Origin of the sequence: Tsuneonella troitsensis, from assembly GCF_001441535.1 — a bacterium.
Classification (GTDB): Bacteria; Pseudomonadota; Alphaproteobacteria; order Sphingomonadales; family Sphingomonadaceae; genus Tsuneonella; species Tsuneonella troitsensis.
The window spans coordinates 454,574-509,083 of the sequence record NZ_LMAU01000002.1 but is presented as its reverse complement, the minus strand read 5'-3'; the positions used below and the strand labels follow the sequence as shown (position 1 = coordinate 509,083).

Here is a 54,510-nt window from a genome sequence, read left to right as displayed (position 1 = left end):
CCCAGATGCCTGCTGCCAATGCGGAGAGGAACCACACGGCCCAGGCAGACTTGTGCGCTACCGAAAGTCGAGCGAATGCCCTGGCGGGGCTATGACCGGCCTGGAATGCCACCGCCAGAAATAGGATCTCGGCCGCGAGGACGGGCAGTGCGAAGTAGCGGATCGACGTGAACGAATAGATGCGTTCAAACGTCAGCAAACCGCCAAGAACCGGAGCCAGAACGAGCAGGGCCAGCGACGCGAGTAACACGCGCCGATCATTGGTCTCTCGATCGGCAGTAGGCTGTGGCGGACGGACCAAATGTTCGTCCGCCACGAAAAACTCAGGCCTCGACGCGCTCGGCCAGCACTGTCAGCCCGGCTTCGCTGACTTCCGCGAAGCCGCCGCGTACCTCGATGTTCTCCGGAGCGGCGCCTTCAGTGCGGAAGATTTGGATGGCGCCGTCGCGGACCGTGCTCATGAAAGGGGCGTGACCCTCCAGCACTCCGAAGTCGCCCTCGGTGCCGGGTACGACGACCATGTAGACGTCTTCCGACCGCACCAGCTTGGCCGGCGTGACGAGTTCGAAGTGCAGGGCCATGGTCTCAGGCTTCCTCGGCCATCTTTTTGGCCTTGGCGACTGCTTCTTCGATGCCGCCGACCATGTAGAACGCTGCTTCGGGAAGGTGGTCGTATTCGCCATCGACGACGGCCTTGAACGACTTCACCGTGTCCTCGATCTGCACGAACTTGCCCGGGATGTTGGTGAACACCTCGGCGACGTGGAACGGCTGCGAGAGGAAGCGCTGAATCTTGCGGGCGCGCTGGACGGTGAGCTTATCCTCTTCCGAGAGCTCGTCCATGCCGAGAATGGCGATGATGTCCTGCAGCGACTTGTACTTCTGCAGCACTTCTTGGACGCGGCGTGCGGTCTGGTAGTGCTCCTCGCCCACGACGCGCGGTTCGAGCACGCGCGAGGTCGAGTCCAGCGGATCGACCGCCGGGTAGATGCCCAACTCGGAGATCGCGCGGCTCAGCGTGGTCGTTGCGTCCAAGTGGGCGAACGAAGTGGCCGGGGCCGGGTCGGTAAGGTCGTCCGCGGGGACGTAGATTGCCTGCACCGAAGTGATCGAACCCTTGGTGGTCGAGGTAATGCGTTCCTGCAGGTTGCCCATGTCGGTCGACAGGGTCGGCTGATAGCCCACGGCCGAAGGAATACGGCCGAGCAGCGCCGACACTTCCGAACCCGCCTGCGTGAAGCGGAAGATGTTGTCGACGAAGAACAGCACGTCCTGACCTTCCTGGTCGCGGAAGTATTCGGCCATCGTCAGACCCGAAAGCGCAACGCGGGCGCGGGCACCCGGGGGCTCGTTCATCTGGCCGAACACGAGCGCCACCTTGGAACCTTCCGAAGTGGCATTGCCCTCGGCGTCCTTGGCAATGACGCCCGCGTCGAGGAATTCGTGGTAGAGATCGTTTCCTTCGCGGGTGCGTTCACCCACGCCGGCGAACACGGACACGCCGCCGTGGCCCTTGGCGATGTTGTTGATCAGTTCCTGGATCAGCACGGTCTTGCCGACGCCGGCGCCGCCGAACAGGCCGATCTTGCCACCCTTGGCATACGGCGCGAGGAGGTCGATGACCTTGATGCCCGTCACCAGGATCGATGCGTCGGTCGACTGGTCGATAAACAGCGGGGCTTCGGCATGGATCGGCGCGCGCTGGGTGGCATTGACGGGGCCACGCTCGTCGATCGGCTCGCCGATGACGTTGAGAATGCGGCCGAGAGTCGCAGGGCCGACAGGCACAGAGATCTGCGCGCCGGTGTTGGTTACCGGCTGACCGCGGGTCAGGCCTTCGGTCGCGTCCATCGCGATCGTGCGGACAGTGCTCTCGCCGAGGTGCTGGGCAACCTCGAGCACGAGCTTATTGCCGTTGTTGTCTGTTTCCAGCGCGGTCAGGATCGCCGGCAGCTCACCTTCGAAGGCGACGTCGACGACGGCGCCGATGACCTGGCTGATGGTTCCGGTGGTGGTCTTGTTGAGAACGGGGGCGGTGGCCATGATCTGGTTTCCTACTGGCTCAGGAAGCTACGTGGTGGGAATTGTGCTCGGCGCAGACGGCTTCGGCATCGGCGAGCGTCCATGCGCCGTCTACCGCAGTCAATGTCGCCTTGTGGCGCAGATTTTCGTCCTCGCCGATGCCGAAGTCGCAGATGGCATCGGTCGAACCCATGCCCGCGCGCTTGCAGACTGAAGTCGAAACCTTTTCTGCTGCCGGGCAGGTCTTGGCGAAGGTAGCCGCAAAAACCTGCTCAGTCGGCGCTTCGAGCGTCGGTGCTGCCGGAGCGGCCGCCACCGTGGCAGTCGGCTCCGGTGCCGGGGCAGCTTCCTGACCGCAAGCGGCGAGAGCCAGGAGAGGCAGGATGAAAGCGATCTTCTTCACGGTAATCGGACCCTTGGCTTACAGCGCTTCCGCGCCAGCGATGATTTCGATGAGTTCGGTGGTGATCGCGGCCTGGCGGCTGCGATTGTACTGGATGGTCAGCTTCTGGATCAGCTCGCCTGCGTTGCGTGTGGCGTTGTCCATCGCGGTCATCGATGCGCCCTGTTCAGAAGCCTGGTTCTCCAGCAGTGCGCCGAAGATCTGGGTCTTGAGATAGCGGGGCAGAAGCTCGGCAAGGATGTCTTCCTCATCCGGTTCGTATTCGACGGCGGCCTGGCTCGTGGTCACAACCTCCGGCGCCGGGACCGGAATGATCTGAAGCCGGGTCGGCTCCTGCGTAAGCGCGCTCTTGAACTTCGAGAAAAACAGGTGCGCCACGTCGAACTTGCCCGCCTCATACATCTCCATCAGCTCGGCGACGATGCGCTCGGCCTCGGCATAGCCGGGTTCGCGCACTTCGGTCGTGTCGAACATATGGGCGATGTTCTTCGGGTGCTGGCGTCGGATCGGCGCGCGGCCCTTCCGCCCGATGAGGTAGAAATCGACGTCCTTGCCTTGCGCCTTCAGCTCGTTCGCCTTCGCGAGCGCCGCCCGGACGATGTTCGAGTTGAACGCGCCGGCAAGGCCCTTGTCGCTGTTGGCGACGACGAGCAGGTGCCGCTGGTCCTTGCCCGTGCCGGTCAGCAGCCTGGGCGCGCTGTCGCCGGTCACCTTGCTGGCGAGCGAAGCCATGACTTCGCCCAGACGCTGGGCATAGGGGCGTGCGGCCTCGGCAGCCGCCTGCGCCTTACGCAGCTTAGCGGCCGCGACCATCTGTTTGGCCTTGGTGATCTTCTGGGTCGACTTGACCGAGTTGATCCGACCCTTGAGTTCCTTGAGCGAGGCCATTTCGGCTCCCTAACTAGACTTCTCGGGTTCAGGCGTACTGCTTGGCGAAAGCGTCGAGCGCGGCAACGGTCGCCTTCTTGGCGTCGTCGCCGAAGTCGCGGCTGTCGCGGATCATCGTCAGCACGTCGGCGTGTTCGCTACGCATGAAGCCCAGCATCTTCGCCTCGTAGTCGGTGACCTTGTCGACCGGAACGCTGTCGAGGTAGCCGTTGGTGCCGGCGAAGATCGACACGGTCTGCTCTTCGAACGGTATCGGCTGGAACTGCGGCTGCTTGAGCAACTCGGTCAGGCGCGCACCGCGGTTGAGGAGCTTCTGGGTCGACGCATCGAGGTCGGAACCAAACTGCGCGAACGCCGCCATTTCGCGGTACTGCGCCAGCTCCAGCTTGATCGAGCCGGACACCTTCTTCATCGCCTTGGTCTGCGCGGCGCCGCCGACGCGGCTGACGGACAGGCCGACGTTGATCGCCGGGCGGATGCCCTGGAAGAACAGCGTGGTTTCAAGGAAGATCTGGCCGTCGGTGATCGAGATCACGTTGGTCGGAATATAGGCCGAAACGTCGCCCGCCTGCGTCTCGATGATCGGCAGAGCGGTCAGCGAGCCGCCTCCGTTGGCGTCGGACATCTTGGCCGCACGCTCGAGCAGGCGGCTGTGGAGATAGAACACGTCGCCCGGATAGGCTTCACGGCCCGGCGGACGGCGGAGCAGCAGCGACATCTGGCGATAGGCCACGGCCTGCTTGGAAAGGTCGTCGTAAACGATCACGGCGTGCATGCCGTTGTCGCGGAAGTATTCACCCATCGCGCAGCCAGTGTAGGGCGCGAGATACTGCAGCGGAGCAGGCTCCGAAGCGGTGGCGGCTACGATGATGGAGTATTCCATCGCGCCGTTCTCTTCGAGCGTCTTGACCAACTGGGCGACGGTCGAACGCTTCTGGCCGACGGCAACATAGATGCAATAGAGCTTCTTGCTCTCGTCGGTGCCGGCGTTGGCGCCCTTCTGGTTGATGAAGGTATCGATCGCGACGGCACTCTTGCCGGTCTGGCGGTCGCCGATGATCAGCTCGCGCTGGCCGCGGCCGACGGGAACGAGCGCGTCGATCGCCTTGAGGCCGGTCTGCACCGGTTCGCTCACCGACTGGCGCGGGATGATGCCAGGGGCCTTCTTCTCGACGCGCATGCGCTTCTCGGCAACGATCGGACCCTTGCCGTCGATCGGGTTGCCGAGCGCGTCGACGACGCGGCCGAGCAGACCCTTGCCGACCGGCACGTCCACGATGGTGCCGGTGCGCTTGACGCTGTCGCCCTCCTTGATCTCGGAGTCCGAGCCGAAGATCACCACGCCGACGTTGTCGGCCTCGAGGTTCAGCGCCATGCCCTGAACGCCGTTGGCGAATTCGACCATCTCTCCGGCCTGGACCTTGTCCAGACCGTGGATGCGGGCGATGCCGTCACCGACCGAGAGCACCGAACCGACTTCCGAGACTTCCGCCTCGGTGCCGAAGTTGGCGATCTGGTCTTTGATGACCTTGGAGATTTCTGCGGCGCGAATTTCCATGACTTCGATACCTTCTTCGGACGGTCGTGGGCGACCTTAGGCCTTCATGGCCTGAGCAAGTGAGTTGAGACGAGTGCGGATCGAACCGTCGATCCGCTTGGAGCCGATGGTAACCACGAGCCCGCCGAGCAGGTCCGGGTCCACCTTGGTGGAAAGCTTCACCGTGCGGCCTTCGCGCGCGGTCAGGCGGGTCTTGAGCTGGTCGATCTGGGCGTCGGTCAGCGCGTGGGCGCTGGTAACTTCGGCCGTGACCTCGCCGCGCTGGTGTGCGGCGATCGTGCGGAACGCGCGGACGATGTCGCCCAGCTTCGAAAGGCGACCGTTGGCGGCAAGCGTGCCGAGAAATTTCTTGGTGAGATCCGACAGGCCGAGCTTGGCGGCCACCGCGGCCATTGCCGAACCTTGCGCGGTGCGGCCGATTTGAGGGTTCGTGGTCAACTCGCGCATGTCCTGCGATTCGGCCAGGGCCGCGGCAAGCGTCTCGAGATCCGATTCGACCGCCGTGACAACGCCCGCCTCGCTGGCGAGTTCGAACAGGGCGGAGGCGTAACGCCCTGCTAGGCTAGCCTGAATGCCGGCGGAAATATCCACGCGCGATGGTCCTTCTGGATCCGGAAAAATCGGTTTTCTGCCGCGCCGCGAAGTGGACAATCGCAAGGGTGCCCGGGCAAGGCTGGCGCGCCCCTATCACCGGGTTTGCGACTATGCAACCGGAGTCGGGCACTCGGGCATTGCGGCGTTGATGAGGTGCGGTAAATTGCCCCGGCATTGAACGGGAGAATGGCGATGGATTGGCAGCCGATGGCCGACAAGGTCGGTGCCGAAGTGCGCGGAGTGGATCTGGCCACTATCAATGGCGAAGACCTGTATGCGCTGAAGCAACTCGTCTATGATCGCGGTGTCGTGGTCCTGCGCGACCAGTCGCTCAGCCCCGAGGAGCATATCGCGCTGGCCGAGCGGTGGGGCGGGATCGATATCAACAATTACTTTCCGTTGCAGGACGAATATCCGCAGATTGCGATCGTTCGGAAGGCGGCGGATCAGCAGACGAACATCGGGGGTGCCTGGCACACGGATCATTCGTACGATCAGGTTCCGGCGATGGGTTCGATCCTTGTTGCGCGCACGCTTCCCCCTTCAGGCGGCGATACCCATTTTGCCCACATGGGCGCGGCCTATGATTCTTTGTCCGACGATCTCAAGGCCGAGATAGAGGGGCTTCAGGCGTTCCACACCGCGGACCACGTGTACAAGGCCGATGGAATTTACGCGCATACCGATATCGGCAAGGACCTGCGCGGACATGACGTGAAGACAGGCGCGTTCCATCCGGTGGTGATCCGTCACCCGCAGACCGGGCGAAAGCTGCTTTACGTCAACGGCAGCTTCACCATCCACTTCGTCGGCAAGACGCGCGAGGAAAGCCTGCCCCTGCTGCAGCGCCTTCTGGATGCCGCGCTCACCGCCGATAACCAGTGCAAGGTGGTCTGGCGACCGGGCACGGTCGCGATCTGGGACAATCGGACGACGTGGCACAACGCGATGAACGATTATCACGGCTACGCGCGCGAGATGCATCGCATCACGCTCAGCGGCGATGCTCTGGCGGCCTAACTTCCCTTCGGACCGCAGGTATAGACCAGCCGTTCATTGGGTTGCTCAGGCAAGAGTGCCACCACGCCGGTCTGCATCTCGCCGAGCTGGCGTGCGGCGTTCTCTACCCCGCACGCCGGCGCGGTAAACGCGGCGCGAGCTTCGCGAGCCTTTGCCATCGCAGTTTGCGACAGTGGGTAGCGGTCGGTGCGGAAGACGCGCGTGTCCGGGTCGAAGCTGTTGACCGAAACGGTGTCCTCGTCGTTCGGCACGAACAGCCGAGTCCAGCGACCCTCGGCAAAGCCATACTGGGTCCGTCCATTGACGCAGCCTTCGGGTCGCCAGTCGAAATCGAGGTCTTCCGGCGGTTGGCCGACGATCCGGCTGCGGTCCGGCTGAATGGTGCACGTCAGGTTGGCTGCCTGGGCGTTAATGGTCGTTCCGGTGCCTGCGTCGCCAGTTTCGCCTTCTGTCATCGCTTCGGCCACCCGCCGATCGATCGCGTCGATCCCAGGCCGAGTGAACCAAACCGCGAGAGCAGCGACCACCGCAACGGCGGCGACTGCCCCCGCGATGCGCAGTTTCTTGCCGCCGTCTTCCTCGTTTCGGAAATTCCAGGCCGCAGATCCTGCGCTAGCAGACAGCAGCAGGAGGAGACCGGCCAATGCCATCGCGTTCTCGCGATCCTCCATGACCGAAAGCTGCGCTTCGAGCTGTGCGCGATCGCGCCGTTCGCGGTCTCCTTCGGCTCGCTGGGCCATTCTGGCGCGCGCGGCCGCCTGCTCCGTCTCCAGCCTTTCGCGCTCTGCAGCGTCGAGTTGGGCCATCGATCGACACGGCATCGCATTTACCGCAGGCTCGATGCCGGCCTGCTTGAGGAAAGGAATCAGTTCCCGGTTCGATATCGCAAACGAAAACTCGGCGTCCGAACCGTCGTCGGAGGTGGTTCCAAAGCTGTTTACGCCTATGATCCGGCCACACCCGTCGAGCAACGGCCCACCGGAGTTGCCCCGTGCGATCGGCGCGGTGTGGAGCACGGTGTCAAAGTCCCGGCTGGGGCGGGTGCCCGAAACGAACCCGCGGCTCTTCACCGCGGGCTGCGGACGGAACAGGTCCGACAGGTCGAGGCCCTGCGCCCGGTCGACATTCATGGGATAGCCGACCGCCGAAACCTCTTCCCCGTCCGCCGCACCGGTGCCGGCAACCGTCAATGCAGGCAACCGGAGCGATCCGGTGAGTTCGATGATCGCAAGATCCTTCCCGGCCGAGACCGATACGATCCTGCCGTAATCCGCTCCGTCGCCATCGGGCGGCACGATCGCGATCCGCAGGGTATCGTCCTGCATCGCCTCGCGGATCACGTGCGCGTTGGTGACGATGCGGGTAGAGGAAATGGCAAACCCGGTGCCGTGGCTGACCGGAAATACCCGCTCACCGTCGGTACCCATGATCACGACCCGCACCACGCCGCGCGCGGCCGCCGCGATGTCTGCCGCATCCGGCCGGGCGGGCGACGGGACGGTGAGGGCGACGAGGGCGAACAGGAGCGCAAGCAGGCGAAGCATTGAGGCGGCTTGTGCCCTTGCGTGACATTGACCGCAAGCCACGGGACGCACGGCCCGGCGCCGCGCGGTACCTGTTCATCGGCACCGCCTTCTGGCACTTACGAGGATGAAACCATGACCACCCAGAACCTCACCGATGAAGACCGCTGGCGGATCGCGCTGGCCAAGGACCGGCGCTTCGACGGCCAGTTCGTGACCGGTGTCCACTCGACGGGCATCTATTGCCGCCCCAGCTGCCCGGCGCGCCCGCCGAAGCGCGAAAACGTGCGCTTCTATGCCTCGTCCTCCGATGCCGAAGCGGCGGGCCTGCGTGCGTGCAAGCGCTGCAAGCCCGACGATGTCGCCCGAGACGAGGCAGCGGTCCGTTCGGCTATCGACGAGATCAAGAGTTCCGCCGCATCGCTCGACGCCCAACCGCGGCTCGACGAACTGGCCGCCCTCACGGGGTACTCGCCAAGCCATTTCCAACGCATTTTCACCCGCGCCACTGGCCTTTCACCCGCCGCATATGCCCGCGCCTTGCGCGAAGAGCGGGCGCGGGCGGCATTGAGCGAAGGGGGAAGGGTGACGGACGCGATCTACGAAGCTGGATACGACAGTCCGAGCCGGTTCTACGAAGCGATGGACGACAAGCTGGGCATGGCCCCTTCCGCCTGGCGCAAAGGCGGGCGCGGCGTGACGATCCGCTGGGCGGTCGTCGAAACCTCGCTCGGCGCGATGCTCGTCGCTGCAACTCCCAAAGGCGTCTGTCGCCTCTCGTTCGACGAGGGATCCGAGGAACTGACTCGGCGGTTTCCTAACGCCGATCTCAAGCAAGGCGGCGAAGAGTTCGAGCGGTTGGTATCCGAAGTCGTCGCTGCCGTCGAAGCGCCGGGCCAATCCACCGACATTCCGCTCGACGTGAAGGGCACCGCATTCCAGGAGGCCTGCTGGAAGGCCTTGCGAGAGATACCTCCCGGAGAGACCCGGACCTATGCCCAGATTGCGGCGTCAGCGGGCAACCCCAAGGCGGTGCGCGCGGCGGGCAGCGCCAACGGCCGCAACAACGTCGCGGTATTGATCCCATGCCACCGGGTGATCCGGACGGGCGGGGATCTTGGCGGATACGCCTATGGCCTCGACATCAAGCGCGAGTTGCTAAAGCGCGAAGGAGCGGAGTAATGGACAAGGTCGGAGCATTCCGCGCGCTGCACGTGCCCGGCGACCCGCTAGTTCTGTTCAACATCTGGGATGCGGGCAGTGCGAAGGCGGTGGCCGATGGCGGAGCCAAGGCGATTGCTACGGGCAGCTATGGAGTGGCGGAAGCGCAAGGATTCAAGGATGGCGAAACGCTTCCACTCGAGGTCGTGCTCGAGAACCTGCGGCGGATCGTCTCGATCACCGAACTGCCGGTGACGATCGACATGGAAGCGGGATATGGCGAGACGCCCGACGAAGTGCAGGTTTCCGTCGATCGTGCTCGGGAAATCGGAGCTATCGGCATCAACATGGAAGACCGAATGCCCCGAAAGACGGCCCTGCTGCCGGTTGCCGAGGCCGCGGCCCGGATCGCGGGTGCGGCGCGGACCGGTCTCCACATCAACGCGCGAACCGATGTTTACCGGGGCATCGACCCTGCGGACTACACGCCTGCCTTGATCGATGCGGTCGTGGATCGCGGTCACGCCTTTGCGGACGCGGGGGCAGGCAGCCTGTTCGTGCCCTTCCTGGGCGACCATCCAACGATCGCCTCGATCTGCGAGCGGTCGCCACTGCCGGTCAACGTCCTTTGGGGACCCGGACGCGGCACGATGGGCGATCTTGCCGCACTCGGCGTGGCGCGGATCAGTTTCGGGCACGGCCCCTGGGCGGCGGCGATGGCCTGGCTCGGAGAACAGGCGAGCGCGGTCCATGCCGGGTGCACTCCGCCCTACGCGGACGGTCGCTAACGGGGCTATGGTCAGTCGAGCTTGGGAGGCATCCCCGGCTCGGCCTTGGCCATCGCGCGTTGATAGGCCGGGCGGTCGCCGATGCGCTTTAGGTAGCTCTTCAGGTTCGGCATCCCGTCGATGCTCATTCCGCTCATCGCCCGGCTCGTGGTGAGCTGGAAGCCCATCATGATATCGGCCGTGGTCAGCTGCGACCCGCCGAAATATTCTGACTCGCCCAGCCGCCGCTCGACGATGGCCCAGCTCTTGGCCATGCGGTCCGCCACGAACGGGGGCATCGATCCTCCCTCAACCATGCGCATGGCGACGAGCGCCATCATGCCGTTGGTCATGAAGGTCGCGTTGGCCCAGTGGTAGAAGAACAGGTGATCGGCGTAATCGGGATGCCCGGGACCGGGTACCAACTCGGTTTCCGGCGCGTGCTTCGCCACGATCCAGTCGATAATCGCACCGCTCTCGCCAAGCACGACCTTGCCGTCGGGTCCTTCGTCCTCGATCACCGGCGCGATGCCCATCGGGTGCAGCGCCTTGTATTCATCCGGTGCAAGGTTGTTGTCGGTGCGGCGAGAGTAGAGCTTGAGCTCGTAATTGAGCCGCAACTCCTCGCACAGCCAGACGATCCGTTCGGATTGCGAAAGGCGCAGGTGATGGACCGTAAGCGTGGAATCGGCGCTCGTCATGACTTTACACCTCACACCCGAAGCTTTTGATTTCTTCGCGTTGCCTGTCTCGCTCGGCCTTTTGGGCCGCTTCATCGCGGTAGATGGCGGGATGCTCAGGCTTTACCTCTTTAAGTAGGGCAGCTTTTTCCCCCTTTTCGAAAGCCTCGAACTTTTTGCGCAGCATGCAAGCGTAACCGCCGTTGCCCGCGAGGTAGCTTGCGCCGACTACGCGCGCTTCAATAGTTCGATCTTCGGTAAGCAGGGAATAGATGATCGCTCGCCGCACGCCTTGGTCGAAGGGCGCGTACGCGAATGCGCTTTCGAGTGCGGCCTTCGCCGCTTCTGGTACGACTGTCGTACTCTCGTCAAAAAGGTGCGTGAGATAATACCCGTAAAGGGGAAAGGCGTGATCGCTCTTCATGTTGTTGGCTGCAATGAACTTGCGCCGCGCTTCGACGAGCTTTGACGGATCTTCCCGTGAGCGCATGAGGTCGACCTGCGCGCGGTAGATCGCGGCATCGACCGACTTGGGATCGATCGCAAGGACGCGGTCGGCAAGCTTTTCCGCACCATCGAAGTTGCGAGCGTCGAACTCTGCCTCGGTTGCCGTCAGAAGAAAAGCGGCGCTGTTGGGGTAACGCTCGGTTAGAGTGCGAGCGGTGCCGACCAGCTTTTTGGCTTCTTCTTCGTCAACACCACGCTTGGCGGGGATCATGATCTGCATTCTCGCAGCTTCGTCAGGCGCCAACACGCTGACTTCTACCTCTGGCTCTTTACGCTCGAGATAGGGCACTTTGAGCAGGAAGGCCCGGCCCTTGCGGAAAGCCTCGAGCTCTGCAGTAAGCGTGTCGAGGTCGCCGAATGCCAGCCGGGCGGACTCCATCGGCGGTTTCCCATCGGCTATTCCGCTCATATATTTAGTAATCTGACCGCGTCGCTCGGGCTTCAAATTGAGATGGCTGGCGATCAGCCAGCCGTGGCCGTAGATTCGGCCGACGCTATCGCGATCGGCTTTGGCAGAAGGATCGAAGGTTTTTTCGAGATCGACCTTTATCGTTGCCAACGCCGGACTACGCCACGGCGGAACCTCGCCAATCACAAAATGATCGTCGTTGAATTGCACGTTCGAAAAAAGCTCGGCGAAGCCTTCACTGTACCACAGCGGATAAGGGGCATCGGCGTGCTGATACATGAAGTAGTGCACGTACTCGTGCATCAACGTCGCCTTGGGATCGAGGTCCAGATTCGAATCGTACGCAGTCTGAAATCCGCGCTCGCGGCGGACGTTTCGCTTCATGGGAACGAACGCGACGGCGCCCGAAGCGCGCGGAATGAAGAAACCACCGATCCCGCTGCCTGCGGCTCCGGCAAGGGCGGCCATGTCGCTCGTCTCGCCGAAGCGGAATACGGTGACCTTGATCGATTCAGGAGTGTCTTCCTTTGCGGGCCCGATCCCGCTGATGATTCTCAGCGCTTCGTCCAGACGCTCCAACTCGTGGGCGAACTCGACCGTGGCCTCGCGCGTATCTTCCGAATAGATCGTAAAGTTTTCGGTTTTGGCGAGATGCCAATCCGCGGCGATGGCCGGCGCACCGAGCACGGCGGCGGTGGCCGCCAGTAAAACCTTCAACTTGAACATGTATCGAAGTCCCCCAGCAGGCTTCTGCGCGAGCCAAGGGCAATTGCTAGCGCAACTGGAGGCCGACCTCAAACAAAGCTGTACGGGTCGATGTCGATCGAAACGCGCACCCCCGGCGCGAAGCGCAGCGGGGCGAGCCAGTCGCGGATCACGTGCTGTACCTGCGCCGTGCGGCGAGCGTTGAGCAACAGGCGATAGCGGTATCGGCCGCGCAGCAGGGCAAGGGGTGCGGGCGCCGGGCCGAGGATGGCCACATCGTCCACCCGCGGCCGAGAATCGCCGATGCGGTTGGCGGCCTCGCGGGCCTCGGCCTCGTCCTCGCTGGACACGATGATGGCTGCCCAGCGCCCGAAAGGAGGCGCGCCGGCATGGCGACGTGCCTCGGTCTCGGCTTCGTAAAAGGCATCCCGGTCTCCTGCGGCGAGCGCGGCAATGACCGATGCGGTCGGATGCCGGGTTTGGATCAGCACTTCACCCGGCTTCGAGCCGCGTCCTGCGCGACCCGCTACTTGCGCAACTTGCTGATAGGTCCGCTCGGCCGCACGCAAGTCTCCGCCCTCGAGACCGAGGTCCGCATCGACCACGCCGACGAGGGTAAGTTCGGGAAAATGGAACCCCTTGGTGACGAGTTGCGTGCCCACGATCACGTCGATCGCCCCGGCTTCGGCCCGGGCGACGAAATCGGCGGCCTTCTCGGGCGTGTTGATCGTGTCGCTGGTGACGACCGCGATCCGCGCTTCGGGGAGGATCTCGGCGACCTCGTCGGCGATCCGTTCGACCCCGGGACCGCAAGCGACGAGGCAGTCGAGTTCGCCGCATTCCGGACAGGCGGGCGGCGGGGGCGTTTCGTGGCCGCAGTGGTGACAGGCCAGCCGCCGCGAAAGGCGATGCTCGACGAGCCACGCACTGCAATTGGGGCACTGGAAGCGGAAACCGCAGTTCCGGCACAGCGTCAGCGGGGCATAGCCGCGGCGGTTGAGGAACAGGAGCGACTGTTCTCCTCGCGCCAGCCGTTCCTCCATCCCGGCCACCAGCCGCGGGGCGAGCCAGCGACCGCGTGCGGGCGGCTCCGCGGTCAGGTCGATCGTATCGATCGTAGGGAGCCGAGCGCCGCCGTAGCGGTCGTCGAGCACGAGGCGTTCGTACACCCCGCTTTCGGCCATTTGCAGGCTTTCGATCGCGGGCGTCGCACTGGCCAGCACGACCGGAATTCCTTCGAACCGGGCGCGCATTACCGCTACATCGCGCGCGTTGTAGCGCACCCCGTCGTCCTGCTTGAAACTGACCTCGTGCGCCTCGTCGACCACGATCAAACCGAGTGCGGCGAACGGCAGGAAAAGCGCCGAGCGGGCGCCGACGACGACCTGCGCTTCGCCGGCAGCGATGGCGCGCCAGGCGCGGCGACGCTCGGTGGATTTGAGCGACGAATGCCACACGACCGGCGGGGTTCCGAAGCGATCCTCGAACCGGCGCAGGAAGGCTTCCGTAAGGGCGATTTCCGGCAGCAGAACAAGCGTCTGGCGATCCATTTCGAGCGATTTGGCGACCGCCTCGAGATAGACTTCGGTCTTGCCCGAGCCGGTCACCCCGTCGAGCAGGAAGGGCGCGAATTGCCCTTCCTCGACCGCCGAAATGATGTGTTTCGACGCTTCCGACTGTGCAGAATTCAGCACCGGGACGGAAAAATCTGCACGCGCGGAGGGGTAGGGCCTGTCGCAATCGACAAGAACCGGCTCCAGCACCCCCTGATTGACGAGTCCGCGCAAGACGCCTTCGCTGACCCCCGCGATTCCCGCGAGTTCGCGGATGGTCGCCTGCTCGCCTTCCAGCGCTTCGATCGCCGCCAGGCGCTGCGGGGTGAGTCGTTCGGGCGCACCTCCGGACAGGCGATATTCGGTCATCGTGGCCGGACCGCGCAGCGCGCCGCCGCTTGCCAGCACCATCCGCGCCACGGCCGCGAGCGGCGCGCAATAGTAGTCGGCGGTCCACTCGATCAGGCGGCGCAACTCGGCCTTGAGCGGAGGGACCGGCAGAACACTTGCCAAGGGGCGCAGCTTGGCCTCCGGAACCTCGCTCGCGGGGAGCCGTTCAGCCTCCCAGACGATCCCGACGATCTGGCGAGGGCCGAGCGGCGCGACGACGACCGACCCGGGCTCGACGTGCATCCCTTCCGGAACGCGGTAGTCGAGCGGGCCGAGCGCGGCGTTGAATATGACAAGTCGGGCGCGGTTCATGTGTTCATGCCCATATGGGCGTCGCCGGGGTGGAGCGGCAAGGCAAGGACTTCCAGAATGACCGATTTGATCACCGATACCCCGACGAAATTTCACCGCCGCGGCTTCATCGCCGGGCTGGGCGTGGCGAGCGGTGCGCTCGTCCTCCCGGCCTGCGCGGGACCCTATGGCGGCTTCAGCTTCACCGATGCGATCGCCCGCCTGTTGTTCCTTTCGAGTTCGCGCGCGTTCGAGCGGATGACCGCCCCGGGCGGCTTCTGGGACCAGCAGGTCGCTTCGCTCGGCTTCGACACGTTGCTGGGCGCGCGGGGCGGCGTCATGAACCGCATCCTCACGTCGGCCCTGTTCAAGGACCGGCTCGCGGATGCGCTCGCACCGGTCGCATACGACGCGACCCAGCGGGCCGCACCGATCGTGGCCGACACGATCCGCATCGTCGGCTTCGAGAACGCGGTCGATCTGGTTCGCGGCGGCCCGCGCTCGGCGACCAGCTACCTGCGCCAGGAGATGGGCGTCCGCCTGCTCGACGCGATGGTCCCGGAAATCGGGCAGGGCCTGCGCGTGGCGAGCGACCCGCTGGTCGGCGAAGTTCTCGCCGGCCTGACCGGGATCGACGTCGGCGGGGTCGCACGCACGTTCGCCGGTACGGTCGAAAACGTGATCTGGGACCAGATCGGCTTCGAGGAAGAGACGATCCGCCGCGATCCCCGCGGCACCCGCGATCCGCTGATCATCGGCGTCTTCGGCGGCGGGAACCCGCTCTAGCACCCGTCCGGCTCACCAGCTAAGGCTCTCCGGGAATCGCCCATTCCGGAGAGACGTTTTCATGAAATTCTTCGCCGACACCGCCGAGATCGCCGACATCCGCGAACTCAACGACGCGGGTCTGCTCGACGGGGTGACCACCAATCCGTCGTTGATCCACAAGTCCGGCCGCGACTTCATGGAAGTGACCAAGGAAATCTGCGGGATCGTCGAGGGACCCGTCAGCGCGGAAGTCGTCGCGCTGGACCACGACACGATGATGAAAGAGGCCGAAGTCCTCCGCAAGATCGCCGACAACGTGTGCATCAAGGTGCCGCTGACGATCGACGGGCTGAAGACCTGCCGCGCGCTGTCCAGTGACGGGACGATGGTCAACGTTACCCTGTGCTTTTCCGCGAACCAGGCGCTGCTGGCAGCCAAGTCGGGGGCGACCTTCGTTTCGCCCTTCGTCGGCCGGCATGACGATAATGGCTTCGACGGAATGGACCTCATCCGCGATATCAGGTTGATCTACGACAACTATGATTTCCGTACGGAAATTCTCGTCGCCAGCGTGCGCCACGCGGTCCACGTCCTCGAAAGCGCGCGGATCGGCGCCGACGTGATGACCGCGCCTCCCAAGGTCATCAAGAGCCTCGCCAACCACGTCCTCACCGACAAGGGGATCGAGGGTTTCCTGGCCGACTGGGCGAAGACGGGCCAGTCGATCCTGTAACCGCGCTTGGCAGACGAAACCCCCCTCGACCGCTTCAAGCACGCGCTGACCGGCGCCAGCCGTGCGCTTGCGCATGAGCCGGAGGTCGAGGTTGCGTGGAGCGCCGATGCGCCCACCGTGCGCGGCAAGCAGATGCGGGTGCCGTTGCCGGGGCGCTCGCTGCCGCCGGATCAGGTGCGCGAGGCGCGCGGCGTGGCCGACGGTTTCGCGCTGCGGCTGCTCCACCACGACGAAGGCCTGCACGCGCGCGGCGCGCCGCCCGAACCGGTGGCACGCGCCTGCTACGACGTGGCCGAGACGATCCGCTACGAAGCACTTGGTTCGAACACTTTCAGTGGGATACGCGGCAATCTTGATGCCGCAATGGAGCTTCGTACCGCCGGTGATCCGATCGCCCGTGCGATGCGGGCTGAAGACGTGCCGCTGCCCACCGCGCTCGGGCTGATCCTGCGCGAAAAGCTGACCGGTCAGCCGGTGCCTGCGCGCGCGGCGCCGGGCGTGGCGATGGTCCGCCAGTGGATCGAGGATCGCGCGGGCGCCGATTTCGACGCGCTCGCCCGGTCGCTCGACGACCAGAAGGCGTTCCAGAACCTGTCGCTCGACCTGTTGCGGCACCTCGAACTGACGATGCCGGAGGACCCGGATCAGTCCTCCGACGACAGCGACGACGGGGACGAGCCCGAGGGCGACGAGCAGGACGAGGGCGAGGACGACAACGAAGGTCAGGGCGATCCGCAGGCCACCGATATGGCCGGCGAAATGTCCGAAGGCGACGACGACGGCGACGGCGAGACCGAAATGTCGGCCGAAGAGGACATGGACGGCGGCGAGCCGGCGGACGAGGGCGAGGAGGGCATGATGCCCGTCCGTCCGAACCGCCCCTGGACCGACATTCCCGAAGGCTTCGACTACAAGGCCTGGACGACCAAGTTCGACGAGGAAATCACCGCGCCGGAACTGTGCGACAGCGACGAGCTCGACCGTCTGCGCGCCTATCTCGACAGCCAGCTTACCGGCCTGCAGGGCGTGGTTACCCGCCTTGCAAACCGGCTCCAGCGTCGCCTCATGGCGCAGCAGAACCGCTCGTGGGACTTCGACCAGGAGGAAGGCCTGCTCGATGCCGCGCGGCTGGCGCGCGTCGTCGTCAGTCCCGGCCATTCGCTGAGCTACAAGATCGAGCGCGAGCAGGAGTTCAAGGACACCGTCGTCACGCTGCTGATCGACAATTCGGGCTCGATGCGCGGTCGCCCGATCAGCATCGCGGCGATCAGCGCCGACATTCTCGGGCGCACGCTCGAACGGGTCGGCGTGAAGACGGAGGTGCTCGGCTTCACGACCCGCGCATGGAAGGGCGGGCAGAGCCGCGAAGCGTGGCTGGCCGAGGGCAAGCCCGCGCAGCCTGGCCGCCTCAACGACCTGCGCCACATCATTTACAAGCGAGCCGACGAGCCTTGGCGCCGCGCGCGCCGCAACCTCGGCCTGATGATGCGCGAGGGGCTGCTCAAGGAAAACATCGACGGCGAGGCGCTGCTCTGGGCGCACGACCGCCTGCTCGCGCGGGCCGAGGATCGCCGGATCCTCATGGTCATCTCCGACGGCGCGCCGGTCGACGACAGCACGCTGAGCGTGAACAGCGCCGGGTATCTCGAGCAGCACCTGCGCAAGGTGATCGACTGGATCGAGAAGCAATCGCCGGTCCAGCTAGTCGCCATCGGCATCGGGCACGACGTAACCCGCTACTACAAGCGCGCGGTGACGATCATGGACGTCGAACAACTCGGCGGCACGATCACCGAGCAACTTGCCGAACTGTTCGAGGTGGATTGATGAACGTTACCGAAGCCGTTGCCACCCGCAGATCTATCCGCGCCTATCTCGACAAGCCGGTCGATCGCGAGGTGCTCGAGCGCATTCTCGAGAAGGCGCAGCGTTCGGCTTCGGGCGGGAATACCCAGCCGTGGCACGGGATCGTGCTGACCGGCGACCCGCTTCAGCGCCTCATCGCGCGGGTGGCGCAGGATGTGCCCAAGGGCAGCAAGGCCTTTGCGCCCGAATATCACGTCTATCCGCCCGAGCTGGAGGGCAACTACGAAGCGCGGCGGCGCGCGATCGGCGAGCACATGTACGGCGCGCTCCAGATCCCGCGCGAGGACAAGATGGCGCGCCTGATGTGGTTCGCGAAGAACTTCCGCGCGTTCGATGCGCCGGTGCTTCTGCTGGTTCACACGCCGAAATATATGGGCCCGCCGCAATGGTCGGACATCGGCATGTGGCTGCAGACGATCGCACTGCTGCTGCGCGAGGAAGGCCTCGATTGCTGCTTCCAGGAGGCGTGGGCGGTCTATTCGCCGCAGATCCGCGAAGTGATCGACATCCCCGACGATCACATCTTCTTTTGCGGAGTCGCCATCGGCTGGGGCGACCGCGAGGACCCGGTCAACACCTTCCCCGTCCCCCGCGCGCCGCTCGACGAAGTGGTCCGCTGGGAAGGTTGGGAGTAGCTCTACGGTCCTTCGACAGGCTCAGGACGAGCGGAACGTGTATCGAGACCCGCTCATCCTGAGCTTGTCGAAGGATGCCGCGCAACCTAAGCGCGCCCGATGGCCGACCTGACCCTTTTCAACTCGCTCACCCGCAGCCTAGAGGCGTTCGCGCCGATCCATCCCGGCGAGGCGCGCGTCTATTCGTGCGGGCCGACTGTCTACAACTACCAGCATGTCGGCAACATGCGGGCCTATGTCTTCGCCGATACCCTTGGGCGGGCGCTGAGCTTCAAGGGCTACAAGCTGACCCACGTGGTCAACATCACCGACGTCGGACACCTGACCAGCGATGCCGATGCGGGCGACGACAAGATGGAAAAGGCGGCCGCATCGCTCGGCAAGTCCGCCTGGGACATCGCGCGCCATTACCAGGAGGCGTTCGAGGCCGATCTGGCGCGGCTCAACGTCCGCAAGCTCGCCCACCCGCGCGCGACCGAATACGTCGAGGCGATGATCGAGTGGGCGAAGGCGATCGAGGCCAAGCACTGCTACCGGCTCGACGGCGGTCTGTATTTCGACGTCTCGACCGTGCCCGAATACGGCCGGCTCGCGCGTGCGTCGACCGACGAAGGAGAGAGCCGGATCGATAGCGTGGAGGGCAAGCGGCACGCCGCCGACTTCGCGATCTGGCGCGCCACTCCGCCGGGCGAAAGCCGCCAGATGGAGTGGGATTCGCCCTGGGGCCGCGGCGCGCCGGGCTGGCACATCGAGTGCTCGGTCATGAGCGCGGAGCTGCTCGGGCACCCGTTCGACATCCACACCGGGGGGATCGATCACCGCGAGATCCACCATCCGAACGAGATCGCCCAGAACCAGGCGCACGCCTGCGGGCCGGACACCGGCGCGCGCATCTGGATGCACAACAACTTCCTCGTCGATCGGCGCGGGAAGATGTCGAAGTCGACCGGCGAGTTCCTGACCCTCCAGTCGCTGGTCGATCGCGGGTATCACCCGCTCGCCTATCGCCTGATGTGCCTGCAGGCGCATTACCGCAGCGAGCTCGAGTTCACCTGGGAGGGCCTCGGTGCCGCCTTGGTGCGGTTGAAGCGCATGGTGATGGCGGTCGAGAAGCTGAAGGCCGACATGGCGGTATCGAAGCAGCCCGAGGGCAGCTTTCCGCTCAGCGAGCAGGAACTGGCGCTGTTCGACGACGCGATCAGCGCCGACCTCGCCACGCCCGAAGTGCTGACAGCGCTGGAGGGCGTGCTCTCGAACAAGAAGATGCCCGCGGCCAAGCGCATCCAGCTGGTGCGGATCGCGGACGACCTGCTCGGCCTGAACCTGCTGGAGCTGACGCGCGGCGATCTGCGGATCGACCCCGCCGACGCCCCGATCGCCCAGGACGAGATCGACAGGCTCATCGCGCGCCGAAAGCAGGCCCGCGCCGAAAAGGACTTCGCCGCCTCCGACGCCATTCGCGACGAGCTTGCCGCCAAGGGCGTCGAGGTGATGGACGGCGATGCGCTGGGCTGGGAGTGGAAGCTATGACCATCGCCGTCCTGTCGGGCCTTGTCCGCCCCCTCGTCGAACCGCACCTGCCGCCCGGGATCGAGGCGCGGTGGTACACCTCGGTCGAGGAACTGCTGGCATTGGCGCCCGAGGCTGAGATCGGCTGGTTCGACCTCGACAAGAAGGAACCGATGATCGCGGCGGTGCGCGCGGCCGGAAACCTGCGCTGGCTCAACTCGATTTACGCCGGGCTCGATTTCCTGCCGCTCGACCTGCTGGCGGAGCGCGAGGTCACGATCACCAACGGCGCGGGTATCAACGCGCTGACGATCGCCGAATATGTCGTGATGCTGATGCTGGTGCACGCCAAGGGCTACCGCGACGTCGTTCGCGCACAGGATCGCCGCGAGTGGCTGCTCGATTCGCCCGGCAAGATCGAGCTGGCGGGTTCGCGCGCGCTGCTGCTGGGCACCGGCGCGATCGGCGGCCTCGTCAAGACGCGGCTCGAGGCGTTCGAGGTGGAGGTCGTCCCGGTGCGTCGCACCGCAGCCGAGGGCGCGCTCGGCCCCGACGAATGGCGGCCCCGGCTCGGCGAGTTCGACTGGATCATCCTGGCCGTGCCAGCCACGCCGGAAACCGACGCGATGATCGGCTCGGCCGAGCTGGCGGCGATGAAATCGAGTGCGGTGATCGTCAACATCGCGCGCGGCGCGGTGATCGACCAGGAGGCGCTGGTCGCCGCGCTGGAAGCCCGGTCGATCGGCGGCGCGCTGCTGGACGTGACCACGCCCGAACCGTTGCCCGCCGACCACAAGCTCTGGTCGCTCGACAACGCGCAGGTCACCATGCACCTGTCGGGCCGCGCGCAGTCGAAGATGTTCGTGCGTTCGGCGGAACGCTTCGTCGAGAACTGCCGCCGCTATGTGGCGGGCGAACCGCTCGGGCCGATCTTCGATCCTGCCCGCGGGTACTGAGCGCGGGCGACCGGCGCCGCGCCGGTCACGTATCCTTCAATAGCAGCAGCTCGCACGTGATCGTCATGCGGTGTTCGGGATGAATTCGGTGATCGACCGCGGTCACCGTGGCATCGGCCACCAGCTGGCCGGGCAGTGCGAATTCGTGATCCGGTAGCGCCGCGATCAGCCGCTCGCCAGCCTCGCACGCGGTTGACCCGGCGAAGGAGAGTTCCACGGTATGCCGCGTCCCCTCGAAGGTAATGCTCGCCCACGCGCGTTCCGACTGGCGGACGACTTGCGCATGGCCCTCGGCCAAGATGACCAGCGCGGTGCGCAAACGCTCCGCTACCCCCCGGCAAGGCCGGCCCGGACTATCGCGCACCAGCGTTCTCCCGATACGTGTTCATGAAATGTTCCACACGGCTTTTCGTCGCATGACGGGGTTCGCGACCCATGCGCAGGTCGAGCACGAAGCGGGGATCGTTGGTGGCAAGGCGCCCGAACTTGGTGGCGGGCATCCCGCTATCCCGAAGGAACTTTTCTATTCTGCGGATCAACATGCGACTCCTGACCTTGTGCGACTCGTTGGATGCGATCGAGGCCCAGAAGCACCACGCGAAATCCTACTTGTCTAGGAAAAATCCTACGTGTAGGAAGGAATCATGGTGAACGCATCCGAGGACCCCGCGCGCGCAAGACTGCTGGACCTCGCCCAGTCGCGGGGCGTCAGTCTTGCCGGTCTGTCGGAGATGATCGGGCGTAACTCCAGCTACTTGCAGCAGTTCATTCGCAAGGGCTCTCCGCGCAAGCTGGAAGAGGGCGACCGGCGCAAGCTCGCTCAGTTCTTCGGCGTGCCCGAGTCGGAGTTGGGCGGTGCGGAGGAAATTTACCACCCAGTGGCATCGGCGCGGGGCGACTGGATCGAAGTGCCGCGGCTCGCGCTGGGCGCGGCGGCGGGACCGGGCGCGCTCGGTGCCGACGAGCGCCCGTTCGATTCGTTCCGCTTCTCGCGCCGCTGGCTCAAGGAGCAGGGCCTCTCGGACGGACAGCTATCGACCATCCGCGTGCAGGGTGATTCGATGGAACCGGTCCTGCACGACGGTGACGAAATCCTCGTCGACCGCGCCCAGCGCACCTTGCGCGACGGGATCCATGTGGTGCGTGTGGGGGAGGCCCTGATGGTCAAGCGGCTGGCGGCGCCAGGGCCGGGCCGCGCTATCTTGCTCAGCCAGAATCTAGCCTATCCTCCGGTCGAGGTTTCGTTGGCGGAGATCGAGATCGTCGGGCGGGTGGTGTGGAAGAGCGGCCGGCTCTGATCCAGCCGGCCCGGCTCGACGGTCACTGTTCGTCGCCGGCTGCCGCATGCGCGATGCGTAGTTTCTCGACCGACGCCTTCGAGGTCGTGATGACATGATCGACGCCGTCGATTGTGATTTCCATCGTGCCCTGCTCGGTGATCTGGATGAAACCCTTGGATTTCAGGTACCAGATGTGAAATTCGAACTGCTCGTCGGAGCAGTTGAGCGTTTCCTGCAGCAGCCAACCGACCACCCCGGCGTCCGACGCCTGCTCGCGGCGCCGCTTGTAGAGCGCGAGCAGGATCCTGGCGTGGATTTCCGCGTCGCTGACTGCGGTCCTTTCGTCGAGCACCTGTTCGCCCTCAAACGCGAACTTGTGCCGCGTTCGCCCGGGCGCCGAGAAATAGCGGGCATCGTATTCGGCCCGCCGCTCCTCGTCGCGCAGCACCTTGTAGGCGTCGACGACCGCGCTGAACTTGTCGAGGTCGGCGGTGTCCGGATTGTCCGGGTGATAGAGCTTGGCGAAATAGTGATACGCGATCTCGAGCGTGCGCGCGTTGCAGTCTGGATCGACCTGCAGCAGTGCGTAGTAGTCGGGATGGCCTGCTTCGACGTTCATTCATGCGCTCCATCAGGGTCCGAACGGGTCCACGCGATCCACGGGCCCGTTCGCGGCAATTGAAGCGATCCCGATCTGTTATGGTCCGATCGTGGCCGGCAGCTTGCAATATTCGCCGCGCGTCGTCACCTGTTTCCCGATGACGAACCAATCCCAGCCCGTGCCGCCCCAACCCGTACCGCCGATGCGCGCCGCGATCATCCCGGTCACGCCGCTGCAGCAGAACTGCTCGCTGATCTGGTGCACCAAGACGATGAAGGGCGCGCTGGTGGATCCCGGCGGCGACCTCGACAAGTTGAAGCTCGGCGTCGAGCGGGCGGGGGTCACGCTGGAAAAGCTGCTGGTGACGCACGGCCACCTCGATCATTGCGGGCAGACCGGGATGCTGGCGAAGGAACTGGGCCTGAAGATCGAGGGCCCGCACGAGGCCGACCGGTTCTGGATCAGCCGCCTCGACGAGGACGGCGGCAAGTACGGCATGCACGCCGAGGTGTTCGAGCCGGACCGCTGGCTGGAAGACGGCGATACCGTCACCGTGGGCGAACTGACGCTCGAAGTGATCCACTGCCCCGGCCACACGCCGGGCCACGTGGTCTTCTTCCACCGCCCGAGCAAATTCGCGATCGTCGGCGACGTGTTGTTCCAGGGCAGCATCGGCCGCACCGACTTCCCGATGGGCAACCACCAGGACCTGCTCGACGCGATCACCCAGAAGCTCTGGCCGCTGGGCAACGACGTGACATTCATTCCCGGCCACGGCCCGACGAGCACCTTCGGGCGGGAACGGCAGACGAACGCGTTCGTGAGCGATTACGCGCTGAGTTGAGCGGCTGCGGAGCAATGACGCCGGGGCTCACCATTCGTCCAGCCGAGTCCGAAGAGCGTGGACTTCTCGAAGACCTTCAGCGTTCCGCATCTTTAGCGCTGGACGATTACCGCGAGGCGCTGCTGGAACATCCCGATGCGATAGCCCTGCCAGCCGAGCACATTGCCGCGGGCTGGGTTCACCTTGCCGAGGCACACGGTTGTGTCAGGGCCTTCATGGTGCTGATGCCCGCCGGGGTGGTGGACGAACTGGAACTCGATGGCCTTTTTGTCGATCCGCGGTCATGGCGTCGCGGCTTCGGCCAGTCTTTGATCGCCAAGGCTCGCGAGATTGCCGACGAGAAGGGCGCCCGGGCGATCAGCGTGATCGCCAGCCCCACCGCGCATGAATTCTACGAGGCATGCGGCTTTGTCGTCACCGGCGCGCAGCAGACGCGCTTCGGGCCGGCGGTGACAATGCGGCTGGCTTTTTAGACGCCGCCCGTCGCTACATCCGACCCATCGCGATCAACACCGCGACCACTGCCAGGCCAAGCTGGGTCAGCATAGTGATCGCAGTTCCGACCGAGCGCCCCTTGCCGAGCGCGCCGCCGTCCATGCCCAGGCCGTGCGCCACGCGGCCCAGCATGTAGGCTGCGGCGACCCAGGCGAGCCAGGGCTGGCCTTTTCCGGAAATCTCGATAGCGGCGATCAGGATCAGCACGAAGGCGGTGTTCTCGACGAAATTGAGCTGGGCGCGCATCCGTGCGGTCAACGGGCCGCCGGCATCGTCGCCGATCGACACCTTGTGACGGACCCGCAGTTGGCCGATGCGGATCGACAGCCAGATGTTGATGATCGCCGCGGCAGCCGCAGCGCACAAGGTAACCGGAAGGATCATGTTCGCCCCATTTCAAATTGCGATCCGAAGGCGCGCTGGCTAGCACAGCGGGGCGCGCTTGCAACGGACGTGTTTTTCGCTATAGGGCGCGCCTTCCCGCCACGGCTGGGTCCCTAGTCGCCGCGCACCGGCCCGATACGGGTTGTGCGCTGCAGGGCCTTGGCCTAGGGCGAACCGCAATCGCTCTTGAATTATTTACGGAATAGGTGCCACCATGGCCGTCCCAAAAAGAAAAGTTTCGCCCAGCCGCCGGGGTATGCGCCGGTCGCACGATTCGCTGAAGGTCGAGGCATTCCACGAATGCTCGAACTGCGGTGAGCTCAAGCGCCCGCACAACCTCTGCTCGCACTGCGGGCACTACAACGGCCGCGAAGTCGTCGCCGTCGGCCTCTGACGGCCGCATAGGGTAGCTGCGCTTATGTCCCTCCCGCGTATCGCCGTCGATGCGATGGGCGGGGACGAAGGCGTGCAGACGATGGTATCCGGCGCGGCCCTGGCCCGCCGGCGCCACGACAAATTCAAGTTCCTGCTGGTCGGCGACGAGCCGCGTATCAAGGCCGCGCTCGACGCGCACCCCAGCTTGCGCGGCGCTTCCGAAATCCTCCACTGCGATGGCGTCGTCACCGGCGACGAAAAACCGTCCAAGGCGATCCGGCGCGCCAAGACCACCAGCATGGGCCTTGCCGTCAACGCGGTGAAGGCGGGCGACGCGGGCGCCGCGGTCAGCGCGGGCAACACCGGCGCGCTGATGGCGATGAGCAAGCTTGCGCTGCGCACGATGCCGGGGATCGACCGGCCCGCGCTCGCCGCCCTGTTGCCGAGCCTCGGCGACAACGACGTGATCATGCTCGACCTGGGTGCCAATACCGAGTGCGACGCCCGCAACCTCGTCCAGTTCGCGGTCATGGGCGCGGCCTATTCGCGTATCGTGACCGGGCGTGAAGAGCCGCGCGTGCGCCTGCTCAACATCGGCACCGAGGAGCTCAAGGGCACCGAGGAGCTTCAGGCCGCCGCCCAGCAGCTCCGCGCCGCGGCCAAGAACCTGTCGCTCAGCTTCGACGGCTTCATCGAGGCGGACAAGATCAACCGCGGGTCGTGCGACGTCGTCGTGACCGACGGTTTCTCGGGCAACATCGCGCTGAAGGCGATCGAGGGCGCGGCGCGCTTCGTGACCGACCTTCTGCGCAACGCGTTCACCAGCTCGCTGAGGTCCAAGATCGGTTTCCTGGTCAGCCGTCCGGCGACCGAGCTGCTGCGCCACCATCTCGACCCAAACAACCACAACGGCGCGGTATTCCTCGGCCTCAACGGCGTGGTCGTGAAAAGCCACGGCAGCGCCAGCGCGGCGGGCGTGGCCAATGCGGTCGACGTTGCGGCGCGCCTGCTCGAGGATGACCTGACCCAGCGCATCTCCGCCGATCTGGCCGCGCTGGGCGAAAAGTCGAACATCAAGCGCAATACGTCGGCGGGACAGGCGGCGTGATTCGCTCCGTCGTGCGGGGCAGCGGTTCGGCATTGCCGAAGCGCGCGGTGCCCAACGCCGAAATGGCGCTGATGGTCGACACCAGCGACGAATGGATCGTCGAGCGGACGGGCATCCGCAACCGCCATATCGCGGGCGAGGGGGAGACGACCGCCACGCTCGCTGCCGAGGCTGCGACCAAGGCGCTCGAGTCCGCCGGACTTGTCCCCAGCGACATCGGCCTGATCGTCCTTGCGACGGCCACCCCCGACCAGACGTTTCCCGCCACCGCCACCAAGGTGCAGGACCTCATCGGCTGTCATGGCGGCATCGCGTTCGATGTGGCCGCGGTGTGTTCGGGCTTTCTCTACGCGCTCGCCACCGCCGATTCGATGCTGCGGGCAGGGATGGCCAAGCGCGCGCTGGTGATCGGGGCCGAGACGTTCAGCCGTATCCTCGACTGGGAGGACCGCACGACCTGCGTCCTGTTCGGCGACGGTGCCGGGGCGATCGTGCTCGAGGCGCAGGACGTGGCCGAGGACGGTCCGGGCGTGATCTTTACCCAGCTTCACGCGGACGGAGCGCACAACGAACTGCTCTATGTCGATGGCGGTCCCTCGACGACCGGGACCGTGGGCAAACTTCGCATGAAGGGGCGGGAGGTTTTCCGCCACGCCGTCACCAATCTGGCCTCGGTGCTGGAGACGGTGCTGGCCGAAACCGGCTTTGCCGTCGCGGATATCGACTGGGTCGTGCCACATCAGGCGAACGCCCGCATCCTCGATGCTACGGCGCGGAAACTGGGTCTGGAGCCGGGCAAGGTCATCGTCACCGTGGACCGGCACGCGAACACATCCGCGGCGTCGGTTCCGCTCGCATTCGACACCGCAGTGCGCGACGGCCGGATCAAACCGGGCGACCTGGTGATGTTCGAAGCGATGGGCGGCGGCTTCACCTGGGGCGCCAGCCTCGTCCGAATGTAGGCCGCCCGCGCATAATTTTGCAGCGTCCATTGCAGCAAACCGCGAAATTCGTTAGGATAACTCGTAGTTCGGGTCGCGCCGTCATCCTTAGGAAGGACCCCGCGATATGATGCGTTCGGTGGGCACGCTGACTCGCGCTGACTTGGCAGACACGATCAACCGCAAGCTGGGCTTCAGTCGGGCGGAGTCGCTCGACCTGGTCGAAGCGATCCTGCGGCATATGTGCGAAGCCATGTCGAAAGGCGAAAACGTCAAGATTTCGGGCTTCGGGACCTTCGTCCTTCGCGACAAGAAGGAACGCGTTGGCCGCAATCCGAAGACCGGGGTCGAGGTTCCGATTACGCCGCGCCGGGTGATGACTTTTCGCGCGAGCCAGCTGCTCAAGGAACGAGTGGCCAAGGGATAGGATGGAGCGAATGGTCGCCACTTTCGACGACGGCAAGGACGCAGGCGCCTTGCGAACGATCGGCGAGGTCGGCGACGCGCTCGGCATCAAGTCGCACGTGCTGCGCTACTGGGAAGGCCAGTTTCCGATGCTCCAGCCGCTCAAGCGCAGCGGCGGTAGGCGCTATTACCGATCCGAGGATATCGCACTGGTCCAGGAGATTGACCGGCTGGTGAACCGCGAAGGCTATACCCTCCGGGGAGCCAAGGCGGCGCTGAAGGATTGGCGGGGCGGCACCGGCGAACGGACCGGCGGCAACGTGGATCCGGCACCCGGCGTGTTGCAGGCTGCAACCAGCAGTGCGACTTCCGATAGTTCGCGGCAGGAGGCGATCGCGCGCCTCAGGTCGATTCGCGAACGGCTCGCCGATGCCATCGCGCGCTAGGCGCGGAGGTCAGACGTAGTTCGCCACCCAGGCGATCGCGAGCGCGGCTGGGACGAACACCGCTTGCGCCAGCAAGGTGCCGACCAGTCGGCTGAACGAAATCCACACGATCGTCCGGCGGAACACCGTTTCGGGCACTTTGCCCTCGATCACGTCATCGGTCATCACCGACAACTGCGGATCGATCAGGGCGAACAGCAGGATCGTCGCCAGACCGTTGATGACGGCCGATAGCTGCGATGCGGTGACGCGGAATTCGGGGTTGATGTAACCCGCATACAGCGACGCAAGGACGCCCACGGTCAGCAGCGCCTGGGCCAGGCAATTGGCCAGCAGCACGCCCCAACTCACCCCGCGCGGCTTGGCGAGGGCGCGGAACTGGCCGGTGCTGGGCAGGGCGATCGAGTCGCGAACGGTGCGCAAGCCCGCGGGGGTCGCCGTGCGCAGGATCATGCGGGTGGTCGAGCGATGCTCTTGGAAATACCCGATCGCGCGCACGAACAGGCGCTGCGACGTGGGCACGAGCAAGATGCCGACGAATACCGCGATCGACGCCGACGCCAGCACTATGCGGAAATCGCCGAGCAAGGCGCTGCCGCCGCCATCTGCCAGACGCACTTCGATCCGTTTGGCCAAGAACGGGCCCAGGAAGCTGTTCGACATCCGTGAGACGAGCACCAGGATGTTGAACAGGGCAAAGCTCATCGCGATCCGCCGCGTGCGGACGCCCGCGATTCGTGCGCCGTATGCAAGCGTCCCGATGAGGTTGATGCCCGCCGTAAGCAGGCAGATCACGATCAACTGGCTGTCCATCGCCAGCCCTTACAGGGCGATCGCGATTGCAGGAATCGCGATTATTCGGCCGCGAGCAGCTCCGCCTGCCCCAGATCCACGCTGACGAGGCGGCTGATGCCGCGCTCCACCATCGTGACCCCGAACAAGCGGTGCATCCGGCTCATCGTCACCGCGTTGTGAGTCACGATCAGGTATCGGGTGTCGGTCTCAGCCACCATCGAATCGAGCAGGTCGCAGAAGCGATCGATGTTGGCATCGTCGAGCGGGGCGTCGACCTCGTCGAGCACGCAGATCGGCGCCGGGTTGGTCAGAAACAGCGCGAAGATCAGCGCGATGGCGGTCAGCGCCTGCTCTCCGCCCGAAAGCAGGGTCAGCGACTGCAGGCGCTTGCCGGGAGGCTGGGCGAAGATTTCCAGCCCGGCGTCGAGCGGGTCGTCGCTGTCGATCAGCGCCAGATGCGCCTGTCCCCCCTCGAACAGCCGGGTGAACAGGCGGCGGAAGTGGGTATCGACCTGTTCGAACGCGGCGCGCAGCCGCTCGCGGCCCTCTCGGTTGAGGTTGCCGATCGATCCACGCAGGCGGTTGACCGCTTCGGCCAGTTCCGCCTGTTCGGCGGCGCTGCTGCCGTGTTCGGCCTCGATCCGTTCCAGTTCGTCGGCTGCGACGAGGTTCACGGGGCCGATCCGTTCGCGGCTGGCGGTCAGGCGCTCCATCTCCTCGCCTTCGAGCCCGGCGTTCTTCACCTCGGACGCGTCGAAGCCGATCCGGTCCGCCAGCAGCGGGGGCGGGCACTGGAAGCGTTCGCTCGAGATGCGCGCCATTTCCTCGCGGCGCTGTTCTTCGTTTTCGGCCCGCGCGGCGAGGCCGGCGCGCGCTTCGCGGGCCGAGGCCAGCGCTTCGGTCGCGTCTGCGAGCGCACGGTCGGCGGCTTGGGCGGCGGCCTGCGCCGTGGCCACCGTGCCCTCGGCCTCGGAAAGCTCCGCGGTCAGCCGCGCGCGCACCGCGTCGCCGCGCTCGATCTCGCGCACCAGTCCCTCGGGCTTGGCGGCGACGACGCTGCGCTCCTGCTCGATTTCCTCGAACCGGCGGCTCATGTCCGACAGGCGGCGGGCGGCCTCGCCCGACCGGGCCTGCCAACTTGCGATATCGGATCGCTGGGCCGCCGTCCGCTCGCTTGTGACCGCGAGCCCCTGATCGTGCGCGGCAAGCTCTCCCGTGGCGGCCTGCACCGCGGACCGGGCCGCCTCGTTCCGGGCGCGCGCGGCATCGAGCGTGGCACGCCCAGCGTCGGGCGGCGGCAGTGCGTCGCGCCTCTCTTGCGCCGCCACCAGATCGGCGTGGGCGGTCTCGCGCTGCTCGGCAAGATCGCCTTCCGTGGCCTTGAGTTCAGCCAGCCGCGCAGCGTGGCGCTCACGCGCCGCTTCGGCCTGGTCCAGCCATCGCAGCGCGCCGCGCTCGGCCTCGACCGCCTCCTGCACGCCGCGTTCGTCGCCGACGAGTTCGCGCTGCAGCGTTGCGAGTTCTTCCTGCGCGTTCGCCTGGGCCCGCTCCGCGACGTCGAGCGCTTCGCGCCGGGGAGGCAGCAGGGCCTCGAGTTCGGCGATGCGATTTTCGGCCTCGAGCCGCGCCGCCTCCGCCGCGCCTTCGCCGCGTGCCACGAAGCCGTCCCACCGACGCAGCGCGCCCGCTTTCGTGACGAGCCATTCGCCGGGACCGAGTGTGCGCGCATCGTCCCGCTCGACGACGTGGACCAGCGCCAGCCGCGCCGCGAGTTCGGGCGGGCAGTCGGTAACGTGCCGCGCCAGTGAGTCCGGCACCGCGGCAGGGGCGGTCGAGCCCGTCCAAAACCGGCCTTCACCATCGCCGGAGGGTGCGCCGAGCGGCGAGCGCGCATCGCGACCGAGGACCGCGGCGACGGCGCGCTCATATCCCGGAGCGGCGCGTATCCGGTCGAGCGCGGTCGGCAAACCCTGGCGTCCCGCCGCCAGCTTCGCCCGCGCCTGCCGGTCGCGGTCGAGTGCCTGGTATTCGCGTTCGAGTCCGGCGATGTCGGCCCGCGCAGCGGCAAGCGTCGAGGCTGCATCGTCGCGCGCGGACTGCAGCGATTCCTTGCGGATGCGCTTGTCTTCGAGCGCGGCACGCAATTCGCCGAGCTTAGCCGCCGTCCGTTCGACCTCTCGCTGGGCATCGACGACCGCGGCGTCGACATTGCCGGCGCGGGACAACGCCTCGCGCGCGTCGAGCTGGCGGCGCGCCTCGGCGTCGATCCGGGCCATTCGCGCCTGCGTCTGCGCAACTTCGGCTTCGGCCACGCGCCATTCGGCTTCGACGCCGGCCTGATCGGCGGTCGCCTTGGCCAGAGCCAGTTCGGCTGCGCGGCTGGCGCGTTCGGCGTCCTCCAGCCTGGCGGCCAGCGAAGGCCTGCGCGTCTCGTCCGCCGCCAGCGCAGCGGCGTTGGCGGCCAGCTCCTTTTCCAGCCGTGCCAGCGCCTCGGCCGCATCGCGGGTCAGTCGGTCGGCATCGCCGCGATCCTCTTCGAGGCGGGCCTTCTGCCGGTCGAGGTCGGCGAGGCGCTGCTCGGCCGCTTCGAGCTGGCTCGAGAGCGCAGCCATGCGATGGCCGTGGGCACTGGCATCGTCGCGTCGGTCGGCAAGCTCGTCGCGCGCTTCGGCCAGCGCCGCGGCGGTCCCCGCCTGCGCCTTCTGCGCGTCGGCGGTCGCGGCCTGTGCGGTGGTCACCCGTTCGTCCGCCGCCTTTGCCTCGCTGCGAGCCGTTTCGGCAGCCGCAGCCGCGTCGCGCCAGCGGGCGAACAGCAGGCGCGCTTCGGCGACGCGGATCTGGTCGGACAGGGCCTTGTACCGCTCGGCCTGCTTGGCCTGACGGCGCAGCGAGGCGATCTGGCTGTCGAGGCCCGCCATCAGGTCTTCCAGCCGCGCGAGGTTCGCCTCGGTCTGGCGGAGCTTGCCCTCTGCATCGCGGCGGCGGACGTGGAGGCCGGCGATACCCGCCGCCTCTTCCAGCATCATCCGGCGTTCGGCGGGTTTGGCGGCGATGACTTGCGCGATCTTGCCCTGGCTGACGAGCGCGGGCGAATGCGCGCCGGTCGCCGCATCGGCAAAGGTCAGCGCCACGTCCTTGGCCCGCACGTCGCGCCCGTTGACGCGGTATGCGCTGCCGGCGCCGCGCTCGATCCGGCGGATGACTTCGAGTTCCTCACCGTCGCTGCCCTGGCCGGTCAGCACGACCTCGGCAAAGTCGCGCGGCGGACGGCTGGCGGTGCCGGCGAAGATGACGTCGTCCATCCCGCCCGACCGCATCGACTTGGGCGAGTTTTCGCCCATGACCCAGCGGATCGCTTCGAGCAGGTTCGACTTGCCGCAGCCGTTGGGTCCGACGACCCCGGTCAGCCCCGGCTCGATGCGCAGTTCGGACGGCTCGACAAAGCTCTTGAACCCGCTGAGCTTGAGCCGCCTGATGAGCATCCCGGCGCTATCCCCCCGGCGCGCCCGGCTACCTGGCGCCGGCGCGCTGTAGCATGGGTTCTAGCGAGGCCCAGTTCTGGGTGCCCACGTTGGTTCCGTTGATGAAGAAGGTGGGTGTTCCGGCGACCTTCAGTTCTTCCGACTGCTTTTCCGAAGCGTCGGCGATCGCTTCCACCGAACCGGCATCGGCCAGGCATGTGCGGGCTTGGTCTTCGCTGATCCCGCGGCTGGCGAAGAAGGGATAAAGGCCCGCCGCCTCGGCGACGGCGGCGAAACGCTGGTTCTCGGGCAGCGCCATCGCGCCTTCGAGCTGCGGACCGGCGGCCTGCGCTCCGGCCATGATCTGGTCGAAGTTCTGCCAGACCTGTTCCGAGAGCGGGACCATTGCATCGGGCGTCGAGCAGCGGACGAGGCGCGCGAGGACGAGGTCGATGCCGTTGTGGACCTGGTTGCGAAGCTCGAAGCTGACCTTGCCGGTGTTGATGTACTTGTCGCGCAGCGGCTCGAACCCGGTCTGCGTGAAGTTCGCGCAGGCGCCGCAGGTGAGCGAGCCGAATTCCATCAGCTTGATCGGCGCGTCGGGGTTGCCGACCATGTAGCCGCCGTCCGGGGTGACGGTCGCGACGTCGATCCATGCCTGACCGGCGGGAGCGGCGACTGCGGCCACCGATTCGCCTTCGGCGACTTCGCCTTCGGGCGTCTCGTTCGAACTGCAGGCGGACAGCGCAAGCGCGGCAACAAGGGCAAGAGAAGCGGAACGCAGCATGATCATCCTTTCGGGTGGCCGATGAGGGTATACGAGGGGTGGGGGCGGGTGAAGCGGCGGTACGGGCAACTGGCAGCGCTTTCCACAGCTATACCTTCCGGTTTCAGAGGGGGGAAGAATTCAAAGGCGGGCGTCGAGTTGCGGCTGGAGCATCTGCCACGAATTCGTCCCGGCCAGCATATCGTTGCCGATCGCGAAGCTGGGAGTGCTTTGCACATTCCATTTCGCATCGTCGGCGACCGTCTGGTCCGCCAGGCGCTTGGCCAGCGCTTCGTCGGACAGGCACCGGTCGATCGCGGTCCGCTCGTAACCGCGGCCGATCATGATATCGTAGAACTTGAGGTCGGCCGCGATCGCGCGGCGGCGCGCGGGGCCGGGTCCGTTGTACCAGCGCGATTGCTGCCCTTGCGTGGCCCGCTCGGCGATGGGCAGCCACTTGGGCTGGGCAAGGATCAGCGCGGCGTGATTGCGGGGAAACTTCGCCGCCGGCCCGCAATTGGCGAGCATGGCCGCGGTCATGTCGATCGGGTCGCGGATCACGTGGCGCACGTCGACCTGCACCTTGCCGCTCGCGACATAGATGTCGAGTGCGTTGGACGCCTCCTGCGCGAACCGGCCGCATGCCGGGCAGGTGTAGCTGATGAATTCGATTAGCTTTACCTTTGCGGCCGGATTGCCGATCTTGTGGCCGCCGCCAGCAGTGTCGACCACGGTCAGCCAGTTGGTCGACGCGGGCACGGCGGCAGTGGCGCTTACGGCGGCGAGAGTTACCAAGATCCAACGAACGAACTTCACGCCTTCTCCTCCTTGCCGCCGATCGTCCGCGCAAGCGATTCGAGGACCGCGCGCAGCTCCGGGTCGCCCACGTCGCGCAGTGAATCGCCGAGCTCGAACGGGATCGGTTTCAGCGACGGCGGGGCCGCGGGCCGCGCTTCAGCACGGGGCGGCTGAACGGCCCCTTGCCGCAGCTTGACCCGCGCGATCGCCTTGTAACCGAAAAAGCGGTTCACCCTCTCGATGATCTCGGGGATGACGTGTTGGATCAGCGGCGCGTGGGCGGGGAGCACCACGAGCTGCAGGATGCCGTCGGCCTTTTCGCCGGGGGGGAACCTTATCGCCTCGGGCGTGCAGACTTTCGCGTGATGTTCGCCGACGATCTCGGGCCAGCGGGTGACCACGCTCGACTGCACGAAGCCGAACCGGCGAAACGCGGTCCGGCCGACTTGCGGAGTCAGTTCCGCGATCGACTTCGCAGGGCCGCCGCGAGGCCGTTCGTACGCTTTGGGTTTGAGAGGTTTCGCGTCCCGTTCCATCGTCGCCGCGGCCATGCCATAGGCGCGCGATGAGTGCCAGCAAGGACCGCAGCGCGAACGGCGTGTCGCAGCGATTGCTGGAATGGTACGACCGGTCGGCGCGAACCCTGCCGTGGCGCAGTCCGCCCGGGAAGCCTCCTCCGCCGCCCTATCGTGTTTGGCTGTCGGAGGTCATGCTCCAGCAGACGACCACGGCGGCCGTCGCGCCGTACTACGCTCGCTTCCTAGAGCGCTGGCCGACCGTTGAGGCGCTGGCCGCGGCCGAGGATGCCGACGTCATGGCCGCCTGGGCGGGGCTGGGATACTATTCGCGGGCGCGCAACCTGCTCGCGGCGGCGCGAGCGGTCGCGGCGCGCGGCTCGTTTCCCGATACCGAGGATGGCTTGCGCGCTCTGCCGGGTGTCGGGGCCTATATCGCCGCGGCGGTGGTGGCGATCGCCTTCGACAGGCGCGCGGTGGTGGTCGACGCGAATGTCGAGCGCGTCGTGGCGCGGCTGTTCGCGATCGGGACGCCGCTCCCCGCTGCGCGCAAGGAGATCCGCGCCGGTGCCGATGCGATTACCCCCGACGAACGGGCGGGCGACTTCGCGCAGGCGATGATGGATCTGGGCGCGACGATTTGCACGCCGCGCGACCCCCGTTGCCTGTTGTGTCCGCTGGCCCAAGATTGCCGCGCGCGGGCCGAGGGCGATCCGGCGCGCTTTCCCGTGAGGCCCGCCAAAAAGGCGAAGCCGACGCGCAAGGGAGCCGCTTTCTGGATCGAGCGCGTCGACGCGACCGGTCGTTCGGTCTGGCTGGTGCGGCGCGAAGGGAAGGGGATCCTCGGCGGAATGCGCGCCTTGCCCGACGACGGCTGGTCGGCGCGCGCGGACGGCTTTGGTGTCCCGTCAGGCGACTGGCATCATGCCGGGACCGTGCGGCACGGCTTCACGCACTTCGATCTGGAACTGTCCGTCCACGTATCGCGGGCGGCGCAACCCGATGGCGAAGGGGAGTGGTGGCCGGTCGAAAGGATCGAGGAGGCTGGCTTGCCGACCCTGTTCGCGAAGGCTGCGGCCCGCGCGCTCGGCTAGATGATGCCGCCGCCCAGGCTCAGGCGGATCACGGCGATCAGCAACACGATCAGGCAGAAATTGCGCCCGGCCTTGCTGGTCGAGGACAGCTGCCCGACGATGACCCCGATTACGATCAGCGGGAGCGCCAACCAGTTGGCCCAGCCGAGAAAGGGGATTGTCGCGGGAATGACGATCACCAGCGAGATGATGCCGAGGATGAATGCGATGATGTTGCCCATGTGTCCTACATGGCCAGCACACCTGCGCTTTGCAAGCCCGATTGACCGCGTCGCGTCGATGACGCACATCCTGAAATGAAACCGAATTGGGAGAGTTCGATGGCATTCAGGGATTTCGCCACGCCGCAGATGTCGCGCCGATCGCTGATCCGTTCCGGCGCGATGCTGGGCGCGGGCGCGGCGTTTGCCGGGCTGCCGCTCGGGCGCGCCGCGATGGCCGCCGATGCGATGAAGTGGCCCTCGGTTGCCAAGCTGATCGACGGCTATGTGACTCCGCGCAAGCTCGCCAACGTGGTGGCGACCCTAGGCTGGGGACAGGGCGCACCCGATGTGGTGGCCGCTGGCAACCTTGCTCTGGGGGCCGAAGCGCCCGCGGGTGTCGACAGCCTCTATCGCATCTATTCGATGACGAAACCGGTCACCGGCATCGCCACAATGATGCTGATCGAGGACGGGAAGTTGGGCCTCGACCAGCCGCTGGCCGAAATCCTCCCCAAGTTCGCCGACATGAAGGTCCAGAAGACCTACGACGGTGGGATCGCACCGGCGGACCTCGAGCCCGCGGCGCGACCGATCACGATCCGGCATCTGCTCACCCACACGGCGGGCCTCGGCTACACGATCATGCAGAAGGGGCCGATCAAGACGGCCTATGAAGACGCCGGGGCGATCGCCGGTCAGGTCACCAAGCTGCCGATCGGCGCGGTGTTCGGCCGCGGCACCCCGGTGCGGAGCCTCGAGGCGTTCGCCGATGCGCTGGCCCGCCTGCCGCTGGTGGCGCAGCCCGGCACGCGCTGGCTCTATTCGGTCAGCATCGACCTGCTCGGGCGGGTGATCGAGGTGGCGTCCGGTCAGACGTTCGACGCGTTCCTCAAGGACCGCATCTTCGCGCCGACGGGCATGGACAGCACGTACTTCACCGTGCCGCAAAGCGAGTTGGGTCGCTTCACCACAAACTACGGCATCATGAACGGGGCGATGCTCCCGCTCGATCCGGCGAATCAGTCGGTCTATGCCGACGCCCCGGCGTTTCCGATGGGCGGGGCGGGGCTTGTCTCGTCCGCGCGCGACTACGACCGGTTCCTGCGGATGCTGCTCGGCTACGGCACGATCGACGGCAGGCGCGTCATGAGCGAGCCCGCGGTGCGCCTCGCCACGTCGAACCTGCTGCCGGACGGTGTCGAGACCAAGGGCACCTTCGCCGAAGGGCAGGGCTTCGGCGCCGGTGGTCGGGTCGGCCTTGGCGCGATGGCCGGGACGTTCGGCTGGGGCGGTGCGGCCGGCACGGTCGCCTACGTCGATTTCAGGCGCTCGCTGCGCGCGGTGATGATGACGCAGTACATGCCGTCCGATACCTATCCGCTCACGGCGGAGTTCTCGAAGGCGGTGGTCGCCGATCTGGCCGCGATGGCGGGCGCAAGCCCCGCGTGATCGCGTTCAGCGGGTCCCCGCTCGACCGCGCCGACCACCTGCGGACCGACCCCGCGGCGCTGTCCGCGGCGATGGACTGGCGTGCGCGGCTGCTTCGCCTCGACGGGCTGATGCCGTCATACGATCCGGCAACCGGCGCACTCGACTGGGGCAGCCTTGTCGAAGTGCCCGAGGGCGCGGACCTCGTCTTCCTGGGCTTGCTGGAAGGGAAAGCGTGCTTCGCTGCGGTCCCCGAAAAGGGTGCCGAGGGTCCGGCCTATGCCCAGCCGCAGGTGTGGCAGGCGATGCAGGTCCTCTCGCCCGCGGACCTAGCGCTGTATGGCGGGGCGCGCAGCCTCGTCGACTGGCACGCGCGCCATCGCTTCTGCGCGCGGTGCGGGGCCGGAACGAAGCCCGCCAAGGGGGGCTGGCAGCGCGATTGCGGTTCGTGCGGCGCGCAGCACTTTCCGCGCACCGATCCCGTCACGATCATGCTGGTGGAGCACGAAGACAAGCTGCTGATGGGCCGCCAGCCGCGCTTCCCGCCGCGCATCTTCTCCGCCCTGGCCGGTTTCGTCGAACCGGGCGAGACGATCGAGGAAGCCGTCGCTCGCGAGGTGTACGAGGAAGCCGGCGTGCGGGTGCGCGACGTCACCTACATCGCCAGCCAGCCGTGGCCGTTTCCCAGCCAGTTGATGATCGGCTGCCATTCCGTCGCCGAAGACGACGCGCTGACCGTCGACCATACCGAGCTGGAGGAAGCGCGCTGGTTCACGCGCGAGGAACTGCTTGCCGCGCGCGCAGCCGGGCCCGAAGGCAACGAAACGCTGATCTTCCCGCGATCCTTCGCGATCGCGCATCACCTGGTGAACTGGTGGCTCGACCGATGACCGAAAAAGTGACGATCGATATCTGGTCCGACGTGATGTGCCCGTGGTGCGTCATCGGCTACAAGAACCTCGAAGCGGCGCTCGCCGGGCTGGAGGGCGAGATCGAGGCGGAGATCCGCTGGCTGCCGTTCGAACTGAACCCCGACATGCCGCCGGAAGGCGAGGAAAGCCGGGCGCACATCGCGCGCAAGTACGGGCGGACGCCCGAAGAGGCCGAGGCGGGGCGGACAATGATGGCCGAGCGGGCCGCCGCCGCAGGCCCGTTCGACTATACCGGCCCGGGCGATCCGCCGCGATCGATGCTGTGGAACACGTTCGACGCGCACAAACTGCTCAAGTGGGCGCTCGATAGCGCGGGGGCCGAAGCGCAGACCCGGCTGAAGCTCGCGCTGTTCGCGGCGCATTTCCAGCAGCGTCGCAACGTGGGTAGCCGCGACGTGCTGTTCGACGTGGTGGAGGAACAGGGACTCGACCGTGCGGCGGCTATGGCGGCGCTGGACGATCCGCAGATCGCGGCGGAAGTGCGTGCCGAGGAGCAAATGGCCTTCGACAACAACGTCTCGGGCGTTCCGGCGATGGTGATCGACCGCAAGTTCATCGTGCCCGGCGCACAGGATCCCGAGACTTATGCGAACGTGCTGCGCAAGGTCGTCGGCAAGCGCTAGATCAGCCCCAGCTTGGTGAGGCGCCCGGCGAGCCTGCCCGGGATCGCATCGACCGGTTCTTCCCCTTCCTCCAAGTCCCGCGGTGCCTGACGCTCGGTCAGGTAGCGCCAGCCCTGGTGCGCGCGCTTGTGCTTGGGCTGGACCGGTATCAGCCGGGGCGCCAGGCGGATCGTCCAGTGTCCGTCGGGCCGTTCCGCGAAACCCAGGATCTCGCTCCGCGCGACGATCGCGTGATCCATGATCCAGTAGAGCGAGCCGCCGATCATCTCGGCATGGCGCGTCGGGCGATAGCGGGTGCGCATATGCGCTTCCTCGCCGGCCTCGACCCAGCCGCGCAGCTCCTCGAGCGATTTCGAGGTGTAGGCGATCTTGGTCATGCTGAGCGGCATGGCAGTTAGGTAGTCGGTCGGCGGGGGAGGGCAACCGCTGATATCGACCCGGGGGGCCAGATTTCCGTTCGAGTCGATCAGCCCGCCAGGCCGCTCGCCACTGCCAGACCGAGAAACGCCAAGAAGCCCATCGAATCGGTTATCATGGTCACGAACACGCTCGATGCGACGGCGGGGTCCTGGTCCAGCCGTTCGAAGATCACCGGCACCGCGACGCCCGCAAGCCCGGCGACGATGATATTGATCAGCATCGCCGCAGCGATCACGCCGCCCAGTTGCGGGGTGAACAGCAGCGCCACCGCCACGCCGATCAGGACGGCCACGGTCGCTCCGTTGAGAAGGGCCACGCGCAGTTCGCGCCAGATCATCCGGCGGGTGTTCGCTCGGGTCAGCTGGTTCATCGCGATCGCGCGCACCGTGACCGCCATGGTCTGCGTGCCCGCATTGCCGCCGATGCTGGCCACGATCGGCATGAGCACCGCCAGCGCCACCAGCTGCTCGATCGCGGCGCCGAACATCGCGATGATCGCGCTCGCGACCACCGCGGTCCCTAGGTTGGCGACGAGCCAACGCACCCGCGCGACATATGCATCGCGGATCGGTTCGTTGATGTCACCGTCGCCCGCGCCGGACAGCAGCAGGGTGTCCTCGCCCGCTTCCTCGGCCACGATATGGACCACGTCGTCGGCGGTCATCTGGCCCACGAGCCGCCCGTCCTCGTCGACCACGGCGGCCGAGATCAGGGCGTATTTCTGGAACATGTTGCCGACCTCTTCCTGGTCCATCGTGACCGGGATCAGGGTCTGGTCGCGCTTCATCACCTCGGTGAGCGGCTTTGACCGGGGTGCGCGCAGGATCGCGGAAAGCAGGCAGGTTCCGACCGGCTTGTGCGCCAGGTCGACCACGAACACTTCCCAGAATTCGGTCGGCAGTTCGTCATGATCGGCATCGCGCAGGTAGTCGATGATGTCGCCGACGTTCAGGTGCTCAGGTGCCGCGACGAACTCGCGGCTCATCAGGCGGCCGGCGGTCTCCTCGGGATAGGCCAGCGCGCTTTCGATGGCGGCGCGGTCTTCCGGCTCCATCTCGGCGAGAACGGCCGCCTGGTCCGCCGGTTCGAGATCCTCGATCAGCTGGACGGCATCGTCGGTGTCGAGTTGTTCGGCGATCTCGGCGACCGCCTCGGGAGGCAGCGCCTCCATCATGTCCTCGCGGACGTAGTCGTTCAGTTCCGCGATGACGTCGCCGGTGAGAAGATCGGTGATCGCCGCGGCGAGACGCGGGCGCTCGTGGCTTTCGAGCAGTTCGAAAAGGTCGGCCACGTCGGCAGGGTGGAGCGGCTCGACCAACTGGTATGCGCGGGAGCTGTCGCCCCGCTCGATCGCCTCGCGCACGCCCCGGACGTATTCTGGCTTCAGACGGTTGTCTTCGTCGTGACGCTCGTCGTCGACGCGGTCGTCCGGACGGTCGTCCTGCCGTTCGTCGAGCGCTTCGCCGTCGAGGATCGTCTCGTCCACCATTCGGCTGGCCTTAGGCGCGGCGCAATGAAACGCAAGCGGACGGGTGACTTCGTCGCAAGGGCCCCTATATCGGCGCGCGACTCAAGACAGGAGATACCGATGGCCGCCGATACGCTCACTTTCACGCTCGACACCGGAGACGGACAAGGCGGCGACGTCGTGATCAAGTTGCGGCCCGATCTCGCCCCCGGTCACGTGGCGCGCATTACCGAGCTTGCGAACGAAGGATTCTACGACGGCGTCGTGTTCCACCGCGTGATCCCAGGGTTCATGGCGCAGGGCGGCGACCCGACCGGAACCGGCATGAGCGGCAGCGACAAGCCTGATCTGAAGCAGGAATTCAACGCCGAACCGCACGTTCGCGGCACCTGCTCGATGGCCCGCACCAACAATCCCGACAGCGCGAACAGCCAGTTCTTCATCTGCTTCGACGATGCGCGTTTCTTGGACAAGCAGTACACCGTCTGGGGCCAGGTCGAGAGCGGCATGGAGCATGTCGACGCGCTGCCGAAGGGCGAGCCGCCGCGCCAGCCGGGCAAGATCGTCAAGGCAACCGTCGCCTGATCTGCACCGGAACGCAGGCGTAGGGGAAGCGTTCGCCCCCACATGAGCCACGGTTGGGCCGCCGCCACAGTCGCCAACGAAAACTGCGCGCTTTCCAGTGCGCCGCGGTTGGCGATCTGGCGGCCCGCGCCCGACCTTGCTCCCTTCGTCAGCGGCTATCACCTTTACGCGGTGGACGACAACGGGGGCGAGCCCAATCGCGGAGCGTTCGAGCCCGCGTGGGCAAGCCTTCGCTTCGCCGTCGTCACAGAATGGTGGCGCGTGCGCTTTACGGGGAAGGACTGGCAGGAACCGCCGCGCTCCGCGTTGTTCGGACCGAGCAGCAAGCTGGCATGGTCCGAATCGGGTAGCGGCATCCTCGTCGGCGTCGGATTGCGACCGCGGGGCTGGGCGCGCCTGTTCGCTCAACGCGCCAAGGACTGGTCCAATCGGATCGACGAGATCCCGCGGCTGGGCCAGACCGATCCCTCGACGCTGATCGCGCGTTTTCGCGCTCTGTCCAACGATGACGACGTGCCGGCGATTCTCGACGAGGTGCTTCGCGCAGCGATGCGGCGTGCGTCAGCGGACGAACCCAAAGTTGCCGCGCTCGAAGCCGCGCTGGTCGATCCCTCGATCCGCTCGGTAGCCGAATTGACCGACATCCTCCAGATGCCGCTCCGTAACCTCCAGCGCTCTTCGGACCGGGCGTTCGGTTTTTCGCCCCGCCTGCTCCTTCGCCGGGCCCGGTTCCTGCGATCGCTCCATGCGATAAGGGCATCCGGGCGTCGAATGGGGTCGTTGGCGATCGATCCAGCCTACACGGACTATTCGCACTTCATCCGCGATGCGCACGACTTTCTCGGCATGTCACCCCAGGCGTTCCTCGACCGCGACATGCCTTTGCTGAAGGCGTCGTTGCACCTGCGGGAAAGGGTCATCGGAACCCCTGCGCAGGCGCTCGATCCGGCAGTCGGTTTTTGATCGCATTCGCTCAGGGACGTGTTTTGAGCCAGCGCTCCTGAAAGGCAAACCTCGCGGCCTTGGCGACGTCTTCCTGAAACGACCGGTTCACGATCAAGCCCACTGCCGAACCCGCGATGGGGACGACCATGCCCAGGCGTCGCCTGAACGTCACGAACGCCATCGCCCGGCTGATCCGCTCGATCGCGGCATCGACCATCGGGGTCGCGGCATCGCCGGAGACGATCCTTAGCGATCCGTCATCGGCGATGGTGCGCTCGATCGCCGCGATGCGATCTGCACGCAGTTCGGGGTCGTCCAGCGCAGCCAGTTCCAGAACCTGAAGCCTGAAGAGTTTTTCCGCCTCACCAGTGCCGTTGAAGCCGTATGCGCGCCCGATATCGCGAATCGAGCGGAGCGCAATGCCGATGGATGCTGGCAAATCGAGCGTCGCCGAAATTGCCCCGCCAAATCCGGCCGCGGCGCCAGTCGCGCCATTGATCGTCTTCGCGGCACGTTCGATTTTTTCCGAAGCCTGCCGCGCAGCACCAATATCGGACGGGTCGTGTCGCAGATTGGCGACAGCAGGAGCGCCCGCGGCGGTATCGAGCGCTTTGACCAGCGATTCTACCATACCGTTGGGCACAACGCTGGCGATCGCCTTGCCGAACGGATTGGTCAGCCGCTCGATCCCGCGCCCCAGACGCGATGGCCGCGCATTGCGAAAGGCAGTTTGTTCCTGGCGAATGTCCACGTGAAAGCTCCCTGTGTTCAGCCCCATAAACACCCGAAGCGGGGCGCGTGTTCCGCGCCGATCGTCATCAAAGTTCGGCTTTGACCAGCCAATCGTGGAATAGCCTCACCGGACGCTGATCCAGGTCCCGCGGGCGGCAAACGAACCAGTAAGAATAGGGGCTGGCGACGTCGATATCGAACAGCCGTGCGAGGCGCTTGTCGCCCGCGCGCTTGAAGTGGTCGTCGTGCATGATCGCGATGCCCAGACCCTGGGCTGCGGCCTCGAGAATAAGCTGACCGGAATCGTAATGGTCGATGGCTGCCGGCTCGAATTTCTTCAGTCCGAGCGCCTCGCGCCAGGCGACGAAGCTGTCTGGCAACTCGTTGTGGACCAGGAACGTCTGGCTCGCCAGGCGAGTGGCATCGGGGACCGGACCGATTTCCGCCGCCAAGGCGGGCGATGCGATGGCGTAGACCGAATTGTGATCGAGCCGCACCGAATGAAGAGCGGGATCGGGTTCGTGCATCAGGACAATCGCGGCGTCGAGCGTGTCGCCCACCCGATCGAGTAGATGCGGTCCGGTATCTATATCGATGTGAAGCCTCGGGTGCAGCTTGCGCAGCTCCTGAAGGCGCGGAAACAGGCGCTGTCCGCCGAACAGGGGCAGCACGCCCAGATGCAATCGCATGAGGCCGACGGTGTCGGATTGCGCTTCGACCGCTGCCGCCAGCGCCTCGATGTGAGGGGCGACCGCGTCGTGAAAGGATCGCCCATCGTCGGTCAGCTGCATCGATTGATGTGCGCGGGTGAACAGCTTCTTCCCGACGAAGTCTTCGAGCGAACCGATACGACGTGACAAGGCCGACGGACTGAGGCCGAGTTCGGTCGCCGCCGCACGGGCCGAACCTAGACGGACGACGCGCAGGAACGCCTCGAGCGCGCGTAGGGGGGGAAGGCGGCGGGTCACGGCGGCGAAGATGTGTACAGCGGTGCGACTTGTCGAGCGTCTTTTTGCCGCAGTTGCGAAATAAACCGCCTGCGGTCAGGTTTCGACTTCCTCCGGCGGGTGAAGGCGCAGCCGCTTGACGTGAGTCTCGTCCGCGTCGGTCACCTCGATCCGCCAGCCGCTATCGTGCGCCAGCACAGTTCCGATCTCCGGAACCGTCTCCGCGAGGACGAATGCGAGACCACCCAAGGTATCGACCGCTTCCTCGACTTCGGCGAGGCGGGGATCGATCCTTTCAGCCACATCGTCGAGTTCGGCCCGTGCGTCGCAATCCCACATCCCGTCGGGCAACGGAATTATCCACTCCGGCTCTTCGTCGTCGTGTTCGTCCTCGATATCGCCGATGATCTCCTCGACCAGATCCTCGATAGTGATGATCCCGTCGGTGCCGGAATATTCGTCGACCACCACGGCGAGGTGAATGCGCTGCTGGCGCATGTCGGCCAGCACGTCGAGCGCGTTACGGGCCTGGGGCACGTAGAGCGGCTGGCGCATGAGCGTGGTCCAGTCGGTCGGCGGTGCCGCATTGGTGGCGATGATCGGAAACACGTCCTTGATGTGCATCATGCCGATGACTGTATCGAGCGTGTCGCGATAGACCGGCAGGCGCGAATGCCCGTGCTCGGCAAAGGCGCCCACGATCTCGTCCCACGTCGCCGCGGCGCTCAGCGCGACGATGTCGCCGCGCGGAATGGCTACGTCGTCGGCATCGCTCTCCGAAAAATGGAGCAAGTTGCGCACCATTTGCCGCTCAACCGGCGATAGGTCGCCATTGGGGGGCGAGGGCACGCCGTCCTCGGCCTCGGCCGCGTCGTGCTCGTCGATCACCTCCTCGAGCTGTTCGCGCAAGGAGCGTTCGCCATCGTCGGTGTCGAAGAATTTTCGGACTGCGAGCCAAAGCCCGCGCTTACTGTCCGCTTCTCCCGTCTGGGAATCGTTGTCGGGCATGGCCCTGTTTTGGTCCTCTATGCTTGAGACGTGCCATATGGGTCGTCGAAACCCATCGTTGCAAGAGCCTTGATCTCCAACGCTTCCATCGCGTCGGCTTCCAGAGCGTCGTGATGGTCGCGGCCGGACAGGTGCAGCAGGCCGTGGACGATCAGGTGAGCCGCGTGGCTCTGCGGCGAAATCTCCTTCTCCACCGCCTCGTGACTGCACGTTTCCCAGGCGAGGGCGACGTCTCCGAGCATAACCGGCGCGCCATCGAGCGGCAGGGCCAGAAGCTCGTCCCGCGTCAACATCGGGAAGGACAGGACGTTGGTCGGCGCGTCCTTCGATCGCCATTCGCGGTTGAGCGCGTGCACCTCGTCGTCGACGGTGAACAGGATGCTGGCCGACAGCCGCGAATTCGCAAGTTCGGGCGCAACCGATTCGGTGGCCTCGCGCGCGCGATCCGCCAGTTCCTCCCAGTCCGTATGGCCAGGCCACCCATCGACTTCGATATCGAGTGTCAGGCTGAAGGTCCTTCGTACGCCTCGACGATGCGGCCCACGATTGGGTGGCGGACCACGTCTGCGGCGGTGAAGCGGCTGACGGCAATGCCCTCGACGCCCTCGAGCTTGTCGACCGCGTCGGCCAGGCCGCTCATCCTGTCGCCGCCCGGGATGTCCACCTGCTTCGGGTCGCCGCACACGACCATACGGCTGTTCTGGCCGAACCGGGTGAGGAACATCTTCATCTGTTCGCGCGTCGTGTTTTGCGCCTCGTCGAGGATGATGAAGCTATCGGCCAGTGTGCGGCCGCGCATGAACGCGATCGGCGCGACCTCGATCACGCCGCTCGCAAGGTGACGCTCCACCTGTTCGGGCGGCAGGCAGTCGTAGAGCGCGTCGTAGAGGGGCCGCAGGTAGGGATCGACCTTCTCCTTCATGTCGCCGGGCAGGAAGCCGAGCTTCTCGCCCGCCTCGACCGCAGGGCGAGAAAGGATCAGGCGCTGCACGCTGCCGCTGATGAGCTGGCTCACCGCTTGCGCGACCGCGAGATACGTCTTGCCGGTGCCCGCAGGGCCGAGCGCGAACACGATGTCCTCGCTCGCGAGCTGCTGCATGTAGGGGATCTGGCCGGCGCTGCGCGGAACGATGGTCTTGCGCCGCGTGCGAATCATGATCGGCGGCGCATCGACGCCGCCGCGCACGATGCCTTCCAGCGTGGGTTCGACCGACATCGCGATCAATCCCTCGATCGCGCCGGCGTCGAGCTCCTGTCCCAGCGCCAGGCGATCGTACATGGCTTTCAGAGTATCGCGCGCACGGGCCACCGAATCTTCGCTACCCTCGATCTGAACCCGGTCGCCGCGGGCGGAGATGAACACGCCAAGGCGATTCTCCACCTGCACCAGGTTGGCGTCGAATTGTCCGAACAGAGGGCCCAGAAGCCGCTGGTCTTCGAAGGTGATCTCGCTCCGGGCGCGGCGCGAGGTCGCGAGGGGGATCGGTAGTGCGCCGTCGGCGCGGGCTGGTTTGCGGGCCATAGACGCCTTGGGGGCGCTCCTTCTCGAGGGATCAAGCGAGTCGCAAGATGTGGTCGCCGGGGCGGATAGGCAAGCGCAGGCCACTCGCGATGCGGTGGAAAAGCGTCAGGCGGGGACCGGCTGCTGCAACACTCTGCCCTCGAGCGAGTTGGGGCCAGCCTCCAATAATTCGACTTCGACGAGGTCCCCGATGGCGTGATCGCCCTCGAACCAGACCGATTGCAGCCAAGGCGATTTGCCGAGCCATTGACCCGGCTTTTTGCCATGTCGCTCGACGAGCACGGTGCAGCGCCGACCCTGGGTGGCTCTGTTGAACGCCAGTTGGTCGCGGTTGAGCGCCGCCTGGAGCCGTTGAAGCCGCTCGTCCATGACCTCGGGCGAAACCTGGTCCTCCATCGTCGCTGCAGGCGTGCCGGGACGAGGAGAATACTTGAAACTGAAAGCCTGCGCATAGCCGACCGCGTCGACCAGTCGCAGAGTGTCGATGAATTCGGCCTCGGTTTCGCCGGGGAAGCCGACGATGAAGTCGCCCGACAGTGCGATATCGGGGCGCACCGCGCGAAAGCGATCGAGCAGGCGGAGATATTCGTCTGCAGTGTGACTGCGGTTCATCGCCTTGAGCACCCGGTCGGAGCCGCTCTGCACCGGCAGGTGGAGGAACGGCATCAGCTTTTCGATTTCGCCATGCGCAGCGATCAGGCCATCGGTCACGTCCGAAGGGTGGCTGGTCGTGTAGCGGATACGATGCAGCCCGGGTCGCTCGGCGAGTGCGCGGATCAGCCCGTCGAGCCCGATCGGACGTCCGTGCGGATCTTCGCCGGTCCAGGCATTGACGTTCTGTCCGAGCAGTGTGATCTCGCGTGCACCGGCTTCCACCAACCTGTCGGCTTCGGCCGCCAGATCATTGTAAGGGCGCGAAATTTCGGCTCCGCGCGTATAGGGAACGACGCAATAGGTGCAAAACTTGTCGCACCCTTCCTGGACCGTCAGGAATGCGCTTGGCCCCGACCGCCGGCGCGCCGGCAGCGCGTCGAACTTCGCGATTGGCGGCATGTCGGTGTCACTGGTGCTTTCGCCGCGAACTGCCGCTTCGAGCATCTCGGGCAAGCGGTGATAGGCCTGGGGGCCGACGACCATGCTGACGGCAGGAGCGCGGGCCATGATCTCCTCGCCCTCGGCTTGGGCCACGCAACCGGCTACCGCGATCAGCGGTCGCTTCCCGACCTTGTCGCCCGCCTTCACCAGCCGGCCGATATCCGAGTAGACCTTGTCCGCCGCCTTCTCCCGGATATGGCAGGTGTTTAGCACGACAAGGTCGGCATCCTCGCCGTCCGCAGCGGGTGCGATGCCCTGCGACGCGAGCAATTCGCTCATGCGCTCGCCGTCGTACACGTTCATCTGACAGCCGAAGCTCTTGACCCGGTAGGTTTTCGGGGGCGGGGAAGTTGTCATGGGGCGCGGCGGTTAGCCGAAAACGGGCGAAGTGGCTAGCGCACCATCGCTGCCGCGATCCGCGAACGCGCCTCGGCCGAGATTGTCTTTCGGTCCGACAGCGCGTCGCCGCTCAACGGAGGCAGGAACACCATCGTCAAGCGTATGGGCCGCAGCCGCGCAAGGATGCGCTTGAAATTGTCCAGGCCATGTTCTTCGCCCACCCAAGCTATCCGCGCTGCATCGTCGTAGGCGAGAAGGACCGGCTGGACCACGAGACCCTCGGGCAGGGGGTCGAGCGCGGACAGCAACGAGGACTTGAACGGCAGCAGGCCGGTGCCGTCGCTCGTCGTGCCTTCGGGGAAGAGCGTGAGCGCGCCGCGCGCATCCATCGCCGCCCGGACCTGCTGGACCTGCAAGGCGATGCTCCGCCGATCGTGCCGCGCGATGAAGACGGTATCGTTCATCTCGCACAACCATTTGAGGAAGGGGAAGGCCGCCAGTCCGTCATGCGCCACGAAGGCGGTGCCGGTCGCATGGGCGAGGGCGGGAATGTCGAGCCAGCTTACGTGGTTGGCGAGGTGCAGCGCGCCTCTGTGCGGGCGACCCTCAATGCGCAGGTGCAGGCCCGCGATCATTCCGATCGAGGAAAGAAACACTCGTGGCCACCACCGCCCCGCACCCACCAAACGCCACAACAGGTGCAGCGGCGTACACAAGAGCAGCACAAACACCATCAGGACGAGACGAAAAACCACCAGCGCCCACCCGAGCGGGCGAATCCGCTGAGCGGGCAGGGCGTGCGCCATCAACCCTCGCGGTCGAGCCGGACTCCGTAGAGTTCCATCCGGTGATCGACCAGGCGATAGCCGAGCTTCTCGGCGATCTGCCGCTGAAGCGCTTCAAGTTCCGGATCGACGAACTCGACGACCTTGCCGGTCTCGACGTCGATCAAGTGGTCGTGATGCGCTTCGGGTGCGGCCTCGTACCGGGCACGCCCGTCGCCGAAATCATGGCGGTCGAGGATGCCGGCCTCTTCGAACAGGCGAACGGTGCGATAGACCGTCGCGATCGAAATCTTGGGATCGATGTCGGACGCCCGCTTGTGGAGCATCTCGACGTCAGGGTGATCCTCGCTCGCGGACAGCACCTGCGCGATCACCCGGCGTTGCTCGGTGATGCGAAGGCCGCGTTCGGCGCACAACGCCTCGAGGTCGATGGTCTGATGCAAGCGAAGCTCCGCGATTGGTCGTCGCCCCGGAACCTAGGGCTCCGGGGCGCGACTGCCAAGCCTCAGACGACTTTCTTCTTTCGTCCGCGCTTCTGCGTCGGGTTCCGGCCCAGACCGATTTTCACGGCCAGGTCGCGGCGGGTTTCCGCATAGTCTGGCGCGACCATCGGATAGTCGGAAGCGAGGCCCCAACGCTGACGGTATTCGTCGGGCGTCATCCCGTGCTCGGTCATCAGGTGACGCTTGAGCATCTTCATCTTCTTGCCGTCTTCCAGGCAGACCAGATGATCTTTCTTTACCGAAGAGCGGATCGAGACCGCGGGTTCGGGCTGGGGTTCGGCTACGGTGGTTGCGCCGCCAAGTCCTGCCAGCGCGTGATACACATTGGTTATCAGGGAAGGGACATCTTCCACGGATACATTGTTGTTACTTACGTGGGCGGCGACGATGTCCGACGTAAGAGTAATAAGCATTTCCGAAGAGTCGGTTTCCGGGTTGTTCATTTTCTACCTCGTGCGATCGATGGTGCGCAGGGTTATCGACCCAATTCGCCTGCGTGGCTTCGCTTAAGCATTTTTTGCAAGGCGAAACAAGCAAAGCGCCGGTTCTGCTTCGCGTGTTCGCACGCTTTTCAAGCGATGTGCCGATCAGATTTTGTACGCGAATGTAATTGCGTCCAATTTCTTGGAATCGCTTCCACGGTAATAGTCCTTTCGAACCCCGATCGGCTGGAAACCCAACTTGCGGTAGAGCCCGATTGCCGGGTTGTTGTGCCGGGTCTCGAGGAACAGGCGCTCGGCGTTGCGAGTCCGGGCGTCCTCGATCGCCTGGCGAACCAGTTTCTCGCCAAGGCCGCGTCCGCGATGTTCGGGCATTACCGCGACCAGCAGTAATTCCTCCTCGCCCGGAGCGGCGCGGACCAGGGTAAATCCGGCGCATGGTTCTTCCGATTCCGATGCCGTCCGTCCGTCCGTCGCCAGCAGTCGATAGTGTGTGTGCGCAAAGGCCAGCGAGTCCGAAACCTGTCGCCGTGTCCAGGCCTCACCCCAGACCGGGTCGAAAGCGGCCTCCATGATGGTCATGATCCGGTCGACATCGTCGTTCACGTCGGCAGCTTCGCGTCGGGTCCCCGGCCGTAGATCGGGCCGATATCAGAGGAAATTTGCGTTGTATCCATCTGGCTCAGCATTCGTGCGTCCGGGAGCAGGTGGTCGCTGCGCGCGCTAGCGCCAAGCAGGGAAGCAAACTCATCGGCTTTTGTGCCAGCAATGCGATCCATCGCTCCGCGTGCGACCGCAGCCTCGGGCGACAACGAGGCGAGTGCGGTCAAAGGCCGCCCACCTCGGACGAAATCCTGCACGAACCACTCGCCGTGGCCGCCGGCCATGCAGACCGTAACCCCATCGATCCCGCTCTTCGCGCACGCCATCGCGGCGACCAGCGAAAGGGTAGGGTAGCCGCGGACTTCGCTTCCCCAGGCGACCGCAAGCGACCCGGCGACTGCGATTCCGATCCGTACTCCCGTGAAGCTGCCTGGCCCCAGCGAGACCAGAATCCGATCCGCTTTGCCGCGGTCCGGAAGCGCTGCGATCATCGGCACGAGATGTTCGGCGTGGCCGCGACCCAGCAGCCTGTGATCGCCGGCCACCAGGTCGTCGCCATCGAACAAGGCGATCGAACAAGCTTCGGTCGCACACTCGATCACCAGGGTTCGCATTGCCGGTCCCAAGCCGAATGACGGCCTCGGCGCAAGAGCGCGTCAGACGACGGTGTTGAACTTTGCGAAGTCGGGACGCGGGCTCCGGTCGAATATGGTGCTGGCATCGCCATATCCGATCGAGCAAATCCAGTCGGCGCGCACCTTGGGATCTTCGGCGAAGAATTCTTCGGTGACCTTGTCCAAGTTAACGCCCGACATCGGACCGCAATCCAGACCGAGCGAACGAGCGGCCAGCATCAGATAGGCACCCTGCAAAGCCGAATTTCGCGCTGCGGTCGTCTTGCGATTGGCCTCGTCGCCATCGAACCATGCCTTGGCGTCCGTGTGCGGAAACAGCCAGGGAAGCTCTTCGTGGAAGTCGATGTCGTAGCCGATGATCACGCAGACCGGTGCGGTCGTGATCTTCTTCTTGTTGGCATCCGAAGCGAACTGCGCGAGCCGCTCTTTGGACTCCTGCGTTTTGCACCAGATCAGCCGGGCGGGCTGGCAGTTGGCTGAGGTCGGACCCATCTTCGTCAGAGCATAGATCGTCTCGATCTGCTCGTCGCTTACCGGCTTATCCAGCCAGCCATTGTAGCTGCGCGCATCGCGGAAGATCTGGTCGAGTGATTCGTCCGCCAGGGGACGGTCATGATACTGCTTTGTCATGGATTTCCTTACGCGGCGCGAACTTCGGTTACTTCGGGGATGTAGTGCTTCAGCAGCCCTTCGATCCCGTGCTTGAGCGTGGCGGTGGACGAAGGGCAACCCGAACAGGCGCCCTGCATCTGAAGGTGAACCACACCGTCCCGATAGCCGCGATAGACGATGTCGCCGCCGTCGTTGGCCACTGCGGGCCGGATACGGGTTTCGAGCAGTTCATGGATCTGCGCGACGATGTCTGCGTCGGCTGGATCGTCCTCGACTGCAGGGGCTTCATCGATCGGAACCGAAAAGCCCGCCGCGTCGCCGCCGGCGAACAACGGCGCGCCGCTGACGAAATGATCCAGTAGCACGGCCACGACCTGCGGCTTCAGTTGCGACCAGTCGACGCCGGGGGCGGCGGTCACCGAAACGAAATCGGCACCGAAGAACACGCCGGTCACTTCTCCGGTATCGAATAGCGCCTCAGCCAGAGGGCTGGCTTCCGCGGCTTCGGGCGAGGCGAACTCGCGCGTGCCCGCGGGCATGACCTGGCGGCCTGGCAGGAACTTGAGCGCTGCGGGATTGGGGGTGGTTTCGGTCTCGATGAACATGGGATGCGATGTAGGGACGGGGCCCCGATGCGGCAAGCACAAGCCGGTGCGAGCGTTTCTACGCGCTCATTCACTATCCCTTCACTCGCGGCTTCCCTATAGAATGCCCGCATGAGCCTTTTTCCGCGTGCCCTCCGGCACATCGCGCCGCTTCTTCCGCTCACTTTGCTCGCTTCGCCGGTCCCGGCGCAGGAGACCGTTGCGGCGGCCGCGCCCCAGCATCTGCAGGTCGGATCGGAAACGCCGTGGATCTACCGCGGCAGCGACGTTCCGCGCGACAAGGAATGGCAGTTCGGCGAGATGCCCAACGGGCTGCGCTACGCCGTCAGGAAGAACGGGGTGCCGCCCGAACAGGTTTCTATCCGGGTGCGGATCGATGCCGGTTCGATCCATGAGCAGGACAGCGAACAGGGCTTCGCCCATCTGCTCGAGCACATGACCTTCCGCGAGAGCAAGTACCTCGCCAATGGAGCCGCGATTCCGACGTTCCAGCGCCTCGGGGCGACTTTCGGCAGCGATACCAACGCCGAGACGACCCCAACGCAGACCGTCTACAAGCTCGACGTGCCCGAGGCGAACCCGGCCAAGCTGGAGGAGGTCTTCAAGCTCCTTTCGGGCATGATCCAGGAGCCGACGATCTCGGCAAGAGGGTTGTCCGAAGACCTGCCGATCGTGCTTGCGGAGAAGCGTGAGCAGGCCGCCGCTGCCAAGCGCGTGGCGGAAGAAAGCCGCAAGACCATCTTTGCCGGACAGCGCCTCGCGAACCGTCTGCCGATCGGCACCGAGGCGACGCTGACCGCCGCCACCCCGCAGAGCGTCCGCGCATTTCACGACCGCTGGTACCGTCCCGAGAACACCGTGATCGTGGTCGCGGGCGACGCCGATCCGCAGGTGCTCGCCGCCCTCGTCGAACGCTATTTCGGCGAATGGAAAGGCCGCGGCCCCCACGTTCAGCCGCCCGACTTCGGCGATCCTGTCGCCCCTGCGGGCGCGGACCCGTCCAACCCGGTCGGCGAGACGCAGGTCCTCGTCGAGCCCGATCTGCCGCGGTCGCTGACCTACGCGATCATGCGACCCTGGCGTCCGGTGAACGACACGATCGTCTATAACGAGGGGCTGCTACTCGATTCGCTGTCGCAGGCGATCATCAACCGTCGGCTGGAATCGCGTGCCCGGGCTGGTGGTTCGTACCTCTATGCCCAGGTCAACCAGGACGACGTCAGCCGCACCGCCGACGCGACGTTCATCAGCATGGCGCCTTTGACCGAAGACTGGCAGGCCGCGTTGGCCGACGTGCGCGGCGTCATCGCCGACGCCCTGGCAACTCCGCCGACGCAGGAGGAAATCGACCGCGAGATGGCCGAATTCCAGGTCGCATTCGCCAGCTCCGTCGAACAGCGCGCTGTATTGGCTGGATCGAAGCTGGCTGACGACATCGTCCAGGCGGTCGATATCCGCGAGACCGTGGCCGCGCCCGAGACGGTCCTACTGGTGTTCGAGGGCATGAAAGACAAGTTTACCCCGGCGAACGTCCTGAAGCACACGCGGGCGCTGTTCACCGGCGCGGTGACGCGGTCGGTCTATGTGACGCCCAACGCGTCCGAGGCGAGCGCACAGGCGCTGCGCACCGCACTGCTTGCGCCGGTCGCGGCCGACGGCAGTGCCCGACTTGCGGCCAAATCCGTCTCGTTCGACGATCTGCCGCCGGTCGGCGCCCCCGGTACCATCGCCGAGCAGGCGCTGCTGGGCGTCCTCGATATCGAGCGGGTGAAGTTCGCCAATGGCGTTAGTGCGCTGCTGTGGAGCAACAATGCCGAACCGGGGCGGGTCACCGTCAAGGTCAGGTTCGGTTCCGGTCGCCGTGCCTTCGGTCCGGACGACGCCGTCTATGCCTCGCTCGGCGAGGCCGCGCTGGTCGGATCGGGTGTCGGCGAACTGAGCCAGGAAGATCTCGACCGCATCTCGACCGGGCGCCGCATGGGCTTCGACTTCGCGATCGACGAGGGCGTGTTCACCTTTACTGCGCAGACCCGTTCGGCGGATCTGGCCGACCAGCTTTACCTTTTCGCCGCCAAGCTCGGAATGCCGCGCTGGGATGCCAACCCGGTGATCCGCGCGCGTGCCGCCGCCAAGCTGGCTTACGAAAGCTATTCTACCAGCCCCAACACCGTGCTGGATCGCGATTTCGAGTACGAGTTGTACGGCCGCGACCCGCGCTTCGCCACGCCGACGCCGGCCGCACTCGACGCCGCGACACCCGAAGGTTTCCGCAAGGTGTGGGAGCCGCTGCTTGCCCAAGGCCCGGTCGAGGTGCTCGTTTTTGGCGAATTTGATCAGCCAGCGACGCTGGAGGCCCTGCGCCGCACGTTCGGCGCGCTCCCCCAGCGTGAGCCGATTCCCGCCGCCGCGCTTGCCCGGTCGACGACCGTCACGAGCGGCGCACAGCCGCGCGTCCTCTTCCATCGCGGAGACGAGAGCCAGGCTGCCGCGGCCGTGGCCTGGCCTACCGGAGGGGGAGTCGTCGGTCTTCGCGAATCCCGCCAGCTCCAGATTCTCAGCGACCTGTTCAACAACCGCCTGCTCGAAGAGATGCGCGAGCGGACCGGGGCGAGCTATTCGCCGCAGGTCATCAACGAATGGCCGGTCGACGTGGATTCGGGCGGGGCCATCAAGGCGCTCGCGCTTATCCGTCCGCAGGATGTGCCGGCATATTTTGCGGCCACGGAATCGATCGTGCGCGAGCTGGTCTCGACTCCCGTGACGGCGGACGAACTGGCGCGGGTAACGGAGCCGCTGAAGCAGTCGGTCAGCCGCGCCTCGACCGGCAACACGTT

Annotated in this window: 60 protein-coding genes (2 of these 60 only partly in view); 24 read left to right on the top strand and 36 right to left on the bottom strand. The window is 65.7% G+C overall.

Going from position 1 to position 54,510, the window contains the following annotated elements; translation table 11 throughout:
• The 7 genes from AR323_RS06065 to AR323_RS06035 form a co-directional block, all read right to left on the bottom strand.
• Positions 1 to 250, bottom strand: the beginning of a protein-coding gene (locus AR323_RS06065) for an O-antigen ligase family protein (RefSeq protein WP_152980303.1). The gene continues 992 nt to the left of window position 1, outside the view; only the first 250 of its 1,242 coding nucleotides appear in the window; the start codon lies at positions 248 to 250; its stop codon lies off the left edge, out of view.
• Between the two features lie 73 nt (positions 251 to 323).
• Positions 324 to 581 (bottom strand): ATP synthase F1 subunit epsilon, encoded by a 258-nt coding sequence (locus tag AR323_RS06060; RefSeq protein ID WP_057883039.1) that lies wholly within the window; start codon positions 579 to 581, stop codon positions 324 to 326.
• A 4-nt stretch (positions 582 to 585) separates the two neighbouring features.
• The gene (gene atpD / locus AR323_RS06055; RefSeq protein ID WP_057883038.1) at positions 586 to 2,043 is read right to left on the bottom strand and encodes a F0F1 ATP synthase subunit beta; all 1,458 of its coding nucleotides are present in this window, start codon (positions 2,041 to 2,043) and stop codon (positions 586 to 588) included.
• 19 nt (positions 2,044 to 2,062) lie between these two features.
• Complete coding sequence (locus tag AR323_RS06050) at positions 2,063 to 2,425, bottom strand: hypothetical protein (RefSeq protein WP_235510469.1); 363 nt, start codon at positions 2,423 to 2,425, stop codon at positions 2,063 to 2,065.
• A gap of 18 nt (positions 2,426 to 2,443) precedes the next feature.
• Positions 2,444 to 3,313: a F0F1 ATP synthase subunit gamma gene (locus AR323_RS06045; protein ID WP_057883036.1), complete on the bottom strand. Its 870-nt coding sequence runs from the start codon at positions 3,311 to 3,313 to the stop codon at positions 2,444 to 2,446.
• Positions 3,314 to 3,341: 28 nt separating this feature from the next.
• Positions 3,342 to 4,871, bottom strand: coding sequence for a F0F1 ATP synthase subunit alpha (gene atpA, locus AR323_RS06040; RefSeq protein WP_057883035.1), 1,530 nt, complete (start codon positions 4,869 to 4,871; stop codon positions 3,342 to 3,344).
• 36 nt (positions 4,872 to 4,907) lie between these two features.
• Positions 4,908 to 5,462, bottom strand: coding sequence for a F0F1 ATP synthase subunit delta (locus AR323_RS06035; RefSeq protein ID WP_057883034.1), 555 nt, complete (start codon positions 5,460 to 5,462; stop codon positions 4,908 to 4,910).
• A 195-nt stretch (positions 5,463 to 5,657) separates the two neighbouring features.
• Between AR323_RS06035 and AR323_RS06030 the strand changes: the two genes are divergently transcribed.
• Positions 5,658 to 6,485 (top strand): TauD/TfdA dioxygenase family protein, encoded by an 828-nt coding sequence (locus AR323_RS06030; RefSeq protein ID WP_057883200.1) that lies wholly within the window; start codon positions 5,658 to 5,660, stop codon positions 6,483 to 6,485.
• Here AR323_RS06030 and AR323_RS06025 read toward each other — a convergent pair.
• A complete protein-coding gene (locus AR323_RS06025; RefSeq protein WP_057883033.1) occupies positions 6,482 to 8,029 on the bottom strand; it encodes a S1 family peptidase in 1,548 nt (515 codons plus the stop codon). The genes AR323_RS06030 and AR323_RS06025 overlap by 4 nt on opposite strands.
• A gap of 114 nt (positions 8,030 to 8,143) precedes the next feature.
• On the opposite strand from AR323_RS06025, the gene ada reads away from it, so the two are divergent.
• Both ada and AR323_RS06015 read left to right on the top strand, forming a co-directional pair.
• Positions 8,144 to 9,190, top strand: coding sequence for a bifunctional DNA-binding transcriptional regulator/O6-methylguanine-DNA methyltransferase Ada (ada, locus tag AR323_RS06020; protein WP_057883032.1), 1,047 nt, complete (start codon positions 8,144 to 8,146; stop codon positions 9,188 to 9,190).
• Positions 9,190 to 9,957 carry an isocitrate lyase/PEP mutase family protein gene (locus AR323_RS06015; protein WP_057883031.1) on the top strand — a complete coding sequence of 256 codons (768 nt, stop codon included), beginning with the start codon at positions 9,190 to 9,192 and terminating at the stop codon, positions 9,955 to 9,957. The genes ada and AR323_RS06015 overlap by 1 nt, the downstream gene beginning before the upstream one ends.
• Positions 9,958 to 9,968: 11 nt before the next feature.
• Here AR323_RS06015 and AR323_RS06010 read toward each other — a convergent pair whose 3' ends face one another.
• The 3 genes from AR323_RS06010 to AR323_RS06000 all read right to left on the bottom strand — a co-directional run bounded on the left by AR323_RS06010 (position 9,969) and on the right by AR323_RS06000 (position 14,492).
• Complete coding sequence (locus AR323_RS06010; protein WP_057883030.1) at positions 9,969 to 10,637, bottom strand: glutathione S-transferase family protein; 669 nt, start codon at positions 10,635 to 10,637, stop codon at positions 9,969 to 9,971.
• Positions 10,638 to 10,641: 4 nt separating this feature from the next.
• Complete coding sequence (locus tag AR323_RS06005; RefSeq protein WP_057883029.1) at positions 10,642 to 12,258, bottom strand: hypothetical protein; 1,617 nt, start codon at positions 12,256 to 12,258, stop codon at positions 10,642 to 10,644.
• A gap of 68 nt (positions 12,259 to 12,326) precedes the next feature.
• Positions 12,327 to 14,492, bottom strand: a complete 2,166-nt coding sequence (locus AR323_RS06000) for a primosomal protein N' (protein WP_057883028.1) — start codon at positions 14,490 to 14,492, stop codon at positions 12,327 to 12,329.
• Between the two features lie 57 nt (positions 14,493 to 14,549).
• On the opposite strand from AR323_RS06000, the gene AR323_RS05995 reads away from it, so the two are divergent.
• From AR323_RS05995 to AR323_RS05970, 6 genes are all read left to right on the top strand, one after another.
• On the top strand, positions 14,550 to 15,257 hold the full coding sequence (locus AR323_RS05995; RefSeq protein WP_057883027.1) for a DUF4197 family protein: 708 nt from the start codon (positions 14,550 to 14,552) through the stop codon (positions 15,255 to 15,257).
• A 61-nt stretch (positions 15,258 to 15,318) separates the two neighbouring features.
• Positions 15,319 to 15,972, top strand: a complete 654-nt coding sequence (gene fsa / locus AR323_RS05990) for a fructose-6-phosphate aldolase (protein WP_057883026.1) — start codon at positions 15,319 to 15,321, stop codon at positions 15,970 to 15,972.
• Between the two features lie 6 nt (positions 15,973 to 15,978).
• Positions 15,979 to 17,799: a cobaltochelatase subunit CobT gene (gene cobT, locus AR323_RS05985; protein ID WP_057883025.1), complete on the top strand. Its 1,821-nt coding sequence runs from the start codon at positions 15,979 to 15,981 to the stop codon at positions 17,797 to 17,799.
• On the top strand, positions 17,799 to 18,473 hold the full coding sequence (locus tag AR323_RS05980) for a nitroreductase (RefSeq protein ID WP_057883024.1): 675 nt from the start codon (positions 17,799 to 17,801) through the stop codon (positions 18,471 to 18,473). The genes cobT and AR323_RS05980 overlap by 1 nt, the downstream gene beginning before the upstream one ends.
• A gap of 99 nt (positions 18,474 to 18,572) precedes the next feature.
• Positions 18,573 to 20,003: a cysteine--tRNA ligase gene (gene cysS, locus AR323_RS05975; RefSeq protein ID WP_057883023.1), complete on the top strand. Its 1,431-nt coding sequence runs from the start codon at positions 18,573 to 18,575 to the stop codon at positions 20,001 to 20,003.
• A complete protein-coding gene (locus AR323_RS05970; protein WP_057883022.1) occupies positions 20,000 to 20,938 on the top strand; it encodes a D-2-hydroxyacid dehydrogenase in 939 nt (312 codons plus the stop codon). The genes cysS and AR323_RS05970 overlap by 4 nt, the downstream gene beginning before the upstream one ends.
• Before the next feature lie 25 nt (positions 20,939 to 20,963).
• Here AR323_RS05970 and AR323_RS05965 read toward each other — a convergent pair whose 3' ends face one another.
• Both AR323_RS05965 and AR323_RS05960 read right to left on the bottom strand, forming a co-directional pair.
• Entirely contained in the window at positions 20,964 to 21,302 is a 339-nt protein-coding gene (locus AR323_RS05965) for a hypothetical protein (protein WP_057883021.1), read from the bottom strand.
• Entirely contained in the window at positions 21,292 to 21,480 is a 189-nt protein-coding gene (locus AR323_RS05960) for a hypothetical protein (RefSeq protein WP_057883020.1), read from the bottom strand. The genes AR323_RS05965 and AR323_RS05960 overlap by 11 nt, the downstream gene beginning before the upstream one ends.
• A 102-nt stretch (positions 21,481 to 21,582) precedes the next feature.
• Between AR323_RS05960 and AR323_RS05955 the strand changes: the two genes are divergently transcribed.
• Positions 21,583 to 22,236: a LexA family transcriptional regulator gene (locus AR323_RS05955; protein WP_057883019.1), complete on the top strand. Its 654-nt coding sequence runs from the start codon at positions 21,583 to 21,585 to the stop codon at positions 22,234 to 22,236.
• Between the two features lie 22 nt (positions 22,237 to 22,258).
• On the opposite strand, the gene AR323_RS05950 is transcribed toward AR323_RS05955, so the two are convergent.
• Entirely contained in the window at positions 22,259 to 22,837 is a 579-nt protein-coding gene (locus AR323_RS05950) for a J domain-containing protein (RefSeq protein ID WP_057883018.1), read from the bottom strand.
• A gap of 184 nt (positions 22,838 to 23,021) precedes the next feature.
• Between AR323_RS05950 and AR323_RS05945 the strand changes: the two genes are divergently transcribed.
• On the top strand, positions 23,022 to 23,663 hold the full coding sequence (locus AR323_RS05945) for an MBL fold metallo-hydrolase (protein ID WP_057883017.1): 642 nt from the start codon (positions 23,022 to 23,024) through the stop codon (positions 23,661 to 23,663).
• Between the two features lie 14 nt (positions 23,664 to 23,677).
• Entirely contained in the window at positions 23,678 to 24,136 is a 459-nt protein-coding gene (locus AR323_RS05940; protein ID WP_057883016.1) for a GNAT family N-acetyltransferase, read from the top strand.
• 13 nt (positions 24,137 to 24,149) lie between these two features.
• Here AR323_RS05940 and AR323_RS05935 read toward each other — a convergent pair whose 3' ends face one another.
• Positions 24,150 to 24,542 carry an MAPEG family protein gene (locus tag AR323_RS05935; RefSeq protein ID WP_057883015.1) on the bottom strand — a complete coding sequence of 131 codons (393 nt, stop codon included), beginning with the start codon at positions 24,540 to 24,542 and terminating at the stop codon, positions 24,150 to 24,152.
• 214 nt (positions 24,543 to 24,756) lie between these two features.
• On the opposite strand from AR323_RS05935, the gene rpmF reads away from it, so the two are divergent.
• The 5 genes from rpmF to AR323_RS05910 all read left to right on the top strand — a co-directional run bounded on the left by rpmF (position 24,757) and on the right by AR323_RS05910 (position 27,817).
• A complete protein-coding gene (gene rpmF / locus AR323_RS05930; RefSeq protein WP_057883014.1) occupies positions 24,757 to 24,936 on the top strand; it encodes a 50S ribosomal protein L32 in 180 nt (59 codons plus the stop codon).
• Between the two features lie 24 nt (positions 24,937 to 24,960).
• Entirely contained in the window at positions 24,961 to 26,025 is a 1,065-nt protein-coding gene (gene plsX / locus AR323_RS05925; protein ID WP_057883013.1) for a phosphate acyltransferase PlsX, read from the top strand.
• Positions 26,022 to 26,987, top strand: coding sequence for a beta-ketoacyl-ACP synthase III (locus AR323_RS05920; RefSeq protein ID WP_057883012.1), 966 nt, complete (start codon positions 26,022 to 26,024; stop codon positions 26,985 to 26,987). Before plsX ends, AR323_RS05920 begins: the two co-directional genes overlap by 4 nt.
• Before the next feature lie 106 nt (positions 26,988 to 27,093).
• Entirely contained in the window at positions 27,094 to 27,393 is a 300-nt protein-coding gene (locus AR323_RS05915) for an integration host factor subunit alpha (protein ID WP_200956680.1), read from the top strand.
• A gap of 10 nt (positions 27,394 to 27,403) precedes the next feature.
• Positions 27,404 to 27,817 (top strand): MerR family transcriptional regulator, encoded by a 414-nt coding sequence (locus tag AR323_RS05910; RefSeq protein ID WP_235510468.1) that lies wholly within the window; start codon positions 27,404 to 27,406, stop codon positions 27,815 to 27,817.
• Between the two features lie 9 nt (positions 27,818 to 27,826).
• On the opposite strand, the gene AR323_RS05905 is transcribed toward AR323_RS05910, so the two are convergent.
• From AR323_RS05905 to AR323_RS05885, 5 genes are all read right to left on the bottom strand, one after another.
• The gene (locus AR323_RS05905; protein ID WP_057883010.1) at positions 27,827 to 28,630 is read right to left on the bottom strand and encodes a lipid II flippase Amj family protein; all 804 of its coding nucleotides are present in this window, start codon (positions 28,628 to 28,630) and stop codon (positions 27,827 to 27,829) included.
• Positions 28,631 to 28,671: 41 nt separating this feature from the next.
• Positions 28,672 to 32,094: a chromosome segregation SMC family protein gene (locus tag AR323_RS05900; protein WP_057883009.1), complete on the bottom strand. Its 3,423-nt coding sequence runs from the start codon at positions 32,092 to 32,094 to the stop codon at positions 28,672 to 28,674.
• A gap of 28 nt (positions 32,095 to 32,122) precedes the next feature.
• Positions 32,123 to 32,860, bottom strand: a complete 738-nt coding sequence (locus AR323_RS05895) for a DsbA family protein (protein ID WP_235510467.1) — start codon at positions 32,858 to 32,860, stop codon at positions 32,123 to 32,125.
• 120 nt (positions 32,861 to 32,980) lie between these two features.
• A complete protein-coding gene (locus AR323_RS05890) occupies positions 32,981 to 33,655 on the bottom strand; it encodes a thioredoxin domain-containing protein (protein WP_161808716.1) in 675 nt (224 codons plus the stop codon).
• Complete coding sequence (locus AR323_RS05885) at positions 33,652 to 34,188, bottom strand: DUF721 domain-containing protein (RefSeq protein ID WP_235510466.1); 537 nt, start codon at positions 34,186 to 34,188, stop codon at positions 33,652 to 33,654. Before AR323_RS05885 ends, AR323_RS05890 begins: the two co-directional genes overlap by 4 nt.
• Positions 34,189 to 34,202: 14 nt before the next feature.
• Here AR323_RS05885 and AR323_RS05880 point away from each other — a divergent pair, with 14 nt between their 5' ends.
• Positions 34,203 to 35,246, top strand: coding sequence for an A/G-specific adenine glycosylase (locus AR323_RS05880; RefSeq protein WP_057883007.1), 1,044 nt, complete (start codon positions 34,203 to 34,205; stop codon positions 35,244 to 35,246).
• Here the strand turns inward: AR323_RS05880 and AR323_RS05875 are convergent.
• Positions 35,243 to 35,467: a hypothetical protein gene (locus AR323_RS05875; protein WP_057883006.1), complete on the bottom strand. Its 225-nt coding sequence runs from the start codon at positions 35,465 to 35,467 to the stop codon at positions 35,243 to 35,245. The two genes, AR323_RS05880 and AR323_RS05875, sit on opposite strands and share 4 nt — an antisense overlap.
• Before the next feature lie 99 nt (positions 35,468 to 35,566).
• Between AR323_RS05875 and AR323_RS05870 the strand changes: the two genes are divergently transcribed.
• From AR323_RS05870 to AR323_RS05860, 3 genes are read left to right on the top strand one after another with little or no spacing between them, the layout of a single operon-like run.
• Positions 35,567 to 36,898, top strand: coding sequence for a serine hydrolase domain-containing protein (locus tag AR323_RS05870; protein WP_057883005.1), 1,332 nt, complete (start codon positions 35,567 to 35,569; stop codon positions 36,896 to 36,898).
• Positions 36,895 to 37,767, top strand: a complete 873-nt coding sequence (nudC, locus tag AR323_RS05865; RefSeq protein WP_057883004.1) for an NAD(+) diphosphatase — start codon at positions 36,895 to 36,897, stop codon at positions 37,765 to 37,767. Before AR323_RS05870 ends, nudC begins: the two co-directional genes overlap by 4 nt.
• Complete coding sequence (locus tag AR323_RS05860) at positions 37,764 to 38,432, top strand: DsbA family oxidoreductase (RefSeq protein ID WP_057883003.1); 669 nt, start codon at positions 37,764 to 37,766, stop codon at positions 38,430 to 38,432. The genes nudC and AR323_RS05860 overlap by 4 nt, the downstream gene beginning before the upstream one ends.
• On the opposite strand, the gene AR323_RS05855 is transcribed toward AR323_RS05860, so the two are convergent.
• Positions 38,429 to 38,821, bottom strand: a complete 393-nt coding sequence (locus AR323_RS05855) for a DUF1489 family protein (RefSeq protein ID WP_057883002.1) — start codon at positions 38,819 to 38,821, stop codon at positions 38,429 to 38,431. The two genes, AR323_RS05860 and AR323_RS05855, sit on opposite strands and share 4 nt — an antisense overlap.
• Before the next feature lie 77 nt (positions 38,822 to 38,898).
• Positions 38,899 to 40,341 (bottom strand): magnesium transporter, encoded by a 1,443-nt coding sequence (gene mgtE / locus AR323_RS05850; RefSeq protein ID WP_057883001.1) that lies wholly within the window; start codon positions 40,339 to 40,341, stop codon positions 38,899 to 38,901.
• 99 nt (positions 40,342 to 40,440) lie between these two features.
• On the opposite strand from mgtE, the gene AR323_RS05845 reads away from it, so the two are divergent.
• Both AR323_RS05845 and AR323_RS05840 read left to right on the top strand, forming a co-directional pair.
• The gene (locus tag AR323_RS05845; RefSeq protein ID WP_057883000.1) at positions 40,441 to 40,905 is read left to right on the top strand and encodes a peptidylprolyl isomerase; all 465 of its coding nucleotides are present in this window, start codon (positions 40,441 to 40,443) and stop codon (positions 40,903 to 40,905) included.
• A gap of 42 nt (positions 40,906 to 40,947) precedes the next feature.
• Positions 40,948 to 41,868 (top strand): helix-turn-helix domain-containing protein, encoded by a 921-nt coding sequence (locus AR323_RS05840; RefSeq protein WP_057882999.1) that lies wholly within the window; start codon positions 40,948 to 40,950, stop codon positions 41,866 to 41,868.
• A gap of 10 nt (positions 41,869 to 41,878) precedes the next feature.
• Here the strand turns inward: AR323_RS05840 and AR323_RS05835 are convergent, their stop codons facing one another.
• From AR323_RS05835 to AR323_RS05775, 13 genes are all read right to left on the bottom strand, one after another.
• A complete protein-coding gene (locus AR323_RS05835) occupies positions 41,879 to 42,601 on the bottom strand; it encodes an EcsC family protein (protein WP_057882998.1) in 723 nt (240 codons plus the stop codon).
• 67 nt (positions 42,602 to 42,668) lie between these two features.
• Complete coding sequence (locus AR323_RS05830) at positions 42,669 to 43,550, bottom strand: LysR substrate-binding domain-containing protein (protein ID WP_083495255.1); 882 nt, start codon at positions 43,548 to 43,550, stop codon at positions 42,669 to 42,671.
• 75 nt (positions 43,551 to 43,625) lie between these two features.
• Positions 43,626 to 44,537 carry a hemolysin family protein gene (locus tag AR323_RS05825; RefSeq protein ID WP_057882997.1) on the bottom strand — a complete coding sequence of 304 codons (912 nt, stop codon included), beginning with the start codon at positions 44,535 to 44,537 and terminating at the stop codon, positions 43,626 to 43,628.
• A 17-nt stretch (positions 44,538 to 44,554) separates the two neighbouring features.
• Positions 44,555 to 45,043 (bottom strand): rRNA maturation RNase YbeY, encoded by a 489-nt coding sequence (gene ybeY / locus AR323_RS05820; RefSeq protein ID WP_057883195.1) that lies wholly within the window; start codon positions 45,041 to 45,043, stop codon positions 44,555 to 44,557.
• Positions 45,040 to 46,059: a PhoH family protein gene (locus tag AR323_RS05815; RefSeq protein ID WP_057882996.1), complete on the bottom strand. Its 1,020-nt coding sequence runs from the start codon at positions 46,057 to 46,059 to the stop codon at positions 45,040 to 45,042. The genes ybeY and AR323_RS05815 overlap by 4 nt, the downstream gene beginning before the upstream one ends.
• A gap of 105 nt (positions 46,060 to 46,164) precedes the next feature.
• Entirely contained in the window at positions 46,165 to 47,511 is a 1,347-nt protein-coding gene (miaB, locus tag AR323_RS05810) for a tRNA (N6-isopentenyl adenosine(37)-C2)-methylthiotransferase MiaB (protein ID WP_057882995.1), read from the bottom strand.
• Positions 47,512 to 47,546: 35 nt separating this feature from the next.
• Positions 47,547 to 48,299 carry a lysophospholipid acyltransferase family protein gene (locus AR323_RS05805; RefSeq protein ID WP_057882994.1) on the bottom strand — a complete coding sequence of 251 codons (753 nt, stop codon included), beginning with the start codon at positions 48,297 to 48,299 and terminating at the stop codon, positions 47,547 to 47,549.
• A complete protein-coding gene (locus AR323_RS05800; RefSeq protein WP_057882993.1) occupies positions 48,299 to 48,721 on the bottom strand; it encodes a Fur family transcriptional regulator in 423 nt (140 codons plus the stop codon). The genes AR323_RS05805 and AR323_RS05800 overlap by 1 nt, the downstream gene beginning before the upstream one ends.
• 62 nt (positions 48,722 to 48,783) lie before the next feature.
• Entirely contained in the window at positions 48,784 to 49,224 is a 441-nt protein-coding gene (locus AR323_RS05795; protein ID WP_057882992.1) for a MucR family transcriptional regulator, read from the bottom strand.
• A gap of 144 nt (positions 49,225 to 49,368) precedes the next feature.
• Entirely contained in the window at positions 49,369 to 49,827 is a 459-nt protein-coding gene (locus AR323_RS05790; RefSeq protein ID WP_057882991.1) for a GNAT family N-acetyltransferase, read from the bottom strand.
• Positions 49,824 to 50,438, bottom strand: a complete 615-nt coding sequence (gene tsaB / locus AR323_RS05785) for a tRNA (adenosine(37)-N6)-threonylcarbamoyltransferase complex dimerization subunit type 1 TsaB (protein WP_057882990.1) — start codon at positions 50,436 to 50,438, stop codon at positions 49,824 to 49,826. Before tsaB ends, AR323_RS05790 begins: the two co-directional genes overlap by 4 nt.
• Positions 50,439 to 50,480: 42 nt before the next feature.
• A complete protein-coding gene (locus AR323_RS05780) occupies positions 50,481 to 51,089 on the bottom strand; it encodes a malonic semialdehyde reductase (protein WP_057882989.1) in 609 nt (202 codons plus the stop codon).
• An 8-nt stretch (positions 51,090 to 51,097) separates the two neighbouring features.
• A complete protein-coding gene (locus tag AR323_RS05775) occupies positions 51,098 to 51,676 on the bottom strand; it encodes a NifU family protein (protein WP_057882988.1) in 579 nt (192 codons plus the stop codon).
• Positions 51,677 to 51,787: 111 nt separating this feature from the next.
• Here AR323_RS05775 and AR323_RS05770 point away from each other — a divergent pair, with 111 nt between their 5' ends.
• A protein-coding gene (locus AR323_RS05770; protein WP_057882987.1) for a M16 family metallopeptidase crosses the window boundary here: on the top strand, positions 51,788 to 54,510 show its 5' portion. It continues 229 nt past the right edge of the window; only the first 2,723 of its 2,952 coding nucleotides appear in the window; the start codon lies at positions 51,788 to 51,790; the stop codon falls past the right edge of the window.

Bases quoted from the DNA above. Each gene is read 5' to 3' on its own strand.
- AR323_RS06060 (WP_057883039.1), bottom strand. From the start codon at position 581: ATGGCCCTGCACTTCGAACTCGTCACGCCGGCCAAGCTGGTGCGGTCG.
- atpD (WP_057883038.1), bottom strand. From the start codon at position 2,043: ATGGCCACCGCCCCCGTTCTCAACAAGACCACCACCGGAACCATCAGC.
- AR323_RS06045 (WP_057883036.1), bottom strand. From the start codon at position 3,313: ATGGCCTCGCTCAAGGAACTCAAGGGTCGGATCAACTCGGTCAAGTCG.
- atpA (WP_057883035.1), bottom strand. From the start codon at position 4,871: ATGGAAATTCGCGCCGCAGAAATCTCCAAGGTCATCAAAGACCAGATC.
- AR323_RS06030 (WP_057883200.1), top strand. From the start codon at position 5,658: ATGGATTGGCAGCCGATGGCCGACAAGGTCGGTGCCGAAGTGCGCGGA.
- AR323_RS06025 (WP_057883033.1), bottom strand. From the start codon at position 8,029: ATGCTTCGCCTGCTTGCGCTCCTGTTCGCCCTCGTCGCCCTCACCGTC.
- ada (WP_057883032.1), top strand. From the start codon at position 8,144: ATGACCACCCAGAACCTCACCGATGAAGACCGCTGGCGGATCGCGCTG.
- AR323_RS06015 (WP_057883031.1), top strand. From the start codon at position 9,190: ATGGACAAGGTCGGAGCATTCCGCGCGCTGCACGTGCCCGGCGACCCG.
- AR323_RS06010 (WP_057883030.1), bottom strand. From the start codon at position 10,637: ATGACGAGCGCCGATTCCACGCTTACGGTCCATCACCTGCGCCTTTCG.
- AR323_RS06005 (WP_057883029.1), bottom strand. From the start codon at position 12,258: ATGTTCAAGTTGAAGGTTTTACTGGCGGCCACCGCCGCCGTGCTCGGT.
- AR323_RS06000 (WP_057883028.1), bottom strand. From the start codon at position 14,492: ATGAACCGCGCCCGACTTGTCATATTCAACGCCGCGCTCGGCCCGCTC.
- AR323_RS05995 (WP_057883027.1), top strand. From the start codon at position 14,550: ATGACCGATTTGATCACCGATACCCCGACGAAATTTCACCGCCGCGGC.
- fsa (WP_057883026.1), top strand. From the start codon at position 15,319: ATGAAATTCTTCGCCGACACCGCCGAGATCGCCGACATCCGCGAACTC.
- AR323_RS05980 (WP_057883024.1), top strand. From the start codon at position 17,799: ATGAACGTTACCGAAGCCGTTGCCACCCGCAGATCTATCCGCGCCTAT.
- cysS (WP_057883023.1), top strand. From the start codon at position 18,573: ATGGCCGACCTGACCCTTTTCAACTCGCTCACCCGCAGCCTAGAGGCG.
- AR323_RS05970 (WP_057883022.1), top strand. From the start codon at position 20,000: ATGACCATCGCCGTCCTGTCGGGCCTTGTCCGCCCCCTCGTCGAACCG.
- AR323_RS05960 (WP_057883020.1), bottom strand. From the start codon at position 21,480: ATGTTGATCCGCAGAATAGAAAAGTTCCTTCGGGATAGCGGGATGCCC.
- AR323_RS05955 (WP_057883019.1), top strand. From the start codon at position 21,583: ATGGTGAACGCATCCGAGGACCCCGCGCGCGCAAGACTGCTGGACCTC.
- AR323_RS05950 (WP_057883018.1), bottom strand. From the start codon at position 22,837: ATGAACGTCGAAGCAGGCCATCCCGACTACTACGCACTGCTGCAGGTC.
- AR323_RS05945 (WP_057883017.1), top strand. From the start codon at position 23,022: ATGCGCGCCGCGATCATCCCGGTCACGCCGCTGCAGCAGAACTGCTCG.
- AR323_RS05940 (WP_057883016.1), top strand. From the start codon at position 23,678: ATGACGCCGGGGCTCACCATTCGTCCAGCCGAGTCCGAAGAGCGTGGA.
- AR323_RS05935 (WP_057883015.1), bottom strand. From the start codon at position 24,542: ATGATCCTTCCGGTTACCTTGTGCGCTGCGGCTGCCGCGGCGATCATC.
- rpmF (WP_057883014.1), top strand. From the start codon at position 24,757: ATGGCCGTCCCAAAAAGAAAAGTTTCGCCCAGCCGCCGGGGTATGCGC.
- plsX (WP_057883013.1), top strand. From the start codon at position 24,961: ATGTCCCTCCCGCGTATCGCCGTCGATGCGATGGGCGGGGACGAAGGC.
- AR323_RS05915 (WP_200956680.1), top strand. From the start codon at position 27,094: ATGATGCGTTCGGTGGGCACGCTGACTCGCGCTGACTTGGCAGACACG.
- AR323_RS05910 (WP_235510468.1), top strand. From the start codon at position 27,404: ATGGTCGCCACTTTCGACGACGGCAAGGACGCAGGCGCCTTGCGAACG.
- AR323_RS05905 (WP_057883010.1), bottom strand. From the start codon at position 28,630: ATGGACAGCCAGTTGATCGTGATCTGCCTGCTTACGGCGGGCATCAAC.
- AR323_RS05900 (WP_057883009.1), bottom strand. From the start codon at position 32,094: ATGCTCATCAGGCGGCTCAAGCTCAGCGGGTTCAAGAGCTTTGTCGAG.
- AR323_RS05895 (WP_235510467.1), bottom strand. From the start codon at position 32,860: ATGCTGCGTTCCGCTTCTCTTGCCCTTGTTGCCGCGCTTGCGCTGTCC.
- AR323_RS05885 (WP_235510466.1), bottom strand. From the start codon at position 34,188: ATGGCCGCGGCGACGATGGAACGGGACGCGAAACCTCTCAAACCCAAA.
- AR323_RS05880 (WP_057883007.1), top strand. From the start codon at position 34,203: ATGAGTGCCAGCAAGGACCGCAGCGCGAACGGCGTGTCGCAGCGATTG.
- AR323_RS05875 (WP_057883006.1), bottom strand. From the start codon at position 35,467: ATGGGCAACATCATCGCATTCATCCTCGGCATCATCTCGCTGGTGATC.
- AR323_RS05870 (WP_057883005.1), top strand. From the start codon at position 35,567: ATGGCATTCAGGGATTTCGCCACGCCGCAGATGTCGCGCCGATCGCTG.
- AR323_RS05860 (WP_057883003.1), top strand. From the start codon at position 37,764: ATGACCGAAAAAGTGACGATCGATATCTGGTCCGACGTGATGTGCCCG.
- AR323_RS05855 (WP_057883002.1), bottom strand. From the start codon at position 38,821: ATGCCGCTCAGCATGACCAAGATCGCCTACACCTCGAAATCGCTCGAG.
- mgtE (WP_057883001.1), bottom strand. From the start codon at position 40,341: ATGGTGGACGAGACGATCCTCGACGGCGAAGCGCTCGACGAACGGCAG.
- AR323_RS05845 (WP_057883000.1), top strand. From the start codon at position 40,441: ATGGCCGCCGATACGCTCACTTTCACGCTCGACACCGGAGACGGACAA.
- AR323_RS05840 (WP_057882999.1), top strand. From the start codon at position 40,948: ATGAGCCACGGTTGGGCCGCCGCCACAGTCGCCAACGAAAACTGCGCG.
- AR323_RS05825 (WP_057882997.1), bottom strand. From the start codon at position 44,537: ATGCCCGACAACGATTCCCAGACGGGAGAAGCGGACAGTAAGCGCGGG.
- AR323_RS05815 (WP_057882996.1), bottom strand. From the start codon at position 46,059: ATGGCCCGCAAACCAGCCCGCGCCGACGGCGCACTACCGATCCCCCTC.
- miaB (WP_057882995.1), bottom strand. From the start codon at position 47,511: ATGACAACTTCCCCGCCCCCGAAAACCTACCGGGTCAAGAGCTTCGGC.
- AR323_RS05805 (WP_057882994.1), bottom strand. From the start codon at position 48,299: ATGGCGCACGCCCTGCCCGCTCAGCGGATTCGCCCGCTCGGGTGGGCG.
- AR323_RS05795 (WP_057882992.1), bottom strand. From the start codon at position 49,224: ATGAACAACCCGGAAACCGACTCTTCGGAAATGCTTATTACTCTTACG.
- tsaB (WP_057882990.1), bottom strand. From the start codon at position 50,438: ATGCGAACCCTGGTGATCGAGTGTGCGACCGAAGCTTGTTCGATCGCC.
- AR323_RS05780 (WP_057882989.1), bottom strand. From the start codon at position 51,089: ATGACAAAGCAGTATCATGACCGTCCCCTGGCGGACGAATCACTCGAC.
- AR323_RS05775 (WP_057882988.1), bottom strand. From the start codon at position 51,676: ATGTTCATCGAGACCGAAACCACCCCCAATCCCGCAGCGCTCAAGTTC.